Source organism: Streptomyces sp. NBC_01233 (genome assembly GCF_035989305.1).
Lineage (GTDB): Bacteria > Actinomycetota > Actinomycetes > Streptomycetales > Streptomycetaceae > Streptomyces.
This window is the reverse complement of sequence record NZ_CP108514.1, coordinates 5,593,770-5,651,168: the sequence shown is the minus strand read 5'-3', so window position 1 is coordinate 5,651,168 and position 57,399 is coordinate 5,593,770. Positions and strand designations below refer to the sequence as shown.

Sequence of the window (57,399 nt, the reverse complement as noted above, 5' to 3'; positions counted from 1 at the left end):
CGTCAGGTTCGGACGTTCGCCCTGACCCAGTCCACGATGGACGTCGTCGTCGCGCCCGGGGTGAAGATCTCGGCCACGCCCTTCTCCTTGAGCGGGGCGATGTCGTCCTCCGGGATGATGCCGCCGCCGAAGACCTTGATGTCCTCCGCGTCCCGCTCCTTGAGGAGTTCCAGCACGCGCGCGAAGAGCGTGTTGTGGGCGCCGGAGAGGATCGAGAGGCCGATCGCGTCGGCGTCCTCCTGGATGGCGGTGTCCACGATCTGCTCGGGGGTCTGGTGGAGGCCGGTGTAGATGACCTCCATGCCCGCGTCCCGCAGCGCCCGCGCGATCACCTTGGCCCCGCGGTCGTGGCCGTCGAGACCCGGCTTGGCCACCACCACACGGATCGGACCGGTCACACCCATCGCACTGCCTCCCGAGTGAACGAACGTTAAGTACAGCATCGCGCACGCCGCCGTTTCGCGGTCAACCACGAGGGGGAAATCACACGTGGGACGGCATTGCGCCACCGCGCCGACAGCCGCACGGCACGGTGGCGCAAGAGCCGCGGTCCCAAGAGGCTCAGGGGAGGCCGTCCATGGGGCTGTGCATACCCGTGTCCATGCCCTTGTCCGGCGCCGCGCTGCGGGCCGGTGCGCTCGAGGTGGTGGTGCTCGGCGGGCACCTCCTCCTCTATCCGACCGGAGTGTGCCAGGAAAAGGTCGCCCCAGGCGCGCCCGCGACACGCCCGCCCGTCCTCCTCCTCCACGGATTCACCGACAACCGGTCCGTCTTCGTGCTCCTGCGCCGGGCCCTCGGGGCGGGCGGCCTGCGGCACGTGGAGGCGTACAACTACTCGCCCTTCACCCTCGACCTGCGCGTCACCGCCCGCCATCTCGCCCGGCGTGTCGAGGAGCTGTGCGAGCGCACCGGGCAGGACCGGGTGGACCTGGTCGGGCACAGCCTCGGCGGCCTGGTCGGCCGGTACTACATCCAGCGCCTCGGCGGTGACACCCGCGTCCGGACCCTCGTCACCCTCGGCACCCCGCATTCCGGCACGCGGGTCGCGCCCTTCATGGACGCGCACCCGCTGGTGCGGCAGATGCGCCCGGACTCCGAGGTGCTGGTCGAACTGGCCGCGCCCGCACCCGGCTGCGCCACCCGCTGCGTGGCGTTCTGGAGCGAGTTCGACGCGCTGATGACTCCGGTCGGGACGGCGCGGATCGAGCACCCGGATCTGTGTGTGGAAAATGTGCAGGTCACCGGTATAGGGCATCTTGCGTTGCCCGCGCATCCCGCCGTGATCGCCGCGGTCCGGCGCGCCCTCGACGGGCCCGGCCTGGCGGCCGTCACGGGCTCGGAGGCCGCGTCCGTCGCCTAGCCGCTGAGCGACCTCCAGTCGAACGAATTTCGAACTCAAGGCCAAGGGTGCGTCTTTCGGCGACCGAAAGGCGGTCGAATGCCCGGTTCCGGCAATCTGGGGACCCGGCGAAGATTGTCGTGGCGAGTAACCGGCGGGTACAGTCACGCCACTGCTCTCCTCCGGTGAACCACGAGTTCCCGGCCACCCAGGCCCCACTGCCGAGGCGAAAGAGAAGTTGGTGAACGACCGCCCCTCGTCGGGCCAGTACCCGGATCCCGGGTATGACGGCCTTACCACCACCACTTTCGCTGGTGACTCGACCTATGTTTCCTATGAAACGCAGGGCCAGGGGGTCAACTACGCCGCCTACGGCTCCTACGAGACCGGCGCGCACGACACCACCGCATGGACCTCGCAGGACCCTTACCTGTCCACGATCCCGACCCAGGCCGCACCCGAGGACTCCACCGGGGCCTGGGACGCGAGCGCCTGGAACACGCCGGGCGCGGACTACTCCGGCTACACCGCGTACCAGCCGGCCTCCTTCGGCTACGACGCCTCCGGCGAGCAGACCGGGCACTGGGCGATGCCGGGCTACGGCACCACCGGTACCGAGACCGGCGCCTACGACGCCACCGCCTGGAACACCGTCGCCGAGACCCCGGCGCAGCCCGAGGCCGCGTACGGATACGAGTACGAGTACCAGCCCGCGCAGCAGCAGGAGCAGCCGGAGCAGCCGTACGCGTACGGGACGACCTCCGTCGGCTACGACGCCGGGATCCAGACCGGGACCGACGCGTACGCCGCCACGTACAGCGAGACCGCGGTCTTCGAGGTGCTCTCCGACGCGAGCCCCGAGGCTCCGGAGGCTCCCCTGGAGCCCGAGGTCCACGAGCTGCCCGAGGTCCACGAACTCCACGCCGCGCACGAGGTCCACGACCTTCCCACGCAGGCCATGCCCGTGACCTCCGCTCCGCGCTCCGCGCGCCGGACCGCCGCCAAGGGCAACGCCAAGGCGGGCAGCAGCCGTCGCCGCACCCCGGCGAAGCGTTCCGCCCTGCTGACCGTGGCCGTTCCCTCCGCCTGCGTGATGGGCGTCGCGGGCGTGGCGGCCGCCTCCGTCGGCGGGCTCACCGATACGGACAAGCCCGCCCAGGACACCACCACGATGGCCGCGCCCGACCCGGCCTCGGTGAAGCCGGTCGCGGCGAACACCAAGCTCGACACCCAACTGGTCGCGCTCAGCGCCGACGCGGGCGATTTCGCGGACCGCGCGAGCCGCACGCAGGAGCGCATCGACCTGCGCGAACGCCAGGAAGAGGAAAAGAAGAAGAAGGCGGAGGAGGCCGCGGCCAAGGAGGCCGCCCGCCCCAAGTTCGCCATCCCCGTCACGCAGCAGGGCCTCAGCGCCAACTTCGGCCAGGCCGGCGGCATGTGGATGTCCGTGCACACCGGCATCGACTTCCCGGTCTCCTACGGAACCCCGGTCATGGCCGCCACCGACGGCACCGTGCGCACGCAGTACAACAGCGCCTACGGGAACATGGCGATAGTGACCGCGCCCGACGGCACCGAGACCTGGTACTGCCACCTCAGCTCCACCAAGATCCGCGGTGGCAAGGTCAAGGCGGGCGACGTCATCGCCTACTCGGGCAACTCCGGCAACTCCACCGGCCCGCACCTCCACTTCGAGGTCCGTCCCGGCGGCGGTTCCGCGATCGACCCGCTGGCGTGGCTCCGCATGCACGGCCTGGACCCGACGTAACCAGCTGACGGGGCCCGGCCGGACGGCCGAGCCCTACCACTCCACCGGCCACCACCTCGCCGGGCCACCACCCCGCCGCCGGGCAACCGCACGGCTCTCGGGCCCCGCGGCCGCCCCGCCCGGGCCCGGCCCTCCCCGCTACAGCTTCTGCACCGGCGCGTATCGCAGCAGCAGCCGCTTGGGCTTGTCGTCCCCGAAGTCGATGGTGGCCTGGGCGTCCGCGCCCGCGCCCTTGACCTCCATCACGGTGCCGAGCCCGAACTGGTCGTGCGTGACGCGGTCCCCGACCACCAGGGCGATGACCGGCTTGTCCGCGGCCCGCCGCGTCGCGAACCCGGACGGGCCCGACTTCGTACGCGACGAGGACAGGAACGCCTCGGGCGAGGTGCCGAAGGTCGCCTTCCCCGAACCGGAGGACCCGTAGCCGGAGCTCCGCATCGGTCCCGCCGGCTTCTGCGTGGCGCCCGTCCGCTTCCACTGGAGGTACTCGGCCGGGATCTCCTCGAGGAACCGCGACGGCGGGTTGTACGAGGGCGTGCCCCAGGCACTGCGCATGCTCGACCGGGTGAGGTAGAGCCGCTCGCGGGCCCGCGTGATGCCGACGTAGGCGAGGCGGCGCTCCTCCTCCAGCTCCTTGGTCTGGCCCAGCGCGCGCATGTGCGGGAAGACCCCGTCCTCCATGCCGGTCAGGAAGACCACCGGGAACTCCAGGCCCTTGGCGGTGTGCAGGGTCATCAGCGTGATGACGCCCGTGCCCTCGGTGTCCTCGTCGGGGATCTGGTCGGAGTCGGCGACGAGCGCGACCTGCTCCAGGAACTCGGCCAGGGTGCCGGAACCGGGTGCCGGGGCTCCGGTCTCGGCGGCCTCGGCCTCCCGCGCCTGCTCGAACTCCAGCGCCACGGCCGCGAGCTCCTGCAGGTTCTCGATCCGCGTCTCGTCCTGCGGGTCGGTCGACGCCTGGAGCTCGGCGAGGTAGCCGGTCCGCTCCAGGACCGCTTCCAGGACCACCGCCGGGCCCGCGCCCGAGTCGACGATCGTGCGGAGCTCCTCCATCAGCACGTTGAACCGCTTCACCGCGTTGGTGGAGCGGGCGGCCATGCCGAAGGCCTCGTCCACGCGGCGCAGCGCCTGCGGGAAGGTGATCTTCTCGCGCATCGCGAGGGCGTCGATCATCGCTTCGGCGCGTTCGCCGATGCCGCGCTTGGGCACGTTCAGGATGCGGCGCAGCGGGACGTTGTCCTCCGGGTTGGCGAGGACGCGCAGGTACGCGAGGACGTCGCGGACCTCCTTGCGCTCGTAGAAGCGGAAGCCGCCGACGACCTTGTAGGGCAGCCCGACCCGGATGAAGATCTCCTCGAACACGCGCGACTGCGCGTTGGTCCGGTAGAAGATCGCGACGTCGCCCGCCTTGGCGTCACCGGCGTCCGTCAGGCGGTCGATCTCGTCGGCGACGAACTGCGCCTCGTCGTGCTCGGTGTCCGCGACGTAGCCGGTGATGACCGCGCCGGTGCCGGCCTCGGTCCACAGGTTCTTGGCGCGGCGGTTCTCGTTGCGCTCGATGACCGCGTTGGCGGCGGAGAGGATCGTCTGCGTCGAGCGGTAGTTCTGCTCCAGCAGGATCGTCGTCGCGTCCTTGTAGTCCTCTTCGAACTGGAGGATGTTGCGGATGGTCGCCCCGCGGAAGGCGTAGATCGACTGGTCGGCGTCACCCACCACGCACAGCTCGGCCGGGGGCAGGTCCGGGTAGCCGGTGCCGACCAGCTCGCGCACGAGCGTGTACTGGGCGTGGTTGGTGTCCTGGTACTCGTCCACCAGGACGTGCCGGAAGCGGCGCCGGTAGTGCTCGGCGACGTCCGGGAACGCCTGGAGCAGGTGGACCGTGGTCATGATGATGTCGTCGAAGTCGAGTGCGTTCGCCTCGCGCAGCCGCCCCTGATACATCGCGTACGCCTGGGCGAGGGTCTTCTCGAAGCCGTCGACGGCCTGGTCGGCGAAGGCCTCCTCGTCGATCAGCTCGTTCTTCAGGTTCGAGATCTTGGCGTTGAACGACTTCGGCGGGAACTTCTTCGGGTCCAGGTCGAGGTCACGGCAGACGAGCGCCATCAGGCGCTTCGAGTCGGCCGCGTCGTAGATCGAGAACGAGGAGGTGAAGCCGAGCCGCTTGGACTCGCGGCGCAGGATGCGGACGCACGCGCTGTGGAAGGTGGAGACCCACATGGCGTTGGCGCGCGGGCCGACCAGGCCCTCGACGCGCTCCTTCATCTCGCCGGCGGCCTTGTTGGTGAAGGTGATCGCCAGGATCTGGCCGGGGTGGACGTTCCGCGCGGACAGCAGGTGTCCGATGCGGTGGGTCAGCACCCGGGTCTTGCCGGAGCCGGCTCCGGCCACGATGAGCAGCGGGGAGCCCGCGTGCACCACGGCCGCGCGCTGCTCCTCGTTGAGCCCGTCCAGGAGCGTCGCCGGGTCGATGACGGGCCTGGGGGCGCCGTCCCGGTAGTACGCGTCCCCGCTCAAGGGCACGTCGAACCGCCCCCCGAAGAGATCGTCCGCGCCCGCTTCCGGGGCGGCGTGGTCCTCGGGCGGCGGCGGGACCTCGTCGGAGGGGGAGAGGTCCGCCAGGAAACTGTCGTCAAAGAGGCTGCTCATCGCATTCCGAGTCTAGGGGGCGGGACCGACAGGCCAGGACGAGTTCCAGCAGACCGGGGAAGCACTCGTCCAGATCGTCGCGGCGCAGCGCGAGGTAGAGCTTGCGGCCGTGGGGGCGCTGGCAGATCACTCCGCTCTCGCGCAGCGTCTTGAGGTGGTGCGTGACGCTCGACCTGGGCAGGTCCGGCACGACCTCGCCGCAGAACGCCTCCGCGCCGGAGGCCAGCTTGCGGACGATCTCCAGCCGCACGGGATGCCCGAGCGCGGCCAGGACCTCGACCAGCTCGATGCGGTCGGCGGCGGGGTGGGTCAGCTCAGCAGCGGCAGCCATGCACCAACTGTACGCAGATCTCGTACGGACCTTGCCTCACCGTACGAAGATCTCGTACAGTTCTGATCAACCGTACGGGATCTTCGTACGGTCATCCGGCCCCTCCTCCGCAAGGACACCCCCATGCCCACTGCCGCATCCGACGCCACCGCCCTCGACGACGCCTCCCTCGCCGCCTCCCTCGACGGCGGCTTCACCAGCCACCACGCCGAGGTCAACGGCACCCGCCTGCACTACGTGGAGGGCGGCAGCGGCGAGCCGCTCGTCCTGCTCGGCGGCTGGCCGCAGACCTGGTGGCAGTGGCACAAGGTGATGCCCGCCCTGGCCCGCCGCCACCGGGTGATCGCCGTGGACCTGCGCGGCATGGGCGGCTCCGCCAAGCCGGAGGGCGGATACGACAAGAAGACGATGGCCGCCGACGTCCGGGCCCTGCTCACCCACCTCGGCCTGGAACGGGCCCACATCGCGGGCCACGACATCGGCGCGATGGTCGCCTACGCCTTCGCCGCCAACCACCCCGGGGCCACCGGCCGACTCGCCCTCCTCGACGTCTCGCACCCCGAGGAGGCATGGGCGCAGATGCCTCTGCTGCCCCGGCCCGGCCTCCGCCACCTGTGGTGGTTCGCCTTCAACCAGGTGCAGGGCCTGCCCGAGCAGCTCCTGGCGGGCCGCTACCACCTGCTGCTGGACTGGCTGTTCACGGCCATGACCACCGACCCGGCGTCCATCGACGCCCGCTCCCGCGCCGTGTACGCCCGCGCGTACGACTCTCCGGACGCGATCCGCGCCGGCAACGCCTGGTACCGCGCCTTCCGCCAGGACATCGACGACCTCGCCGGCTACTCCCCCGTGACCGTCCCGCTGCTCGCGCTCGGCGGCGAGCACAGCAACTACGAGCGGCTGCTCGCCGCCGTGCCGGCGCTCGGCACCGACACCCGGGTCGTCCGCGTCGACGGCAGCGGCCACTACCTTCCGGAGGAGCGGCCGGAGGCCGTGACCGAGGAGCTGGTCCGCTTCCTGGGCTGATCGGACCGCCCCGTACGCTCGACCGCATGGACGTACTCATCAATGTCTTCGTCGGCCTGCACATCATCGGGATCGCCTCGCTGCTCGGCGGTTTCCTGACCCAGATGAAGGCGATGGGCGCGGGCACCGCCCGCTTCACGCCGGCCATGCTGCACGGCGCCCTCACCATGCTCGTGACGGGCGTACTCCTGGTCGGCTTCAACCAGATGGACGGAACGCCGGTCAACAACGTCAAGGTCGGCGTGAAGCTCGCGATCCTCTTCGTGATCCTCGCCCTCGTCTACGTCAAGCGCGACGAGGAGACGGTCGACAAGGCACTGTTCGGCGCGGTCGGCGGACTGACCGTGATCAATATCTTTATCGCCGTCCTCTGGCACTGACGGATACCGATCCGCCATATCCGATCAGTTCGGATCATCCCGACATCGGCCCGTTACTTTCAGGCTTAGCGTCCTCCCCCAAGACCCAGCGTCAGCACAGGGGAAGGACGTGAGGCCCCCGTGGCCAGTCATCGAAAGCCCAGGCAGCGCCCGCTCTCCGGCGGCACGGCACGGACGACCGCCGCCACCCTCGCCCTCGCGGGCGCTGCCACCGCAACCGCCTTCGAAGGCACCTCCCAGGCCGATCCCCGGCCCACCCCCTCCCAGGTCAAGTCGGAGGTGGACCGGCTCTACGAGGAGGCCGAGGCGGCGACCGAGCAGTACAACGGGGCGAAGGAGAAGGCCGACGAGGCCGAGCGCGCGCTGACCGGCCTGCGCGACGAGACCGCCCGCAAGACCGACCAGCTCAACACCGCCCGCAGCGCGCTCGGCACGCTCGCCGCCTCCCAGTACCGCAGCGGGTCCCTGGGCACCGCCGTGCAGCTCGCGCTGGCGGCCGACCCGCAGGAGTACCTCTCCCAGGCCTCCTTCATCACCCGCGCCGGCGACCGCAACGCCGCCGGGATCACCACCGTGCGCCGCCGGCTCGACGAGGTCGGAAAACTCCGGGACCAGGCCGCCGGACAGCTCTCCGACCTCCGCTCCAAGCAGGACGAACTCGCCGCGCACAAGGCCGTGATCGAGGACAAGCTCACCGCCGCCAAGCGCCTGCTGGCCAAGCTCACCGCCGAGGAGCGCGCCGCCTACGAGGCCGAGACGCCCGCCGCCTCGCCCGCCGCCCCGAAGAGCAGCACCCCGCCGCCGCCTTCCGACGGTTCCCGCGCGGCCCGCGCCGTGGCCTTCGCGTACGGGGCGATCGGGAAGCCGTACGTCTGGGGAGCGACGGGCCCGGGGTCCTTCGACTGCTCGGGCCTGACCCAGGCGGCCTGGCGCTCGGCCGGGAGTGTCCCGAAACCTACGCGGGCAATGACTGCGGCCCCGGCCGGTGGGGAGCAAGCACACCGACCGGGACCTGTCCGTGAACGGCTGGCGGGCGTGACTGCTACAACCGCGCCAAACCGTCGATCAGCGCCCGAAACAGCGCCTCGTCTGGGGCCGCCCAACGACTAGGCAGCGTCGACGCTGGCACCACTTCCCGCCGATGCCCTGCGAGCGCGGCCACGTCATCCGGCAACGCCGCGCGAGCCATCACGTGAAGCTCCGCGCCGCGTGCCGTCCTCAGCCGTCGCGCCCGCGCTCCTAGCGTCGTATCGCGCCGCAACTCGGTGAGCACACCGCGCGCCCGCGACACCCCCGCCGCTGCTACTGCCGTCTGCGGGCGAAACTCCCCCGGTGCGACCGGTCCCGCGTGCCACCGCCGCTGCGGCAGCTCGGGCGCTGCTGCCTGCTGCTGGCGCACCTCGGCCAGATACGCGGCCGTGTGCCGCCCCCGCTTCCTACCCAAAACCCCGAGCCGCCTTCCCGCGCGCCGCATGAGCCCGATAACCTGCCGCATGTGCTGTCAGCTCCTCGCTAGCTGATCGGTACAAAAACCCTGCGGGCGGCCCACCCGCCCCAGGGCCAAAAACCCTTCGCCAAACCGCGCGCCGCCCCCGCCTCCGTAGTGGCTGCGGGGGCGGACCCGTCAGAGCAACGCCCAACCGTCAACGAAGCGATGCATAAGGGCTGCGTCTGCCATTTCGTGCACGGCTCCGCTGCCGACGACGTGCGCGGAAAGCACCTCGTCGGGGAGCTTGACCGGTTCGCCCTCGACCGACACGGCCGGGGGCTTCTCGATGTCGATATCCGCCCACACGATCTTGCCGCCGCTCTCGGCTTCCCATACGCCCCAACGGCTACTGAACGCCTCGACCAGATGGAGCCCCCGGCCGTTCTCGTCGTCGTCGCCTGCCGTGCGTGGGGCGGGTAGTTTCGGGTGGCGGTCCCAGACCTCGATCACCAGTGCGCCGCCCTGCACGCGCACCTGTACCGCAACCAGCGCCAACCCGCTCGGGTCGCGCATCGGTCCGGGGCCGACCTCGACCGCATTGGTAACCAGTTCCGACACGATCGACCGTGCCTCGTCGGCGACGTAATCCAGCTCCCACGCCCTTAGCGCGTGCGACACCAACGACCGGGCGAAATGGGCCGCCTTGGGCGTCGCGTGCAGCTTCACGGATGTCGCTCCGAGAAACGCCTGACCTTCGATCACCGTGCCATCACCCCGAGTTCTTCCGCACGGGCGGCGACGACCGGCCCCCGCGTGCCAACGATCCACACACGGCCACTGATCCAGCGGGCCACGTCTTCGCACATGAACCTTGCTAGCGGCTCGTCCTCGTGCAGATGCGCAAGCGACGGGACCACGATGTCCGAAACCCTGAACAGGCGACAGCTCCAGAGCAGTTCGGCCCAGACCTCCAACCGGTCCCCAGGGCGCTCCAGCATCATCACGTCCATCAGCCTGAAACCGCGCCGACCTGCGAAGCCGTTGAGCTTGCGTCGCACACGCGATAACTCGGCGTTGGCATCCGCGCCGGGCAGCAAGCGCGCGTAGCCGTAGATGGTGGGGATCAAAGTCTGTCCTCCCGGTCGTCCGGGGCCACACCGAAAGGCGTGGGCCGCCCTGCTGCGACGTGCGCATGGCAGCGATGCCAAAGCCCCGACCCGAGCAGTCCCGCGACCCCGTCACTCAACAGAGGGCACGTTCAGCTCACGGCCACTGCCCCGTCACGGCGCGTGCCAAGCTGAGCACAAGCATGGCCCTGACGGGCTATCGGCTGCAACCCCTCCAAATGAAGTCCCTTCATTTGAGAAGCCACTTGGCTTTGCGGGCAGTCATGAGCCAAACTCTCCCTTGACCGCTTCACGCAGCCAGAAGGGACATTGAGCGTGACCACAACCCTGGAGAGGGTGTCCCTTGTTCGCCTGGCGTTGGAACTCACGCGCGCTCGCAAGGCTGCCGGGTTCAGCCAGGACGATGCGATCAGCAAGACGGCCGTCAGTTCCGCCACCCTGTACCGCATCGAGAACTGGGAGGGCCGCCCGCAACTGCGCACGCTGATCGCGCTGCTGGACTTCTACCGGGTCAAACCCGCGTTGCGCGCTCACATCATGAAGCTGTGGGAGCAAGCCAAACCGCAGCGCGGCAAGCGCTCCGATCAGGCGCAGCTACGCCCCGAATACACCCTCTACATGGAGCTCGAACGGGAGGCCCGGAGCGTCCTCAACTGGGAGGCGGCGTTCGTGCCCGGCCTCTGCCAGACCGAGCCCTACGCGCGGGCCGTCATCGGCGGCGTGCTGCCGAACGCCTCGCCGGATGTGATTGAACGGCGCGTGCGTGCCCGCATGGGACGGCAGGAACTCCTGACCAAGCCCAGCCCGCTGCACGTGACCGCGATCATGGACGAGGCCGCCCTACGGCGTCACGTCGGCGGACCGCACCTCATGGCCGAGCAACTGCGCCACCTCCAAGAGTTGGCCAAACAGCCGCAGATCAGCCTGCGAGTCATCCCCTTTGCGGCCGGTGCGCACCCAGGAATGGCGTGCGGCAGCTACGCCATGCTGACCTTCCCCGGCGCGGACCATCCCGAGATCGTCTATCCCGACAGCATGGCCAAGCACCGGCTACAGGAGCAGCAAGCGCAACTCGGCGACTACACCAGCACGTTCGACACCCTGGGGCGCAGGGCTCTCAGCCCCGACGACTCGCTAGGGCTCATCAGCACCGTGATGGCTCAGCTCACGCAGGAACAGGAGAAGGCAGCATGATCACCCCCGACGACCTCGCCAACGCCAGCTTCGTCAAGAGCAGCCGCAGCAGCGGCGAAGGGCAGTGCGTAGAGGTCGCCCACGTACGCCACCGTCGCGCGGTCGTCACCCGCGACAGCAAGAACCCCGGCGGCCCGGTCCTGGTCTTCACGCCTGACGGCTGGGAGGGCTTCCTCCGTGGCCTCGACGCGGGCGACTTCCGGCCGTAGCCCCCGGTCGGTTGGGGCAAACGAACTGCATACAACGGCGCCCCCGCTCCCCTCCGGAGCGGGGGCGCCCGGCATATACCAACGGCATACGGCGCCCGGCATGGCCGAAACCCCCCGCCACAACGGGCAACACCAGTCCATAACGGTCGCGTTCGAACAGCCGGCCTGCACCGCTGCATGATCGCTCGGCATATGACCGGGGCGGAATCAGACATACCGCAACCGACCATGCGCAAGGCGTAGCGGAGTTGGAAACATCGGCGTTACGTTCGAATGGACCAAAACGGCCGTAGATATATGCGCCGAACGTCCCCCACGCGCAAGCGGCCAACCCGACCCAACGAAGGGAACGGAACGTCATGTTGCGAAAGAAGATCGCGATGCTCGCGGCCGGTTCCGCCGCCGTGCTCGCCCTCGGCGGCTTCGCCGCTACCCCCGCCAGCGCCGCCCCTGCCCGCGTCCTCGCCGACGTCGGCGACTTCGAGGACGCCCTCGGCGTGAAGACGGGCGACGTCCTGGACACCGGCTGCCTGACCGTCCCCGCCAACTCCATTCGGGCGGTTCTCAACAGCGGCTCCTCGATCACGCTGTACCTGCCCGCCGACACGACCTGCACCGGCACGCCGATCGGCCCGTTCACGGGGACCGCCCCCGCCGTCGGCGGCTTCCACTACATCGCCACCTGAACCACGACAGTGACGGGGCCGCGCCGCAAGGCGCGGCCCCGCCGCGCGCCCTGCGCGCGGCTCGCCGCGCCGCAAGGCGCGGCCAAGCGCGTGGGAGTGCCCCGGGGCGTCAGCCCCGGGGCACTCACACGCATAGCTTGATCTGCGTCGAGAACAGCGCGCCTGCCGCAGAAACCCACGGTGGGCGCGCTGCCGCGCGTCGGGCGGTAGCCCGACGCGCGGCGCGGCGGCGCTCTGACCGGTAGGTGGGGCATAGAGCGGCCGTGGCCGGTGGGTCCGCGCCCCGCGCGGGGCCACCGGACGCGGACGCGGGCGCAACCACAACCACCGCGCGGCGGGTGGCTCCGCGCCCCGCGCGGGGACGCCCGCCGCGCGGCGCGGCGCGGCGCGGACCGTCACGCGTCACGGTCACCCCCCGTGGCGTGCAGAAGTCGGGACACGCCCGCTCGGCCGGGGTCTCCCTGCCCCGCACCACCTACACGCAGATCAACGCCGGCCGGCGCGTGTCCCGCGACCAACTGGCCCCGGGAGACCTGGTGTTCTTCTACTCCGGGGTGACCCATGTCGGCCTCTACATCGGCAACGGCCAGATGATCCACGCCCCGCGCCCCGGGTCGACGGTCCGGCTGGCACCGGTCGACTCGATGCCCTGGGCCGGAGCCTCCCGCCCGGCGTAGGCCCTGCGGGACGCGAACGCGAACGTGGACGTGGACGTGGACGTGGACGTGGACGCTCATCCGCGGGCGCAGTGCCCACAGGTCCCGCGCCGGCGGAGGTAGTAGCCGAGGGTGGCGCCGCCCAGCGCGGCTCCCCACACCACCCAGAGCATCGCCGGGTGGTCGGTCCCCCATCCGAAGGGCTGGTTCCCGCCCCTGATCATCTGGAGGCCGCCGGGGATGAGGACCACGGACACGAGCAGGGCCGAGGCGATCGCGGTGGCGCGGGCCACCGGCTTGCCCGCCTTGAACGGCACCCACCGCGCCCGCAGTGCGCGCACAGTCCACGGGTCCGCCGCTGGTACGCCAGCACGGCCAGGGTCCAGAGCACGCCGCCCGCGAACAAGACGAGCAGGTTGTCCCGGTGCCAGTAGAGGATCTCGTCGACCCCGCCCTGCGGGCCGGGCACTCCCGCGAAGGCGAACACCACGAGGAGCGGCGCGAAGGCGACCACGGCGATCAGCGCGACGGCCGCTCGGCGGGCGGCGTCCGCCGATCGGCGGACGCCGGCCGAGGCGGACGCCCGGCAGCCGACCGCCCGGCTACGGCGCCTTGACGACCGTGCTCAGCCAGCCGAAGGTCTGCGGCAGCTGCCTGGACCACGATTCGAGGTTGTGACCGCCGACCACCTTCTCCGCGTGCACGACGGTCGGCTTCTGCGCGAGACCCTTCAGGTCCATGCCGGACAGGTAGCCGTCCTGCTCGGCCCCCGACATCCACAGCGAGACCGCCGGCGGCGTGGGCGCGGCCTTGAGCAGGTTCTTCAGGTTGTGCGTGGTGCGCAGCTGCGGATCCTGGGCGACCAAGGAGGGCTCCTGGCCGGGGTCGTTGTAGCCGGACAGCGAGACGGCCGCGCTGTAGCGGTCGGGGTGCAGGACCGCCAGCTTGGCGGCGCAGTAGGCGCCGGCCGAGTACCCGGCCACGCCCCAGGTGCGGGCCTCGTCCGAGGCCCGGAAGTTGTCGACGACCATCTTGCGGACGTCGACGCTGAACCAGCTGTCCGCGTTGACCTTGCCGGGGATGTTCGCGCAGCCGGTGTCCCCGTTGCCGAGCAGCATGGCGCGCGGCGAGACCAGGATGAACGGCTGCACCTTGCCGCTCTTCATCAGCGGCTCCAGCACCTCGTGCGCCTTGAGCCCCTGGAACCAGGACTTCCCCGTCCCCGGTATGCCCGGGATCAGCTCGACCACCGGGAACTTCTTGTCCTTGTAGGCCGGGTCGTCGTACTGCGGCGGCAGCCACACCATGACGTCGCCCTTGACCCCGGATATCTTGCCGTCGAGCTCGGTCTTCTGGACCCGGCCGCCGAGGCCCTCGACCGGCTGGAACTGCGCTTTGACCTTCGGGGCCTCTTCGACCTTCTTCCCGCCGAGCCCGTCCGGGCCGAGGTCGGGGGCGGCGGTGACGTACTTGCCGGTGCCGAAGAGGTCTCCCCAGGACGCGTAGAAGTGCTCGGCCCTGTTGACGGCGACGAACACCACCGCGACGGCGGTGACCTGCGCGAACACCACCATCAGCGCACGTATGGCGGTGCGTACGACGGCAGGGCCGCGCACCTTGCTCCACACGGCCAGCGGCAGGACGACGGCGATCGCGGTCAGCGCGATCACCGTCACGAAGAAGGGTGTCCCCGTCAAGCTCATCACGCCACCGTAGAGGGCGGCGCGACCCTCCCCGGTTGCCCGTCCGACCTGCGGTGTGGGTCACACCCGCAGGTCAGAGGTCACACCCGCGGGCCGGGCGTCCCGGCCGCGGGCCGCAGGTCACACCAGCCGGCGGGCCGTCGCCCAGCGGGTCAGCTCGTGGCGGTTGGAGAGCTGGAGCTTCCGGAGCACGGCCGAGACGTGCGATTCCACCGTCTTGACCGAGATGAAGAGCTGCTTGGCGATCTCCTTGTACGCGTACCCGCGTGCGATCAGCCGCAGCACCTCGCGCTCGCGCTGGGTGAGCCGGTCCAGGTCCTCGTCCACCGGCGGCGCGTCCGTCGAGGCGAAGGCGTCGAGCACGAAGCCCGCCAGCCGCGGCGAGAACACCGCGTCGCCGTCCTGCACGCGGAAGACCGAGTCCACCAGGTCGGTGCCGGTGATGGTCTTGGTGACGTAGCCGCGCGCGCCGCCCCGGATCACCCCGATGACGTCCTCGGCCGCGTCGGACACCGACAGCGCCAGAAATCTGACGGGGGCCTCGGCCGCCGCCATCAGCGGGGCGCAGCGCCGCAGCACCTCGACCCCGCCGCCGCCGGGCAGGTGCACGTCGAGCAGGACCACCTCGGGCCGGGTGGCGGTGATGACGGTGACGGCCTGGTCGACGTCGGCGGCCTCGCCGACGACCTCGACCCCGGTCCGCGCGGTCTCGCCGATCTCGGCCTGCACTCCGGTGCGGAACATCCGGTGGTCGTCGACGAGGACCACCCGGACCCTCCTGGTCTCCGCCACAGCGCTGTCCTCGGTCATCCTGCGTTCGCCGCCCTCTCCATCTCCAGCTCGACTTCCGTGCCGCCGTCGGGCGCGGACCGCAGCCGTGCGGTCCCGCCGTTGCGCTGCATCCGGCCGATGATCGATTCTCGTACGCCCATGCGGTCGTCCGGTACCGCGTCGATGTCGAAGCCCGGTCCCCGGTCCCGTACGGACACGAAGACCTTCTGCCCCTCCACCTCCGCGTACACCTGCACGGGGCCGCCCTCGCCACCGTACTTGGCGGCGTTGACCATCGCCTCGCGCGCGGCCTGGACCTGCGCCGCCAGCCTCTCGTCGAGCGGGCAGTCGCCGACGACGACGACCTCGATGGGGACGCCGTGGTGGTCCTCCACCTCTGCGGCGGTCTTCTTCACGGCCTCCGCCAGGGTGGCGGGCTCCTCCGCCTCCTCCTTGCCGGTGCCCTCGGGCTTGTAGAGCCAGTTCCGCAGCTCCCGTTCCTGCGCCCGCGCGAGCCGGCGCACCTCGCCGACGTCCTCCGCGTTGCGCTGGATCAGGGTGAGGGTGTGCAGCACCGAGTCGTGCACGTGGGCGGCGACCTCGGCGCGCTCCTGGGCACGGATGCGCATCAGGCGTTCCTCGGAGAGGTCCTGGGTCATCCTGATCAGCCAGGGTCCGGCGAGCAGGGCGACGCCGACGAGGACGGCGAGGGTGGCGGTGAGGACGTTGCCGAGCTGGGCGGCGGAGCCCCGTACGACGATGAAGACGGTCAGGCCCACGCCGACCAGGGCGACGCCGGCGAGGGCCCGGGCGACCTGGAACAGGCGCCCGTGCCGTCCGGCGGCCGTGGTCCAGTGGGCGCGGCGGGCGTTGTCGGCCTGCCGCCACACGAGGACCACACCGGCCCCGACCAGCAGCGTCGGCCACACGTACCGGCCGGAGGCGCCGCCGACCTGGACCTGCGAGATGAAGATGCCAGCGCCGACGGACAGGGCGATCAGCGCGGCGATCTGCCCGCGGTCGGGTTTGCGCAGGCGGCGGCTGCCGTCGGGGAGGGTCTCGAAGAAGGAGCGGTGCCCGCTGCGGCCGCCGACGCCGAGCGGTACGAAGACCCAGAACGCGGCGTACAGCAGCACGCCCAGCCCGTCGCCCCACATGAACAGGCCCAGGAACGCCAGTCGGACCCAGATCACGGGCAGCCCGAGGTGCCCCGCGAGACCGCGCGCGACGCCGCCGAGCATCCGGCCGTCCGCGCTGCGGTAGAGCTTGCGCTGCGGCGGTTCAGATCCTTGGGGGGTCTCCGGTGCGTGCGGGGTACGGGGAGCGGCGGCTACGGGCATGTCACCAAGGGTCACACGGGCGGCGACGGCCCGGCATCAGGGCATCCCCCCACTTCTGTACGGGGGATATCAGGGTTGCGCCAGGGTAGGGCCCGATGCCGCACGCCCCGCAGGCCCGTCACCATGGACCCATGACCGAAGTACACGAACCCCCGACGGCAGAGCCCGGGGGTCCCCCGGCCGCCGACGCCCGGCCGCCCCTGCGCCGCAGCAAGCGCGACAAGGTCCTCGCGGGCGTGTGCGGCGGCCTGGGCCGGTACTTCGACCTGGACCCGGTGGTCTTCCGCATCGTCCTCGGTGTCCTCGCGGTCACCGGCGGCGTCGGTCTGATCTTCTACGGCTTCGCGTGGCTGCTGCTCCCCCAGGAGGGCGAGGAGGACAGCGAGGCGAAGAAGCTGCTGACGGGCCGGGTCGAGGGGGCCACGCTGGCGGCGGTGTTCGCCGCGCTGGTGGGCTGCGCGCTGTTCCTGTCGATGCTGGACAACGGCGGGCTGGCGGTCTTCTCGGTCCTGGCCGCCCTCGCCCTGGGCGGGGCGGCGTACTGGTCGCAGCGGCACCGGCACACCTTCCCGCCGAAGGCGGAGGACGCGGCCGGCCACCGCCCGCCGACTCCCGAGACCCAGGCCCCGCCGACGCCCGGCGGCCCGTCGTGGTGGCGGGACCCGCTGGTCAAGGACGGCACCACCGGCCCCGTCGGGTCGAGCGGCTACCTGTGGGGCCCGGACGACGACGCCGTCGCGGGCGCACCGGGCCCGGTCGCCGCGGCGGCTCCCCCGGCGGCCCCGGCGGCGCCCCGCCCGCTCGGCGGGATCGGCGGCCGGGTGTTCGTACTGGCCCTGCTGGCCGGGATCGTCTCCACCGCCTCCGTGTGGGAGGGCAGCACCCTCGGCCACGCCCTGCAGATCGGGCTGGCCGGCGCGCTGGCCGTCTTCGGCCTGGGCCTCGCCGTCAGCTCGGTCAAGGGCCGCACCGGCTTCGGCACCATCCTGCTCGCCGTCGTCACCGCGGGCCTCCTCGCGGGGGTCTCGGCGCTGCCCTCCGAGATCGGCACCGATTGGCGGCGGACCGAATGGCGGCCCGCCGCGGTCGCCGACGTACGGCCCTCGTACGAGGCGGGCACCGGGCTCGCCGTGCTGGACCTGAGCCGCCTGGACGTGCCGAAGGGCGCCACCGTCCCGGTCCGCGCCTCCCTCGACGCGGGGCGGCTCAAGGTGATCCTGCCCCGGGAGGTGACGGCCGAGGCCGACGTCTCGGTCCGTCTGGGCGACATCCACATGCCCGGGGAGACGAGCCGGGACGTCCGGATCCGCAGCGGCGGCGAGCACCGGCGGGCGACGCTGCCGCCCGCCGCCGGCACCGAGGCCGGCGGAACGATCGAGCTGCACCTGAACACGGGTGTGGGACAGGTGGAGGTGGCCCGTGCGGCGTCATGAGTTCCAGCCGGGACGGCTCCTCGCGGGGCTGGTCCTCATCGCGGCGGGCGTGCTGTACCTGCTCGATGCGGTCGGCGAGGCCGATCTGCCGTGGTTCCTCGTCATCCCGATGACCTTGGGCGGTCTCTCGTTCGCCGCCCTGGTCGGGATGGTGACCTACGCCGTACGCCGGGACAGGCGCGACCGGATCACGGAGTCCAGCGACAGGTAGGGCGCCCCGGCGAGGATCAGCGGGGTCCACGCAATCAGGTAGACGAGGTCACTGGCGTACTGCTGCTGTAGGGTGCCCTGCCATGAAGCCTGTGCGTGTACTGATCGCCCTCAGGATCAGCAACGAGACCGACGCATCCACTTCGCTGGAGCGCCAACTCCAGGACTGCATGGCCTACGTAGCCGAGAGGCAGCACCTCGGATGGCAGGTTGTGGGCGTAGCCAAAGACGCCCACATCTCCGCCACCAAATCTCATCCATTTGAGAGACCAGAACTCGGTGAATGGCTCAACAATCGGGCACCTGAATTCGATCTACTACTCTTCTGGAAGATGGACAGGTTCGTCCGCAAAGTCGTCGACATGCAAGACATGATCAAATGGGCGACCGCTCACGGCGGGAAGTTCTTGGTTTCAGCCAAGGAACCTGTACTCGACATGGTCGGCCCCTTTCGGCACGTCATCATCGACTTGTTCGCGGCCATTGCCGAGACTGAAGCGCAGAACATCTCAATGCGAGTCAAGTCCTTCCAGAACTATGCCAAATCCAAGAATGTCTGGGCCAAGGGAAATCCGCCCTACGGCTACGAATCCTTCCGTGACACCGACGGAGCAATGAGACTCCGAGTGCGCGAGAATCAGAAGGAAGTCATTCGGGAGATGCACAAGCGGGTCGTCGAGGACGGAGAACCCTACTCGGCTATCTGCGACGACTTCAACGCCCGAGGGATTCCGTCCCCTGGGGGCGAGAGGATGTCCAATCGCCGGAAGAACAACGGCGATCCACTGCCGATCTGGCGGAGTCGCACTCTCACAACCATTCTGAGGTCCGAAACCATCCTCGGCTGGAAGTGCGAGGAGGTGAAGGTTCCCGGAAAGAAGTACGGGGTATCCCAACCGATCCTGACTTCTGAGGGGAAGATCCGGATGGCAGACCCGATTCTCACAGACGAAGAATGTACAAAGCTCCAGGATGAAATGAATGGGCGTCCCAGTGCCGGCCGTCGCTCCACAAAGAACACGACTGCCTATCGTGGCGTCGTCCTCTGCGGCGGCTGCGGAGGGAACCTGTACCTCTTCAATCCGGAGAGGCAGCAGGGTAAGCCCGTCTACCGCTGCAACAAGTCGGCCAACCGGGAGTCCTGCGGCAAGGGCTACGCCTTCCGAGCCGAGAAGGTAAGGGAGACCGTAGAGAGCATGGTGCTGGGAGTCATCGGAGACTTCCCCATGCACGAACGTCACTACGTCAAGGGCTCGAACAATTCGCAGAGAATCCAGGAAATCAAGGAGTACGTAACAGAACTCCAGAGGTCCATCCGCCCCGGAGGCAAGAACTCGTCCGGATTCGCCAAGAAGTCCACCGAGGAAGAGATTGCAGCCCTCTATGAGGAACACGACTCCCTGGCGGCCGAGGGAGACAAGCCGGATAGGTACGAATACCGGGACACTGGGGAGACCTTCCGCCACATGTGGGAGCGGAACGAAGGTAACGACACCGAGAGGACACGTCACCTACTCAAGGCAGGAATCAGTGTCCGGTTGAACCCACTCGTCAAGGGAGTCTCCAATACCATCGACTTCGGCGCCGAGGTGGACCTAGGCAACCTGAGCCAGCCATTCACTATCCACTGATAACAGCTGGGCCCCGAAGGGGGCCCACTGCTAGTAGATATAGAGAACCCCTCAAAATAGATGTACGTGCCCTGCGAGCGATTCCCGGACGGAGCCCAGGAAACTGAGATCGGGATCACATCGCCAAGGCTTCACATGGAGTAATCAACACCAAGGCACAAGAAGCCAAGACGACCCAGGAAACCCGTACAGGATGAACAGAAGGCGCCCCGGCGGTCCGCAGGAAGGTATTCACTAAGCGTTACCCCGAGCCTATCGCAGCCAGAGGGGCCCGCCTGGCGGCCGCCGAAGAGCGTCTCAAAAACCATGGTTACCGGGACATGTCGACGATGACCGCCAAGGGGTCTCCGAGGGTGTTCAAAACCCGTCTCGAAACATGACTCAACCCTTGATGTTCTGAGACGAGTTGTGAGACTGTCTCCCCATGACGATGCCCGGTACGGCAACAGGCCACCTGATCGGATACGCCAGGGTCTCGACCGATGCCCAGGAGGCACAGCTACAGCTCGATGCGTTGGAGGCTGCGGGATGCTCTCGGACCTTCATCGACAAGGCGTCAGGGAAGAACGCGGAGCGGCCGGAACTCAAGGCGGCCTTGGACTACCTCAGGGGCGGCGACTCGCTCTGCGTGTGGAAGCTGGACCGCTTTGCGCGGTCCCTCATCGACCTGGTGGCAATGGTGGACGGGCTCGCAGAACGAGGCATCGGCTTCAAGGTGCTGACTGGCGCACTGGCCAACATCGACCCGAACACTCCGGATGGCCGTCTGATGCTCCAAGTGATCGGAGCCATGGCGGAGTTCGAGCGTTCCCTCATCCGGGAGCGCACCAAGGCCGGGCTGGAAGCGGCCAAGGCCCAGGGGCGAACTGGCGGACGCCCCACAGTCATCACTGACGACATGCTCACAGTGGCCAAGGCACGGAAGGGCAAGGGGGAAAGCGTCAGCGCCATCGCCAAGGCCCTTGGAGTCTCAAGGGCCACCCTGTACCGGTACCTCTGTGAGAGCACCTGAGACAGGCTCGCAGGCGTCAACCCGCTCGACCGCCTAGGGAGGGACCAGCCACTCACGGCCCCCATGCTCAGGCGCCAGAAAGGTCACAGACCGTTTGCGGCGCTCCTGCGGAGGTTCCGATGGGTCCTCATAGTCAGGGATGACGTCACGCAGGATGCCGATCCGTCCAGCCGCATCCTTCACCCTGGAGCCGATATCTCGCGCCGTGATCACGCCGAGCACTTCTCGTAGTGGTGATAGACCACAATGGGGGCGCCTGGCTGACGCTCGAAGCGGCCACGACGTACCCGCTCAAGGGGCTTGATCTGCTTCAAGCAAGCTGGGCACGTCTCACCCCTTGGCGCATAGGTCACGTACTCCCACTGGCTTGCGTCTGTATCTGCTGCTGCCTGGATCACCACGTCCGGTCCTCTGCTCTCCCTCGCTGAGAGGCTTCATGGTCCGGCCGGCAGCCAGGACGGGGGAACCTCGCACATTCCCCACTTTGGGACGTCCCGATGGGGGTAGAACGTCCCTATGGCTGGCAATGAGTGTCTGTAAGCAACGATGGCTTCCAGGGGTTGGACACACTCGACTCTCGCCGAAGCCTCTGGAGTTGACCCCAAGAGTGTTGAGCGATGGGTGAACCTCGGGAGAGTGCCCAGGAGGGCAACCGCGATGAAGGCTGCCGAGGCCCTGGGAGAGGACATACACGCACTGTGGCCCGCATTGAGGCAGGCTCGGTCGGCAAAGGCTGTGAGTCCCGAACTGGTGGCCCTCTACGAGCAGCGGGCAGACCTCCCGGTATCGGTGTTCGTCGACCTTCTGTCGTCAGCTCAAGAGCGGGTCGATGTCCTGGTCTATGCGGCCGTCTTCCTGCATGAGGCGTATCCCCGGCTCAATGACCTACTCAGGGAGAGGGCAGAGGCCGGATGCCAAGTGCGCATCTGCCTGGGTGACGCCGACTCACAAAAGGTTCAGCTCCGGGGCCAGGAGGAGAGGTTCGGGCACGGCATTGAGTCACGGTGCCGGCTGGCGCTGCTTCACTACCGGTCGCTTGTCGACGTCGCTGGCGTGGAGATCAGGACCCACGGAACGACGCTCTACAACTCGATCTACAGGGCCGACGACCAAGCCCTGGTCAATGCCCACGTGTGGGGCGTTAACGCGTACGGTGCGCCGGTGTGGCACCTGCGACGCGTTGAGGGCGGATCCATGTTCGACACCTACGCCGAGAGCTTTGACGCCGTCTGGTCGACGGCCCGGGAGGTCCGCTAGTGGCACGCATCGAGTACTTCGATGACCCGGACGCCCCGGAGCCGAACAGCATGGTTGTAGCGGCGTCTGCTGTGGTGACCGACGACAAGGGCCGCATCCTGGTTCAGAGGCGCTCAGACAGCGGTCTATGGGCTTTGCCGGGCGGAGGCATGGAGATGACTGTCTGTAAGCACTTGAGCCGGCCCCGGGGTACGGACTTCTTTTGGCCCCACCCTCGAACCGATGGTCGACGGCTCACCCGAGCCCCTGACGGCCTCTTCTCGCAGGCCATGTCTGTGCATCAGCCCATCACCGGCCCGGCGGTCGAACGTCCGTCGGAGCCAAAAGAACTCCGTGCACTGGAGCCCAAACAAGTGCTTAGACCGACCGGCAGTAGGGCCGTGGGTGTCGGTGATCGGCGGCCCGAGCGCAAGGCAGGCACGAGCCTGAGTGATCATGGAGTTCTCTACGCTCAGTGATCACCGGAGGGCTCGTGCCTGTCCTGCCATCATGCCTGCTCGAACCCCTGTGGGACCAGTTCGCGGCGCTGCTGCCCGCGCACGTGGACGGCCATCCGCTTGGCTGCCACAATCCGCGCCTCCCCGACCGGATCGTCTTCGAGCACGTGATCGCTGCCCTCGTGCACGGCTCCGGCTACGAACGCATCGCCAGTCCCGGCTGCTCCGACCGCACTATCCGACGCCGCGTCAGACACTGGGCCGACCTGGGGATATGTCAGCAACTGCACGCCTTGGCCCTGGAGGCGTACGACCGCATGATCGGCCTGGAACTCGACGAACTGTCGGTCGACGGCTGCATCACCAAGGCGCCCTGCGGCGGCGAGAAGGCCGGCCGCTCCCCGGTCGACCGCGGCAAGCAGGGCCTGAAACGCTCGGTAGCAGCCGAGGCCCGCGGTGTTCCGCTCGGCCTGGTCTCCGCCGGAGCCAACCGGCACGACTCGCCCCTGCTCATCCCCACCCTCGACGCCGTGAAAACCCAGGTCGGACCACTCCCCGAGCAGGTCAACGTCAACCTGGACCGCGGCTACGACAGCGCGAAGACCCGGACCGCGCTGGAGGAGTTCGGCTTCACCGTCGAGATCGCCCGCAAGGGTGTGCCCGCCCCAATCCAAGCCGGGAAACGCTGGGTGGTGGAGCGCGCACACTCGTGGATGAACGGCTTCGGCAAACTGCGGCGCTGCACCGAGAAGAACGGCAACGTCGTGGACTTCTACCTGCACCTCACCGCCACGATCGTCACGCTCCGCATGCTCATCCGCCGCGCGACGCTCCAATACCGCTGGGACACCCGCCCCACCACCCGACGACTCAAGTGACGCCTACTGCCGGTCGGTCTTACAAACAGAGATGACCGACAGTCTGCCCGGAACGGCCGTCCGAGAGGTCAAGGAAGAGACTGGCCTGGACGTGGAGATCACTGGGCTTGTCGGGACGTACACCGACCCCCGGCACGTCATCGCGTACACCGACGGAGAGGTACGCCGACAGTTCAACGTGTGCTTTCGGGCCCGCTTGGTGGGCGGGACCCTGGCCGTCTCAGATGAGTCCCTGGAACTCCGCTGGGTGGAGCCTGGAGCCCTCGGCTCGCTGGACATGCACCACACACAACGGTTGAGGCTGACTCACTTCCTGGAGGACCGGGAGACCCCCTACCTCGGGTAGTGCCGTCCTCAGGTGGTCGCACTCCGCCTGCGCCTGATCAGGGCATCCAGTGACCAGTAGGGTGCTCCGGCCAGCACGAGGGGCACCCAGCAAACCATGTACGGGAGGTCGTTGCCGTAGTAGTACGGGGTCACCGCCCACGACACCGTGAGCCACAGGCTGAGCGCGATCAGCGCTCCGCCGACGGCCGCGACACGGGTCAGCAGACCGGCCAGGGTCCCGAGGCCCACCAGGATCTCCCCGATGGCCAGGGCGACGGCGAAGCCGACGGGGGCGTTCAGCGACAGGTCCACCAGGGCGGGGATCGCGGAGGTGTCGCGCACCCCGCGCATCAGGTCGCCGATGGAGCCGTCACCGCTGGCGGAGAGGAACGCGGAGTCGGTCAGTTTGTCCAGCCCGGCGTAGACGAAGGTCACGCCCAGGAAGATCCGCAGGGGCAGCAGCGCGTACCGGGATGCCAGCTCGCGCAGTCCCGCCGCGTCACGAGGGGCTTCGGCTTCAAGAACATCGGTTCGGGTCACGGGACATGTGTACCCCGATCACTCGGCAACGTCGATGGTGCAGCGGTTGGATTCCACTCCTGCGGCCGTGACCACCTGGATCTCGATGCGCCCCGGTTCCACTTCCGCCGGGACCGGCACCGTCAGCACGGCGTCGGAGGGGTTGGTGAACCCGCCCGGCACCGGGACCAGCGGTACGTGCACGTGCACCGCCCCGATCCGCACCACCAGCCGGGCCAGCATCTCCGGGGTCTGCGCCCCGGGCGGCACGAAGCCCACGCCGCGGATCTCGATGTCGTCCCCGGGGCGGACGGCCGCGTCCAGATCCCCGGGCTCCCGTCTGCGCACCACCGACAGCACGAGCGGGCGGGTGCCCTCCGCGTACTTCGCCGCCAGGTACACCGCGGCCGACAGCGCCACCAGCAGGGCCAGCGCCCAGGGCAGCTGCGGCAGCCGGTCGGGGAAGCGGGCCAGCGACGCCGCCGCGTAGGCCAGCACCACCGTCGAGACGAGCACGTACTGCGCGTCCGGGAAGCTCCCGCGGCCCGCGTCGTCCGTCAGCAGGTCCACTCCGCGCGGCCGGTCGGCCGGCAGCTTCTGGAGCCGCTGGCCCATGATCCGTACGGACACCACGCGGCGTACGAGCACCGCCACCGCCGACGTCAGCGAGACCACCGCCAGCAGCGGCAGCGCCCGGTCCAGCGCGAGGCCCGCGTACAGCGCCTGCCGCTCGGGCCCCGGCGCCGAGGCGGCCAGCCGCAGCGCGGGCAGCAGCGTGGCGAACGCCGTCAGCACCACCCAGGCGCTGGGCACCGCCTTCGAGGTGGACAGCCGGTTGTCCTCGCCGACCAGTGGGGCCAGCAGCCCGCCGCGCACCGACTGGGCGCGGGCGGCGACCGTGAGCAGCCCGGCGAGCGCCACGGCCGCCAGCAGCCCGGCGGTGCGCGCCGCGGACCAGCCGGTGCCGAGCGCGGCGGCGACCTGGACCAGCAGCAGCACCCCGGCGGCGATCCACACGGCGAGGACGGCCCGCCGCGAGAACAGGTACAGCCAGGAGTTCCCGGCCTCCCGGCCCCGGTCGGCGACGGTACGGGCCGACAGGGTCAGTTCGTCGGAGACCCACTGGCGGGAGGCGCCGAGCGAGTGGGCCACGGCGGCCGGCACGCCCAGCCCGGAGGCGAACTCGTCGCGCTTCTCCAAGAAGGCGGCGACGGCGCGGCGGTGGCCCTCACGTGCGCACTCCTCGCAGGTGCAGGCCGTGGTGTGGATACCTCTGGACATCTCTTGGACAGCCACGAACGTGCCGCCTCTCTGAACTACGGTGCAATGCCAGCGAATTGTGCACCACTGCGGCAGTGCTCCGGATTGCGCACGATGTCAGAGCAGGTGATTAACGGTTCATGATGTTGACGCCACCGGCGTGTCCCCGTCGTGGAGCAGCGGCTGACAGCTCACCCAGGCGGCCAGGTCGGACCCGAACCGCTCGCGGGTGGCGACCGCGGCGCGGTGGTCGATGGGCACCGGCTTCCCGGCCGCCCGGGCGATCAGCTGCACCTGCGCCGCCCGCTCCGCCGCGACGAACCACCAGAGCGCGGCGTCCACCGAGTCCCCGACCGTCAGCAGCCCCCGGTTGCGCAGGACCAGCGCCTTGTACGGGCCCAGCGCGAGCGCGATCCGGCCGGCCTCCTCGGCCCCGGCGTACTCGTCCAGGAGCGCGTGGTCCTCGTAGAAGGCGCAGGCCTCCTCGGTGATCGGCGCCAGCAGCTCGCCGAGGGCCGCGAGGGCACGGCCGTACGGGGCCTGCGCGCGCACCACGGACACCACCTCGGGGCGCTCCCGGTGGACCGCCGCGTGCACGGCGAAGGCCAGCTCGTTGACCCGGCGCTCCCCACGGAGCACCCGCCCGTCCCCGTCGACCAGCAGCAGGTCGCCGGCGGTGAGCGCGGCGAAGGGCTGCCCGAAGGGGTTCACCCAGTAGCAGTCCTCGAACTCGGGATCCCGAGCGGTGACCTGCCCGGCCACCCCGTCCTCGTACCCCAGCCGGCCCAGCAGCCGCAGCGCCCCGGCGAGCCGCTCCTTGCGGTGGGCGCGCGCCGCCTCGGCGGTGTCGTGCACGGGCGGCATCTCGAAACCGAGCCGCTCCACGGGCACGGGTACGGGCCGGTCCGGCATGGGGCCCTCCTTACGGTCGCCTACGGTCGCCTTCGGGTCGCGGCGCAAAGTACCGGCGCCCCCGCGAAGTGGCCATACATACGACGAAGCCGCCGCTCCGGAGGGAGCGGCGGCTTCGTTTCAGGCGGTGGTGGGGACTACTCCCACTCGATGGTGCCCGGGGGCTTGCTCGTGCAGTCCAGGACCACCCGGTTCACCTCCGGCACCTCGTTGGTGATGCGGGTGGAGATCCGCGCCAGCACCTCGTACGGCATGCGCGTCCAGTCCGCGGTCATCGCGTCCTCGGACGAGACGGGGCGCAGCACGATCGGGTGACCGTAGGTGCGGCCGTCGCCCTGGACGCCGACGCTGCGGACGTCCGCGAGCAGGACGACCGGGCACTGCCAGATCTCGCGGTCCAGGCCGGCCGCGGTCAGCTCGTGGCGGGCGATGGCGTCGGCCTCGCGCAGCAGGTCCAGGCGCTCCTTGGTGACCTCGCCGACGATGCGGATGCCGAGGCCGGGGCCCGGGAAGGGCTGGCGCTGGACGATCTCGTCCGGCAGGCCGAGCTCCTGGCCGACCATCCGGACCTCGTCCTTGAACAGCTGGCGCAGCGGCTCGACGAGCTCGAACTCGATGTCGTCGGGGAGCCCGCCCACGTTGTGGTGGGACTTGATGTTCGCGGTGCCGGTGCCGCCGCCGGACTCGACGACGTCCGGGTACAGGGTGCCCTGCACCAGGAAGGCCACCGCCGGGCCGCCCTCGGCCTCGGCGATGATCTCGGCCTGGGCCTGCTCGAAGACGCGGATGAACTCGCGGCCGATGATCTTGCGCTTGGTCTCCGGGTCGGAGACGCCGGCGAGCGCGTTCAGGAAGCGTTCCTGCGCGTCGACGACCTTCAGCTGGACACCGGTGGCGGCGACGAAGTCCTTCTCGACCTGCTCGGTCTCGCCCTTGCGCATCAGGCCGTGGTCGACGTAGACGCAGGTCAGCTGCGAGCCGATGGCCTTCTGCACGAGGGCCGCGGCGACCGCCGAGTCCACGCCGCCGGAGAGGCCGCAGATGGCGCGCTTGTCGCCGACCTGCTCGCGGATCGCCGCGACCTGCTCCTCGACGATGTTGCCGGTGGTCCAGGTGGGGGCGAGGCCCGCGCCGCGGTAGAGGAAGTGCTCCAGGATCTGCTGGCCGTGCGTGGAGTGCATCACCTCGGGGTGGTACTGCACGCCGTACAGCTTCTTCTCGTCGTTCTCGAAGGCCGCGACCGGGACGACGTTCGTCGACGCGGTGACGGTGAAGCCCTCGGGGGCGGCGGAGCAGGCGTCTCCGTGCGACATCCACACCGACTGGTTCTCGGGGGTGCCCTCGAAGAGGGTGGAGCCGGCCTTGGAGACGGCCAGCGGGGTGCGGCCGTATTCGCGGGCACCGGTGTTGTCGACCCGGCCGCCGAGGGTGACCGCCATCAGCTGGAAGCCGTAGCACATGCCGAAGACGGGGACGCCGGCCTCGAAGATCGCGCGGTCGAGCTGCGGGGCGCCCTCCTCGTACACGGAGGACGGACCGCCGGAGAGGATGATCGCCTTGGGGTTCTTGGCCAGCATCTCGTCGACGGGCATCGAGCTCGGCACGATCTCGCTGTAGACCCGTGCCTCGCGGACGCGGCGGGCGATGAGCTGGGCGTACTGGGCGCCGAAGTCGACGACGAGAACCGTGTCCGGGGCGCTGTCGTGGGCGGCGGAGGGTGCTTCTGGCACGGGGCGGCCTTCCGGCGGAAGAGGTGGCTGTTTTGTCGATTCTAACGGGGGACGTAGGCCCCTCTTCGTCTCACCATCTGAATCGGCTTGGCCGGGAGGGCGACGGAAGGTAATAATCCGTTCCATGCGCAAGCAGCTGAGCTTCCTCTTTACCTATGGCACCGGCCGGTCCGGTCGCCATGGGTCCTCGTGATGCTCGCTTGAGCCGCTGACTTCCCAGAGCGCCCCGGTCCGACAGGACCGGGGCGCTCTGGCGTTTCTCCGGACCTGCGGGCCCCACCCGACAGGAGAGATGACCATGACCACGATCACCACCACCCCCGAGCAGCTGATCGCCGACTCCCGGATGCGCATCGACGCCATCGACGACCGGATCATCGGCCTGATCCAGGAGCGGATGGCCGTCTCCACGGTCATCCAGGAGGCCCGGATCTCGTCGGGCGGGCGCCGCGTGCACCTGTCCCGCGAGATGGAGGTGCTCTCCCATTGGAGCGATGCTCTCGGGAAGCCCGGCACCGCCCTCGCCATGACGGTGCTGGAGCTGTGCCGGGGCCGCGTGTGACGGCTGTTCGTCACTCGTACGGACCGTGACCGCCCCCGCGGCCCTTCGTTGGTGAGGATGTCCGCGGCAGCCAGCCGCGGGACCGCATCACCACGCGTGGCTCCGCTGGAGCGATGAGACGTGCGCCCCGTGGAGCGCGCGTCGTGGGACCTCGCTCCTTCGCGTGACCGGACGGCAGGGGACAGCAGCCCGGTCACCCCTTGGAGGACGGCCGGCCCTGGGACGCCCCGGGCCGGCCGTTCTGCGTCGTCACGCGTCCGCTTCCGCGACCGGGGTCACCCGCGGACGCGATCGCGCGCGGACGGGGTCACCCGCGGACGAGGTCACCCGCGCACGGGTTACGCGTGCCCGGCCGCCTTGCGGCGGAACGCCAGGACCAGGGCGCCGCCGGCGGCCACCAGCGCCGCGCCGCCGAAGGCGATCGCCTCGGCCGAGGTGCCGGTGGAGGCCAGGCCGCCGTTCGCCGTCGCGCCGGTGCCGCCGACCGGGGTCGGCGAGGCGGTCGCCGTCGGGGTGGCCGAGGCGCTCGGGGTGGCCGAGGCCGTGGGCGTCGGGCTCGGCGTGGTGCCGCCGCCCTTCGCGTTGATCACGAGAGCCGCCTTGTTGTTGGCGTGGTTCGGGTCCCACCGCTGGGGCTGGGTGCCACCGGGCGTCCACTGGCCGACCGAGACGGAGCCCTTGGCGTCCTCGACGACCGTCTCGATCTTCAGCTCGAACGGGTAGGCGAAGTTCTCCCTCTCCCCCACGACGTGTCCGGTGGAGCAGAAGTAGCGCGGCGCGCCGAGGGCCTGCTCGCGCTGGGTGCCGTCGGCGTTGACCGCCTGGCAGCGGGCCGGCACCTTGGTGACCTTCGCGCCCGCCGGGATCACGATGTCCGTGCGGGCGACGTCCTCAGCGGAACGCAGGTGGGCCACCCACGCCGGGCCGTTGTTGCGGAAGCCGAAGTCGGCCCGCACCGTCTCGCCGGCCCTGCCCTTGAGGGACACGGGCGCGGCCACGAGGTCGGCGGTGTTCTTCGTCGCGAAGTCGAACTCCTGGAAGTTGTTCCAGGGGTCGAGGTCCACCGCCTGCGCGGAGGCCTTGGGCGCCCGCGCCTTCGCGGTCAGCTGCTTGCCGGCGGGGGGCTTGCGGAGCTTCTCGGCCTTCGGCTGCTCGCCGTTCGCGTACACCGCGTAGGTGAGCACGTCGGCGAAGGCGTGCGGGGCGGCCTTGAGGGTCAGCGGGCCGTCCACCCCGTAGATCTTGCCCGCCTCGTACTCGCCTTCGAGCAGGCACTGCACCGTGGTCCAGCCCGTGTTCAACGGCTGGCCGGCGCCCGTGTCCTGCGAGTAGGAGCAGTTGCCGTACTGCTCCACCAGGCCGATGCCGTGCGTGGTGCGCATTTCGAGCACCACGCCCTGGACGGACTCCGTGCCCTGGTTGGCGAAGACGATCGGCAGGGTCTGCCTGTCGCCCGGCTTCTGCTCCGCCTTGAGCGCAGCGGGCTCCATCACCAGGTCGGGGCCGCCGACCCGCACCTTGGTGGTGGTGGCCTTGATGGCGGCGCCCTCGGCCTTGCCGGTCACCGTCAGGTCCGCGGTCGCGCCGGCCTTGCTGTCCTTGGCCGCGCGGAGGTTCAGGTCCACGACGGTGGAGTCGCCCGTCCAGAGCGCCCAGCGCTTGCAGGTCACGGCGGTGGCGGTGAGCGTGCAGTCCGAGCTCTGGTGCTCGGCGAGCGTGACGTCGGCGACGCCCTTGAGGGGGGTCAGGTCGATCGTGAAGGTGCTCTGTCGGTCGAACGTCTTGGCGGTGTCGTTGAAGATCCGGAACCCGACCGAGGTCTTCTGCGGTTCGCCGCCGGCGCCGGGGTGGGGGCGCAGGCCGGTCTCGGCCGGGCCGGCCAGCCGGAATTCGGGGTCCGCTGCGTGTGCGGGGGTGGTGGCCAGCGCGACGGCCGCGAGGCCACAGGCAGCCAGCAAGGAGATGCGCTTTCTCATGCAGCCGTTGACTGCCGAAGATCAGTAGCAGTTGCACACTTCACCGTGTGATCGACGCCACAGCCCGGCCCGACGGATTCCGGTACAACCTTCAAGGCTGAACATCTGTCACCTATGTACCGCGGCGGGTACCGCGCTCGGAGGGGGAGCGCGGTACCCGCCGCTGTCATGACCGGCGGGGCGGAATCTCGGGAACCGCCAGGAACGGCAAGCGCAGGGCGCCGAAAGCCTCCTTCGGGACCGCCGGACGGGCCGGCTCCACCGCCTCCAGGGGTACGTACGCCGCCCCTTGCCCGGGCCGCGGATCCTGCTCGCCCTTGTTCGGCCAGTACGACATCGCGCGCTCCGCTTGTGCCGTGATCGTCAGCGACGGATTGACTCCGAGGTTCGCGGAGACGGCCGAGCCGTCGACCACCGAGATGCCCGGGTGCCCGTAGAGCCGGTGGTACGGGTCCACCACGCCCTCCTGCGCCGATGCCCCGATCGGGCAGCCACCGAGGAAGTGCGCGGTCAGCGGGGTCCCCATCAGCTCGCCGATGTTGCTGCCCGGGAAGCCGTTGATCTCCTCGGCCAGCAGGGTCGCGGCCTGCGTGGCCTCCGCGATCTGGACCGGATTGGGGGCGCCGTGGCCCTGGCGGGCTGTGAGCAGGCCCTTCCCGATCCCGCCGGGCTTGCGGTACGTGGTCAGGGAGTTGTCCAGCGACTGCATGACCAGGCCGATGATGGTCCGCTCCGACCAGCGCCGGTTCGACAGCGAGCGGGCCAGCTGGAGCGGGTTCTTCGCGGTCCTGGCCAGCCAGGCGCGGACCCGGTGCCTGCTGTGGGGGACCTGGAGGACGGTCATGAACCCCATGGCGTTGGAGCCCTTGCCGTAGCGGACCGGCTCGATGTGGGTGTCGGCGTTGGGGTGCACGGAGGAGGTGATCGCCACGCCCCGGGTGAAGTCGGCGCGCTGCTCCTTGCCGGGGCCTGCGCCGTGCCGTTTGCGGTAGCGGCGGTCGTCGGTCTGCGCGCCGACCAGGCCCTCGGAGTTGGTCCGGGTCAGTTCCCCGAGCCGGTCGGACAGGCGCGGGAGCTCCCCGCGGTCCTTCATCGTGTGCAGCAGGGTCTGCGTGCCGTACGTTCCCGCCGCGACGACCACGTGGCGGGCGCGCAGCACCTTGGCCCTGCCCCGGCGGCGGCCGTCGGTGGGGACCGTGCGGACGCGGTAGCCGCCCTCGGGGTGGTCGGCCAGGGCGGTGACGGTCGTCATGGGGTGGATGACGGCGCCGGCGCGCTCGGCGAGGTGCAGGTAGTTCTCGTTCAGGGTGTTCTTCGCGCCGTGCCGGCAGCCGGTCATGCACTCGCCGCATTCGGTGCAGGCCTTGCGGGCGGGGCCGGCGCCGCCGAAGTACGGGTCGGGGGCCTCCTCGCCGGGCCGGACCTTCGCGTGGCCCTCGGCGTCGTCGCCGTCTCCGAAGAAGACGCCGACCGGGGCCATGTGGAAGGAGTCCGCCACGCCCATCTTCTCGGCGGCCGCCTTGAGGTGGACGTCGGAGGGGGTCATGGTCGGGTTGAGGCGCACGCCGAGCATCCGCTGGGCCTGGTCGTAGTACGGGGCGAGTTCGGCGCGCCAGTCGGTGATGGACGCCCACTGCCGGTCCTCGAAGAAGGCGGTGGGCGGGACGTACAGGGTGTTGGCGTAATTGAGCGAGCCGCCGCCCACGCCGGCGCCCGCGAGCACCATGACGTTGCCGAGCAGGTGGATCCGCTGGATCCCGTAGAGCCCGAGGGCCGGGGCCCACAGGTAGTTCCGCAGGTCCCAGCTGTTCTTCGGCAGGCTCTCGCGGGTGAACCGGCGCCCTGCCTCCAGGACGCCGACCCGGTACCCCTTCTCGGTCAGGCGCAGGGCCGAGACCGAGCCGCCGAAGCCCGATCCGATGACGATGACGTCGTAGTCGTATGCGGCGTCGGACGCGTCGGCGGAGTCGGATGCGTCGGATGCGTCGTCGTGCGACACGGATACCCCTTAGCGCAGTCGGAGGGCCTTCATGATCTTGAGGCTGCGGGTCATGAACGCCGCGTACTTCTCGTCGTCCATGCCCAGCGAGGGCGCCATCGGGAGCAGCCGCTGGTGGGCGACGGTCTGGGCCTCGGTGTACTTGAGGATGCCCTCGGAGCCGTGGCGGCGGCCGAGGCCGGAGTCCTTCATGCCGCCCATGGGCGCCTGGGCGCTGCCGTAGGCGGGGGCGTAGCCCTCGTTGATGTTGACGGTGCCGGTGCGCAGGCGGGCCGCGACGGAGTGGCCGCGGCGGGCGTCCTTGGTCCAGACGCTGGAGTTCAGGCCGTAGGCGGTGGCGTTGGCCTCCGCGATGGCCTGGTCCTCGTCGGTGAAGCGGTAGACGGAGACGACCGGGCCGAAGGTCTCCTCGCCGCACACCGCCATGGGCGTCTCGACGCCGTCGAGGATGGTGGGCTCGTAGAAGAGCGGGCCGATGTCGGGGCGGGCGGTGCCGCCGGCGACGAGGGTGGCGCCCTTGGCGACGGCTTCGTCCACGTGCCGCTGTACGGTCTCCAGCTGGCGTTCGCCGACCAGGGAGCCCATGTCGGCGCCGTAGGCCAGCGAGCTGCCGAGCCGCATGGCCTTGGTGCGGGCGGCGAAGCGCTCGACGAACGCGTCGGCGATCGAGGCGTGGACGTAGAGCCGCTCGATGGAGATGCACAGCTGGCCCGCGGAGGAGAAGCAGGCGCGGACGGCGCCCGCGGCGGCCTTCTCCACGTCGGCGTCGTGCAGAACGAGCATGGCGTTCTTGCCGCCGAGTTCGAGGGAGACCCCGACGAGCCGGTCGGCCGCGCCCCGGGCGACCTCGCGGCCGGTGCGGGTGGAGCCGGTGAAGGAGACGTAGTCGGCGCGGCGGACCACCTCGGGGCCGACGACCGGCCCCTCGCCGAGGACGATCTGGAAGACCTCGGCGGGGAGCCCGGCCTCGATCAGCAGGTCGCGCGCCCACAGGGCGGTCAGGGCGGTCTCGGTGTCGGGCTTCATGACGAGCGCGTTGCCCGCCACGAAGGCGGGCAGGGCGTCGCCGACCGACAGCTCCAGGGGGTAGTTCCAGGGGGCGATCTGGCCGACGACCCCGCGCGGCTGGCGCAGCTCGGTGACCTTGGTGAGGGTGGGCATGGCGCCCGTGTGGCCCTTGGGACGCAGGTACGAGGGGGCCTTGCGGCCGTAGTGGCGGGCGGCGACGGCGACCGCCTGGACCTCCTCGTGGGCGTGCAGGCGGGCCTTGCCGGTCTCCAGCTGGATCAGGTCGAGGACCTCGGCCTGCCGGTCCAGGACCAGGTCGTGGAAGCGCAGGAGCACGGCCGCCCGCTTGGCGACGGGGACGGCCGCCCAGGCGGGCTGGGCGGCGCGGGCCCGGTCGAAGGCCTCGGCCACGTCCTCGGGGGTGGCCTCGGGGAGCTCCGCCAGCCGGTCCCCGGTGAAGGGGGTGTGGTTGGCGGTGCGCCCGGAGCCGAGCACTCCGCGGGTCAGCCGGGCGACCAGGTCGGGGGTCACCACATCGGCGGCGGTGCGGGCACCGGCCGGGGCGGGGGCGACCGGGTTGGTGGGTGCCGGTGCGGTGCGGAGGGGGGCCGGGGCCTGCGAGTCCGTCATGCCGGTGAGCGTATTGCGCCGGACAGCCTTTGGGTACCCGCCGGTAACCGGATTTTGTCATTTCCGCCAGTGATCGCTGGCAGGATGCCGGAATCAGGGCTTCCTGGCGGGCGGCTCCCAGCCGCTGAGCACGATGTCGAACTGCTGCTGGGTCGTGGCCCAGTCGGCGGCCGGGCTCGACATGTAGATGGCGTACTCCGTGCCGTCCGGGTCGATGTACATCTGCTCCTTGGCCCGGCGCGGACCGGGGTGGTTCTGCTTCTCCGTCCAGCTGAAGTCCCAGAGAGCGGCCCGGGTGCTGTCCCGGAAGGTGTTCTGGCTCAGCCACTGCTTCTTGTAGTCCGTCCGCTTCTGCACCTGCTGCTCCAGGTCGAGCAGGTGCGCGTACGGGTCCTTGTAGTCCGGGGTGGAGTCGGCGGCGATCCGGATGAAGTGCTTTCCGTTGTCCGGGGTGTAGTCGATCTGGTCGCCGTTCGCCTGGCGCGTCCAGCCGTCCGGGACGAACAGGGTGAAGCCGCCGATGGGGTCGGTGACCTTGGTCCAGCCGGCCGGCGGGACGGCCCCCTCGGGGTTCGCGTCGGGGGCGCTGACGTTCTTGTCCGCGCCGTCGCTCCCCCAGTCACCGGTGTACTTGAGCGCCCCGAACACACCGCCGCCGCCGAGCAGCGCCGCCACCAGGGCGATGCCCGCGGCCCGCTTGAGCCAGCCGTTCGCCGGGGCCGCGGGGGCGGGTACCGGCGCGGTCTGGGCGGGTTCCGGCAGCGGGGCCGTCTGCGAGGTCGTCTGTGCGACCGCCTGAGCGGCCGTCTGTGCGCGCTCCGCCGGCGCAGCCGGCTCGGCGGAAGGTTCCTGCGCCGGGGCCAGTTCGTCCTGGGTCACCGAGCGCGTCGGCACGTACGCCTGCGCCGCCTTCGGCTCCCGGCCCTCCATCGCCTCCAGCAGCATCCGCTCGGCCTCCACGGCCGAGGGACGCTCCACCGGATCCTTGCGCAGCAGGGCCGTGATGACCGGCCCCAGGGCCCCGGCCTGGCGCAGCGCCGGCGGCTCGTCGTTCACCACGGCCTGCAGGCTGGAGATGGGCGACGTACGGCGGAACGGCGAGCGGGCCTCCACCGCCGTGTAGAGGGTGGCGCCCAGCGACCACAGGTCCGAGGACGGGTCGGGGATCCCGCCGGTGACCCGCTCGGGAGCCAGGTAGTCGATGGAGCCGACGATCTCGCCGGTCCGCGTGATCGAGGAGTCGCCCTCGATCGCGGCGATCCCGAAGTCCGTGAGCAGCACGCGGCCGTCCTTGGCCAGCAGCACGTTGCCCGGCTTCACGTCCCGGTGCAGTACGCCGACCGCGTGCGCGGCGCGCAGCGCGCCCAGCACGTGCAGCCCGATCCGGGCCGCCTCGCGGGGCTCGATCCGCCCGGCCGCCTTGGCCGCGTCCGCGAGGGACGGGCCGTCGATGTACTCCATGACGATCCACGGCCGGTCGTCGTGCTCCAGCACGTCGTGCACGGTCACCACCGCCGGATGCTGGATCCGCGCCGCGGCCCGCGCCTCCTTCTGCGTCCGGGCGTGCATGACGTCCCGGTCGGCCTGGGAGACGTACAGACCCGCCGTCAGTTCCTTGACCGCGACGGTCCTGTGGAGCAGCTCGTCATGCGCGCGCCACACCTTGCCCATGCCGCCGCGGCCGATCGGCTCGACGAGCCTGTACCGGCCCGCCAGCACGGCGCCCCCACCTGTCTGCTGTTCCACGAAATCCCGCCGCTCTCTGCACTTCAGGCCAGATTACGGAGCCCACGGGGGCTGCCGGAACCGCCCGGCCGCCGAAAGACGGCACTGTGACGCAATCGCCGTACTGATCCGTCGTCAGTATCCGCTCAACCGCCCGACTTGTAACTCGCCGTGGCTTTCTCGAAGTCCTCGGTGACCTTGGACTGCTCGTCCTCCGGGCCCGTGACCAGGACGACGTGGTAGCTGCCGCCCAGCGCGACGACGAAATTGCGGGCGTAGACGTTGCGACCGGTCCCGTCGATCCACGTGTAGCGGCCCGTGGCCTGCAGCTGCTGGCCCACCTTCGTGGTCTTGACGTCCCCGACGGTCGACCAGGTGGAGGTGCGGTACGGGGTCAGCTCCGGCTCCTTGTCCTTCTGGTACGCCGCCGGGTCCGGGTTGCCCTGGACCTTGTCCCGGCCGGGGACCACGGTCAGTACGAACGCCCCGTCCGTGTACCGCACCTGGCCGGCCTCGTTGATCCCGCGCCGCTCCCAGCCGTTGGGCACGGCGATCTCGAAGTGCTCGGGGTCCTGCTGGATGGTGTAGCCGGGCGGGGCGGAAGCGGGGGCGGCCGGTGACCCGGCGGGCGCGGTCGTCTGCGGCGCGGGCCTGGACTCGGGCGTGCCGGTGGGAACCTGCGAAGGGCTCGGCTTCGACTGCGGCTGCGCGCTGCTCCCCCGGGCGTCGCCCTGTTGCTCCGGAGCACCGGACCGGGGCATGAACAGCATCGCGTACGCCACCGTCCCGGCCAGCAGGAGCAGGACGCCGACGAGCAGGGTCCGGCCGAGGGCGCGCGGCTTTCGGGGGGCCGCGGGATTCCGGTGCCGCCCGTGGACCTCGCCGCGGCGGCGTACGACGGGCAGGCGCGCGGGATCCGCCTCCGGCATGGGAAGCACCCCGAAGCCGGCTTCCGGCTCGGGGGCCGACCGTACGAGCGAACGCAGCCAGCCGCGGAGCTCCTCGAAGTCGGGCCGCTCGGTCGGGTCCTGACGCAGCAGCGACTCCACGACCGGGCGGAGCGCCCCGCACTCCTCCGCGAAGGCGGGCGGTTCGGCGCAGACCAGCTCGACGAGCTCGGCGACGCTGTCCTCGGGGTACGGGGCGTGCCCCTGCACCGCGCGGTACAGCAGCGCGCCGAGCGCCCACAGATCGGTGGCGGGCCCGACGGGGGGCGCCAGCTGCCAGTGCCCGAGGACGGGGCCGGCCTGCTCGGGAGCCCACCGCTCGGTGACCGCGCCGACGACGGCCATACGCGTCTGGCGCGCCCGCTCGGCGTCCAGCCCGGTCCGGGGCCCGGCCGGGGCGCCCGCGGCGGGGGCGGGTCCGGCCACGGCAGGCCGTGGCCCGTCGGCGGCGGCCGGCGCCGGGGCCGGCCGGTCCGGGGCCTCGGCCTGGCGGTAGCCCTGGGGCAGGGCGAGCCGGGCGGGCAGCGCGGGCGCCGCCGGGGGTTCGGCCCGGCTCCACGCCGCCGGGGCGGGCGCGGGCTCTGCCGCCGGCCGGGGCTCCTGCTCCGCCGGGGCCTGCCGGTCGTCCGGCTCCGGCGGTTCCTGCGGGTCCGGCTCCTGCGAGGCGGGCAGCGCCGGGCGGTTGCGGGGGGTCGCGCCGTGCCAGGGAGCGGAGGAGCCCTCCGGGCCGCCGTACGGGTACGAGTACCCCTGCGGGAGGGTCGACCCCTGCGGCCTCTGCTCCGGCACGACGATGGGACCGCTCTGGCGCTGCTCGCCGACCTTGGCGGCGGCTGCCCGTGCCCCGGCCCGGTAGGCGGCGATGGCCCCGGCCCGCGCGGCGGCCTGGAGGTCGGTCCGGTCCTGGGGACGGCCCGGGGTGATGTGATCGGTGTACCGGGGCCCGGTGTCGTACCCGGGAGCCACGAGCGGGGCGTACCCGGCGGAGTTCTCCGGGGCGGGTTCGGGGGCGGGGGCGGCCGTCGGGACCGTGCCCGGCCCCGGAGTCGGGGCAGTGGCGGGCCGCGGGGTCGGGGCGGGAGCCGTTCCCCAGCCACCCGCGCCGTCGGGATCGGCGGAGTTCGGTACGGGGTCGTAGCCGCACAGGGCCTCTTCCGCCGCTCCGGCCGCCAGGCCCGTCAGCACGACCCGGCCGTCATCGCACACCAGCACGGTCCGGACGGTGATGTTCCGGTGCGTCCAGCCGTGTGCGTGCAGCACGCGCAGCGCGGTCAGCACGTCCGACGCCACCTCAGCCGCCCTGTAGGGGCTGAGCGGTTCATCGGCTATCAGGGCGGCCAGCGGCCGGGCCGGGACCAGTTCGCTCACTATCCACAGCGACTCGCCCTCGGCGAAGACGTCGAAGACCTGGTCCAGCCGGGGATGGTCCGGAATCGAGGCCGCCGCCTGCGCCGCCTCGATCGCGCGCCGCACGGCCGGCAGGTCCGCGGGCGAGCGGCGCGCCGCCGCCGGGACGGGCCGCTGCCCGTCCATCAGCTCGGCGTCCACGACCTCCGGTAACGGCACCTGCCGGACCAGGACTTCCTGCCCGGTGCGCGTGTCGAAGGCCCGGGTCTCGACCAGCTCGTACGCGTCGGACGGGGGCAGCGGCAGACGGTAACGGCCGGCCAGGATCCGGCCCGCGTACTCCTCCACATCGCCTCCCCCGAGTGCGTGGGCCCCCCATGGCCCCGCTGACACGATACGTCGCCGGAGCCGCCCGCGTCCCGGGGTCAGCCGAGCGGCTGGAAGGTCTCGAAGGCGATGTTGCGCATCTGGGTGCACTGGGGGCCGTCCCACTGGTCGGCGGCGCAGCTGATCATGATGGCGTAGCCGTGCGTGGCGTCCACCCTGAACCCGCGGTTGAGCACCCGGATCGTGGTGCCGTTCTCCTCGCGCTCGAACTCCCAGTCCGCGACGGTCGGGTAGCCCTTGTACTCCACGGTGTCTATGCGGATCTTCTTGTACGCCCTGCTGCTGCCGGCCACGGCGGGGGCGAGCTGGAGCCAGGCGGCGCGCGCGTCGTCGCCGGGCTTGGCGTTGTAGTCGACCTGGATCTTCGGGAAGTCCTTGGCCCGGCTGTAGATGGCACCCGAGTTCTTGCCGGCCGTCTCCAGGTGCTTGAAGCCCTCGGGCATCACCATCGAGAAGTGGAACCCGAAGTCCTGTACCAGGGCGAATCCGGCCGGGACGGCGCCGCCCGCTCCCCCGGAGGTGGCGCCCTGTCCCGCGCTGGCGGCCGGGGGCTGCTGGCCCTGGCCGGGCTCGCCGCCCGTACCCGTGGTGGTACCGGTACCGGCGCCGGTACCCGCGCTGCCGTTGCCGGCCGCGTCACCGGTGTTCCCCGAGGGCTTCGGAGAAGGCTGCTCGCCCCCGCCCGAGTTCTGCGGGGCGGAGGCGGCCGGGGTGGGCTGGCCGCCCTTGCCCTCGTTCTTGGCGCCCTTGTCGTCGTCGCTCATGGCGTAGGCGATCAGCGAGCCGACCACGGCCAGGACCACGACCACGGCGGCTATCGCCAGCGCGATGGTGCGGCGCGGCATGACGTCGGTGAGCGGCGCCGCGACGGGGGACGGCTTGGCCTTCGGCGGCTCGGCGGCCGAGACGGCCGTCGTGGCCGCCGCGGCCGTGGCCGCCTTGCGGGCCGACTTCAGTGCGGCGCGGGCGCGTTCGCGCTGCTCGCGCTCACGGCGTTCGCGCTCCTTCTTCGCCGCCTTCTCGGTGGCCTTCTCGGCGGTCTTCTCGGCGGTCTTCTCGGCGGTCTTCTCGGCGGTCTTCTCGGCGGAGGCCTTGTCCGCCGCAGCCTTGGCGTCCGCGAGGGATATCTGCCGGGTCTCCTCGGCGGCGGCCGGGACCGCCGGGGCCGGCACGGGCTCGGGCGCGTTGACCACGGCGGTGAGCAGGGCCCGCGCCCGGGCGTCGTCGAGCCGCAGCGCGGGGTCCTTGACCAGCAGGCCGTAGATGACCTCGACCAGCGGGCCGGCGTTCTTCGGCGGGTCCACGGGCTCGGTCATCACCGCGGTGAGGGTGGCGAGCGCGGACCCCTTGTCGTATGGGGGCACTCCCTCGACGGAGGCGTACAGCAGGCCGCCGAGCGACCACATGTCGGCGGGCGGGCCGGGCTTCTGGCCGCGGGCGCGCTCGGGGGAGATGTAGGAGGGGGCGCCGACGAGCATGCCGGTGGAGGTGACGGAGGGGTCGCCCTCGACCTGCGCGATGCCGAAGTCGGTGAGGACGACACGGCCGTTGCCGGCGATGAGCACGTTGGAGGGCTTGACGTCGCGGTGCAGGATGCCCTGGCCGTGGGCGGCGCGGAGCACGTCGAGCACGGCGAGGCCGACCTCGGCGGCGCGACGGGGGGTCAGCGGACCGTTCTCCCGTACGAACTCGGCGAGCGAGGGGCCCTCGATGAGCTCCATGACGATCCACGGCCGGCCGTCCTCGTCGACGACGTCGTAGACGGTGACGGCGCCGCCGCTGCGGATCCGGGCAATGGCCTTGGCCTCGCGGAGAGTACGGGTGATGAGGCGGCGCTTCTCGTCCTCGTCGACCCCGGTGCTGAAGCGGAGCTCCTTGACGGCGACCGTCCGGCCCAGGGTCTCGTCCTGGGCCCGCCAGACGGTGCCCATGCCGCCCTTGCCGAGCACGGCCCGCAGCCGGTAGCGCCCGGCCAGCAGCCGCCCCTCGTCCTGCCCCTCCGCTGCCGCCTTCGCCGCCGCGGCCTTGACGGCAGCCGCCATGGCGTCGGCCTTCTCGACGACGGGATTGACCCCTTCGCCCGCCTTCGCAGGTGCCTTCGCGGCAGACGCGACGTCAGGCTTGCCCGCAGGCGCGGCCTTGGCCACGGGCACAGCCTCAGGCTTGGCCTTGCCCGCAGGCTCGGCGTCGGCCACCGGCTTGGCCTTGACCTTGGCCTTGACCGCAGGCTCGGCGTCGGCCACCGGCTTGGCCTTGACCGCAGGCTCGGCGTCGGCCACCGGCTCGGCCTTGCCCGCAGGCTCGGCGTCGGCGTCGGCCTTGACCGCAGGCTCGGCATCGGCCACGGGCTTGGCCTCAGGCGCGGCCTTGCCCAGCGCCGGCTTCGCAGCCACCGGCCGGGCGTCCTCGGGCTCGGCCTTGCCCAGCTCCGGTTTCGCGTCCTCCGGCTCGGCCTTCGCCACGGGCACACGCCCGCCCTTGCTCAACCCGGCCTTCGCCACGGGCACACGCTCGCCCTTACTCAACCCGGGCTTCGCAGCCGCAGGCTTCGCATCGTCAGGCTCCGCAGACACCCCGGCATCCACGGGCTCCGGCGCAGCCGCAGCCCCCGGCTCCGCACCCTCAGGCTTCGCCGCAGGCGCAGGCGCAGGCGCAGCCCCCGGCTCCGCACCGTCAGGCTTCGCCGCAGGCGTACCGGCAGGCGCCCCGGCAGGTGACTCGGTGTGCTCCGGCTTCGACATGCGTCCCCTCTGCGATCCTGCCGCTGCTCCGCCTGCCCCAGCGGCTGAGCGACCCGGCGTCCGGGGCCCGCTGTAACCCGCCCCGGCAGAACCCTCATTGTTCCTCACTCCGCAACGGACGGGCCCCCCGGGTCTGCGGTTCCCCTTCCCGCATACCGGAGTTACAACGGAACGATGTCGGGCGCCCCCAGCCGCGCCGCATCCGCCGTCTGGTCGTCCGGCTGGCGCTGGGACTCCCGCTCCGCCTGGACCCGCTTCTCGTAGTGTTCCACTTCCTTCTTGATCTGCTGCTCGTCCCACCCCAGCACCGGAGCCATCAATTCCGCGCATTCCCGCGCCGACCGCGTCCCCCGGTCGAAGGTCTCGATCGAGATCCGCGTCCGCCGCGTCAGCACGTCGTCCAGGTGCCGCGCCCCCTCGTGCGAAGCCGCGTACACGATTTCCGCCCGCAGGTAGTCGTCCGCCCCGGACACCGGCTCGCGCAGTCCCGGATCGGCGGCGATCAGGTCCAGCAGTTCCTCCGTCAGGGACCCGAAGCGGTTCAACAGGTGTTCCACCCGCACCACATGAAGCCCCGTCCGGGCGGCCATCCTCGCCCGCCCGTTCCACAGCGCCCGGTACCCCTCCGCCCCCACCAGCGGCACGTCCTCCGTCACGCACTCCGCCACCCGCTGGTCCAGCCCGTGCACGGCCTCGTCGACCGCGTCCTTCGCCATGACCCGGTACGTCGTGTACTTGCCGCCCGCCACCACCACCAGCCCGGGCACCGGGTGCGCCACCGTGTGCTCGCGCGAGAGCTTGCTCGTCGCGTCCGACTCGCCGGCCAGCAGCGGCCGCAGGCCCGCGTACACGCCCTGGACGTCATCACGCGTCAGCGGCACCGCCAGCGCCGAGTTCACGCGCTCCAGCAGGTAGTCGATGTCCGCGCTCGACGCCGCCGGGTGCGCCTTGTCCAGGTCCCAGTCGGTGTCCGTGGTCCCCACGATCCAGTGCCGCCCCCACGGGATGACGAACAGCACCGACTTCTCGGTCCGCAGGATCAGCCCGGTGCTCGAATGGATCCGGTCCTTCGGCACGACCAGGTGGATGCCCTTCGAGGCCCGTACGTGGAACTGCCCGCGCTCCCCGATCAGCGCCTGGGTGTCGTCCGTCCACACCCCGGTCGCGTTCACGACCTGCTTCGCCCGGATGGCGTACTCCCCGCCGCCCTCCACGTCCTGCACCCGCGCGCCGACCACCCGTTCGCCCTCGCGCAGGAAGCCGATCACCCTCGCCCGGTTGGCGCAGTGCGCCCCGTACGCCGCGGCCGTCCGCACCAGCGTGGTGACGTACCGCGCGTCGTCCATCTGGGCGTCGTAGTACTGCAGGGCTCCCACCAGCGCGTCCTTGCGCAGTGCCGGAGCCACCCGCAGCGCGCGCCCCCGCGACAGGTGCCGGTGCACCGGCAGACCCCGCCCGTGCCCGCTGGAGACCGACATCGCGTCGTACAGCGCGACGCCCGAGCCCGCGTACAGCCGCTCCCAGCCCTTGTGCTGCAAGGGATACAGGAAGGGCACCGGCTTCACGAGGTGCGGGGCGAGCCGCTCCAGCAGCAGGCCGCGCTCCTTCAGCGCCTCCCGCACGAGGGCGAAGTCGAGCATCTCCAGGTACCGCAGGCCGCCGTGGATCAGTTTGCTGGACCGGCTGGAGGTGCCCGAAGCCCAGTCCCGCGCCTCCACCAGGCCGGTCGACAGGCCGCGGGTGGCGGCGTCGAGCGCGGTGCCCGCGCCCACCACGCCCGCGCCCACCACCAGCACGTCCAGTTCGCGTTCGGCCATCCGGGTGAGGGCCTCGGCCCGCTGCACCGGCCCCAGTGTCGCTGTCCTCACGGCTGCCTCCCGTTGGTGCGGGTGAGATCCCGCTCACATGCCCCCGTTTCATGATTCTGACCGCCCGCACCCACATCAGCCACCGCCTGTGGACAACACAACGATGACCTTCACCCCGTAATGCGACATATCTTTCATATATACGCCTAGTCTGACATTGCGCCAGCTCCCCTGTCCCCACAGTGAACTTGCGCGGCAGCCCCCTCATGTCAGGGAAGGGACGGCACCCCCATGCCCGCAGACCTCGCCGTCATCGGACTCGGCCATCTCGGCCTCCCACTCGCCCAGGCGGCCGTCGCCGCCGGGATCGAGACGGTCGGCTATGACAGCGGTCCGGTCACGGACTCCACCCTCACCGCCGCCGAGATCCGCCGCATGTCGGCGGCCGGCTTCCGGGTGACCACCAACCCCGCCGAGCTCGGCCGGGTCCGCACGGCCGTCATCTGCGCCCCCACCCAGCTCGGCGCCGATCGCGCACTGGACCTCTCCGCCGTCGGCGAGGCCGGCCACGCACTGGCCGCGCGGCTGCGCCCGCACACCACCGTGATCCTCGAGTCCGCCGTCCACCCGGGCGTCACCGAGGACTACCTGCGCCCGATCCTCGAAGGGGGCTCGGGGCTCCGGGCCGGCCGGGACTTCCACCTGGCCTACTCCCCCAGCCGCCACGACCCGGGCAACCGGACCCACGGCATCGCCAACACCCCCAAGGTGATCGGCGGCCTCACCCCCGCCTGCACCGAGTCCGCGCACGCCTTCTACGCCCGCCTCACCGAGAAGGTGGTCCGCGCCCGCGGGCTGCGCGAGGCCGAGACCGTCCAGCTCCTCGAAACGAACTACCGGCACGTGAACATCGCCCTCATGAACGAGATGGCGGTGCTCTGCCACGACCTCGGCGTCGACCTGTGGGACGTCATCCGCTGCGCCGAGACCAAGCCGTACGGGTTCCAGGCCTTCCGCCCCGGCCCCGGGGTCGGCGGCCACGGGGTCCCCCTGGACCCGAACTACCTCCCCCACACCACTCGCACCCCCGGCCACCCCCTGCGCATGGTCGGCCTGGCCCAGGAGATCAACAACCGGATGCCGCAGTACGTCATCCAGCGTTCCGCCACCCTGCTGAACGAGCACGGCAAGTCGGCCCGCGGCGCCCGCGTCCTCCTGCTGGGCGTCACCTACAAGCCCGACCTCGCCGACCAGGAGGGCTCCCCGGCCCGCGAGATCGCCAGCCGTCTGCTCGACCTGGGGGCGCTGATCAGCTACCACGACCCGTACATCACGGGCTGGCGGGTCAGGGACCAGCCGGTCCCCCGCGCCGAATCGTTGTACGAGGCAGCGGCCAACGCCGACCTGACGATCCTGCTCCAGCACCACCGCACCTACGACCTGCAAGGTCTTGCCGTGAAGGCCCAGTTGCTGCTGGACACACGCGGCGCCAGCCCGGTGGGCGCGGCCCACCGCCTGTGACGGCCGGAAAATCCTCCCCGAGAATGTCCGCCGCGGCTGCTAGCCTGCGTCGTCACTTATCTCGCACATACGTCCCCCTGGACACGTGTGCCCCACGCATCCCTGGGGGGGATTTCCCAATGAGCCAGAACTTCACGCCGCCCGCGCCCGACTCCTTCAGCCCGGCGCCCGCCCCGGCCCCGGCCCGCACCGGCAACATCGGTCTCGGCATCGTCGCGGCCGTCGTCGCGGCCCTCGTCGCGGCGGGCGCGTACGGCGGCATCATGAACGCCATCGAGCGCGAGGTCGGCTACGCCGCGATCGGCGTCGGCCTCCTCGTCGGCCTCGCCGCCGGCAAGGTCGGCGGCCGCAACCCGATCCTGCCCGCGATCGCCGCCGCGCTCTCCCTCGGCGCCGTCTACCTCGGCCAGCTCTTCTTCATCGCGCTGGCGATCGCCGACTACGGCAAGGTCGGCGTGGGCGAGGTGTTCACCGAGGTCGGCATCGGCGGCCTGAACGACCTCTGGAAGGAGAGCGCGGACTTCATGTCCTACGTCTTCCTCGGGATCGGCGGCTTCGCCGCCTTCGGCGCGGCCAAGAAGATGGGCGACTGACCGGGTCGCACCGCGTACGCCGGAGGGCCGGCACCCCCCCCACGGGGTGCCGGCCCTCCGGCGTACGGGCGGAGCGGTCAGCGGCTGTGCTGCGAGTCCGCGATCGTGACCTCGACCCGCTGGAACTCCTTGAGCTCGCTGTAGCCGGTGGTGGCCATCGAGCGGCGCAGCGCGCCGAAGATGTTCATCGAGCCGTCCGGGGTGTGCGAGGGACCGGTGAGGATCTCCTCGGTGGTGCCCACGGTGCCCAGGTCGACCTTCTTGCCGCGCGGCACGTCCTCGTGGACGGCCTCCATGCCCCAGTGGTTGCCCTTGCCGGGCGCGTCGGTGGCACGGGCCAGCGGGGAGCCCATCATCACGGCGTCCGCGCCGCAGGCGACGGCCTTCGGGATGTCGCCCGACCAGCCCACGCCGCCGTCGGCGATGACGTGCACGTAGCGGCCGCCGGACTCGTCCATGTAGTCGCGGCGGGCCGCGGCCACGTCCGCGACGGCGGTCGCCATCGGGACCTGGATGCCGAGCACGTTGCGCGTGGTGTGCGCGGCGCCGCCGCCGAAGCCGACCAGGACGCCCGCGGCGCCGGTGCGCATCAGGTGCAGGGCCGCCGTGTAGGTGGCGCAGCCGCCCACGATGACCGGGACGTCGAGCTCGTAGATGAACTGCTTGAGGTTCAGCGGTTCGGCGGCGCCCGAGACGTGCTCGGCCGACACGGTGGTGCCGCGGATCACGAAGATGTCCACGCCCGCGTCGACGACGGCCTTGGAGAACTCGGCCGTGCGCTGCGGGGAGAGCGCGGCGGCGGTGACGACACCGGAGTCGCGCACCTCCTTGATGCGCCGGCGGATCAGGTCCGCCTGGATCGGCGCGGAGTAGATCTCCTGGAGGCGGCGGGTCGCGGCGTCCTCGTCGAGCTCGGCGATCTCGTCGAGCAGCGGCTGCGGGTCCTCGTACCGGGTCCACAGGCCTTCGAGGTTCAGCACGCCGAGGCCGCCGAGCTCGCCGATGCGGATGGCGGTCTGCGGGGAGACAACCGAGTCCATGGGGGCGGCCAGGAAGGGGAGCTCGAAGCGGTACGCGTCGATCTGCCAGGCGATCGAGACCTCCTTCGGGTCCCGGGTACGCCGGCTCGGGACGATGGCGATGTCGTCGAACGCATACGCCCTGCGGCCGCGCTTGCCGCGCCCGATCTCGATCTCAGTCACGTGTGGTGGCCTTTCCTCTGGGTCTGCCCGTCCAGTATCCCCGAACCCCGGGGGCCCGCGTTCCGGTGACCGCTGTACGGACGACCGGGCCCCCACGCCGGAGGGGCGGGCCCCGGTCACCCGGGCCCGCCCCTCTGAGTCGGCTGCTACCCCTTGCGGGAGTAGTTCGGTGCTTCCACCGTCATCTGGATGTCGTGCGGGTGGCTCTCCTTGAGCCCCGCCGAGGTGATCCGCACGAAGCGGCCCCGGTCCTGCAGCTCGGGGACCGTGCGGCCGCCGACGTAGAACATCGACTGGCGCAGGCCGCCGACCAGCTGGTGCACGACCGCGGAGAGCGGGCCGCGGTACGGGACCTGGCCCTCGATGCCCTCGGGGATGAGCTTGTCGTCGCCGCCCACGCCCTCCTGGAAGTAGCGGTCCTTGGAGAAGGAGCGCTGGTCGCCGCGGGACTGCATCGCGCCGAGCGAGCCCATGCCGCGGTAGGACTTGAACTGCTTGCCGTTGATGAAGAGCAGCTCGCCCGGGGACTCCTCGCAGCCCGCGAGCAGCGAACCGAGCATCACCGTGTCGGCACCGGCGACCAGGGCCTTGGCGATGTCGCCGGAGTACTGCAGGCCGCCGTCGCCGATGACCGGGACGCCGGCCGCCTTGGCGGCGAGCGAGGCCTCGTAGATCGCGGTGACCTGCGGGACGCCGATGCCGGCGACGACGCGGGTGGTGCAGATGGAACCCGGGCCGACGCCGACCTTGATGCCGTCGCAGCCGGCGTCGATGAGCGCCTGGGCGCCGTCGCGGGTGGCGACGTTGCCGCCGATGACGTCGACGGTGGAGTTCGACTTGATCTTGGCGACCATGTCGCCGACCAGGCGGGAGTGGCCGTGGGCGGTGTCGACGACGATGAAGTCGGCGCCCGCCTCGATCAGGGCCTGGGCGCGCTCGTACGCGTCGCCGGCGACACCGACGGCCGCACCGACGAGCAGCCGGCCGCCCTTGTCCTTGGCGGCGTTCGGGTACTTCTCGGCCTTGACGAAGTCCTTGACCGTGATGAGGCCCTTGAGGATGCCCGCGTCGTCGACCAGCGGAAGCTTCTCGATCTTGTGGCGGCGCAGCAGCTCCATGGCGTCCACGCCGGAGATGCCGACCTTGCCCGTGACCAGCGGCATCGGGGTCATGACCTCGCGCACCTGGCGGCTGCGGTCCGACTCGAAGGCCATGTCGCGGTTGGTGACGATGCCGAGGAGCTTGCCCGCGGCATCGGTGACCGGGACGCCGGAGATGCGGAACTTCGCGCAGAGCTCGTCGGCCTCGCGCAGGGTCGCGTCCGGGTGCACCGTGATCGGGTCGGTGACCATGCCGGACTCGGAGCGCTTGACCAGGTCGACCTGGTTGGCCTGGTCGGCGATGGAGAGGTTGCGGTGCAACACGCCGACGCCGCCCTGGCGGGCCATCGCGATGGCCATCCGGGCCTCGGTGACCTTGTCCATGGCCGCGGACAGCAGCGGAACGTTCACACGGACGTTCCGCGAGATCAGGGAAGAGGTGTCGATCGCATCAGGCGACATGTCCGACGCGCCCGGCAGCAGCAGCACGTCGTCGTAGGTCAGTCCGAGCGTGGCGAATTTGTCGGGCACTCCGTCGGCGGTCATGACACCTTCCCAAATGGTCTTGCTCAGCGCGGATGTCCATGCTAACGGGATCCCGACGCGTCTCATTCCACGACCAAGGTCAAGCAGAAGTTTCGTCGCTTCCTACGACTGTTCCTACTGCTCGGCGAGCGCCCGCAGCCGGCTGAGCGCCCGGTGCTGTGCCACGCGCACGGCGCCGGGGGACATCCCGAGCATCTGTCCGGTCTCCTCCGCGGTCAGCCCGACGGCCACCCGCAGGACGAGGAGCTCGCGCTGGTTCTCCGGAAGGTTGGCCAGCAGCTTCTTGGCCCAGGCGGCGTCGCTGCTGAGCAGCGCCCGCTCCTCCGGACCCAGTGAGTCGTCGGGCCGTTCCGGCATCTCGTCCGAGGGCACGGCCGTGCTGCCCGGGTGCCGCATGGCGGCCCGCTGCAGATCGGCGACCTTGTGCGCGGCGATGGCGAAGACGAAGGCCTCGAAGGGCCGCCCGGTGTCCCGGTAGCGCGGCAGCGCCATCAGGACGGCGACGCAGACCTCCTGCGCCAGGTCCTCCACGAAGTGACGAGCGTCACCCGGGAGCCGCGACAGCCGGGCGCGGCAGTAGCGGATGGCGAGGGGGTGCACGAAGGCGAGCAGGTCGTGCGTGGCCTGTTCGTCGCCCTCGACCGCCCTGCGTACGAGCGCGCTGACACCCCCGGCACTGCCGCCCTTGGCGGCGCCGGTGGGGCCTGTGGCCGCGGGTGACCCCAGGGCCTCGTCGTCGCGCATCAATCCATGGTGCCTTGGCGCCGGAGCATCCGCGGCACCGTGGCCCTTGTTGTGCATCGAAGCGTTATGAGCGGGTGCGCCTGAGCTCGTCATCTGCGCCCTCCCCTCCCGCTCGGCCGAATAGTCTCCGAGAGACTCCACACCCTCAAGGATGCGGCATCGCGCACGAAGCGAGACGTGTCCCCCGGATTGTGCCCCGCCAACCCCCGGGTGCGCACCGGGTACGGCGGGACAGGGCTACACCGAAAACGAGGGCGGCGCGCCGCCCCGTCCGCCCGCGGCGGACGGGACCGCTCTCGACGATCCGCGGTCTGCGGCGGACCGGGCCGGGCCCGGCCACGACCGACGGGTCAGCGGACCAGACCCCAGCGGAATCCGAGCGCCACGGCGTGCGCCCGGTCCGAGGCGCCGAGCTTCTTGAACAGCCTGCGGGCGTGCGTCTTGACCGTGTCCTCGGAGAGGAAGAGCTCGCGCCCGATCTCCGCGTTCGACCGGCCGTGGCTCATGCCCTCCAGCACCTGGATCTCGCGCGCGGTGAGCGTGGGCGCGGCGCCCATCTCGGCCGAGCGGAGCCGGCGCGGGGCCAGTCGCCAGGTCGGGTCGGCGAGGGCCTGGGTGACCGTGGCCCGCAGTTCGGCGCGCGAGGCGTCCTTGTGCAGGTACCCGCGGGCGCCGGCGGCGACCGCGAGGGCCACGCCGTCCAGGTCTTCGGCGACCGTCAGCATGATGATGCGGGCACCGGGGTCGGCCGAGAGCAGTCGGCGGACCGTCTCCACGCCGCCGAGCCCCGGCATCCGTACATCCATCAGAATCAGGTCGGAGCGGTCGGCACCCCAGCGGCGGAGGACTTCCTCGCCGTTGGCAGCCGTCGTCACACGCTCGACGCCGGGCACGGTGGCAACCGCGCGACGGAGCGCCTCTCGGGCAAGCGGGGAGTCGTCGCAGACGAGGACGGATGTCATGACCGCCCTCCGCAGCTGCTGATGCGCGTCACCTTGAGCCTCCAGGCTGGTACGTATCGTCACCTGTGCGGTCGATGCTCCCGGACACCCGTCCGAGAACTTATTGGTTCAACCGCCTTCGCACTCTCAACGATGGTCACTCGAAAGAGTTACGGGTCGGACGGACACCTTCGGCACTCTACGTGAGGAAGCGATCACGGCGTCGACGCCACAAGCCACCTGTCCTCCATCTGGAGCTATGCCCTATTTGGCGGCTTTCCTTCCGTTTGGCATGTATCTGAGGCTAGATTCCCAATGAGTCATATTTACATCTACTCCGACAGTAGGTGTGGAGACCCTTGGAGACATCGACCGTATCCGCCTCAGTACCGGCACCAACGAGGACTACCAATGGCAGATTTCTCCCGCCTCCCCGGCCCGAACGCCGACCTCTGGGACTGGCAGCTGCTGGCTGCCTGCCGCGGGGTCGACAGCTCCCTCTTCTTCCACCCGGAAGGCGAGCGGGGCGCGGCCAGGAGCGCGCGCGAGGCCTCGGCTAAAGAGGTCTGCATGCGATGCCCGGTCCGCGCGGAATGTGCCGCGCACGCACTCGCCGTCCGCGAGCCCTACGGAGTGTGGGGAGGTCTGACCGAGGACGAACGTGAGGAACTGATGGGCCGCGCCCGGCACCGCCTGATCCCCGCGTCGAGTGCGATCGGTCCGATCGCTCCGGACTGAGCGTCCGCCGAAACGTCCGAAGGAACGTTTCTTCGAATCACCTGCACACCCGGGCGTGTCGCCGCCAGGCCCGGAATTCACGCGTTCGGCCGTACGCACCCCGTCGAGTGCGTGCGTACGGCCGGTTGCGCGCCGCCCGTCAGCGGGCGCGCGTGCGATCCGCCGGCGCGGGCCGTCAGCGCGTGGCGGCCCGCTCCAGCTCGGCCAGGGTCGCGGCCACCGCCGGCACCCTGGCCAGGTCGGGCAGGGTCAGCGCCACGACCTCCCGCTCGACGGCCGGCTCCACGACGACCGTGCTCACGCCCTTGGCCCGTACGGACTCCACCGCGAGCTCCGGCAGCACCGCGACGCCCAGCCCCGCGCCGACCAGGCCGACCACCGCCGGGTAGTCGTCGGTGGCGAAGTCGATGCGCGGGGTGAAGCCCACGCCCTCGCACACCTCCACCAGGTGGCGGCGGCAGCGCGGACAGCCCGCGATCCAGGGCTCGTCGGCCAGCTCCGCCATGCCCACGCGCTCCGCCCCGGCCAGCCGGTGCCCCTCCGGGACCAGCCCGACGAGCCGGTCCGTCAGCAGCGGCCGCACCACGAGGTCCTCCCACTCCGCGGCGGAGCCGGCGGCCCCGCCGTAGCGGAAGGCCAGCGCCAGGTCGCAGTCGCCCTCGCGCAGCATCTCCACCGAGCGCGGCGGCTCCGCCTCGACCAGCGAGATCCGGGTGCCCGGGTGCTCGGCGCGCATCGCCGCGAGCGCGGTCGGCACCAGCGTGGAGCTGCCGCTGGGGAAGGACACGAGCCGGACCCGGCCGGCGCGCAGCCCGGCGATGGCCGCGACCTCCTCCTCGGCGGCGGTCAGCCCGGCCAGGATGCCCGCGGCGTGCCGCACCAGGGCCTCACCGGCCTGGGTCAGCCGCATCTCGCGCCCGGTGCGGATGAGCAGCGGCGTGCCGGCCGACTGCTCCAGCGCCTTCATCTGCTGGGAGACGGCGGGCTGGGTGCAGCCGAGCTCGCGGGCGGCGGCGGAGAAGGAACCGGTCCCGGCGACGGCGCGCAGAACGCGGAGATGACGTGCCTCGATCACCCTTCGAGCATAAGGCCTGCTTTGACTGCTGCGCGAATGTCTCTGGGACGCTTTGGGTCCAGCTCACGGCTAGCGTGTTCCCCATGGGCACCATGCAACTGATCTCCGTGAACCTCGGCCGCGCCACGGCCGTCGACTACACCGACGCCGAGGGCGGGGTGACGGGCATCGGCAAGCGCCCCGTCCCCGGGCCGGTCCGCGTCCGCACCCCCGGCACGAAGGCCACCGGCCTCGGCAGCGGCCTGGAGGGCGACGCCGTCTGCGACCGGCGCCACCACGGCGGCGACCACCAGGCCGTTTACGCGTACGCGCGCGAAGACCTTGCCTGGTGGGAGGGCGAGCTGGGCCGCGAGCTGCCCGGCGGGACCTTCGGGGAGAACCTCACCACCGCCGGCATCGACCTGAACACCGCCCGGCTCGGCGACCGCTGGCGGGTCGGCGCGGAGCTCGTCCTCGAAGTGGCCTCGGCCCGCATCCCCTGCCGGACCTTCCAGGGGGTCATGGGCGAGACCGGATGGGTCAAGCGGTTCACCCAGGCGGTCCGGCCGGGCGCGTACCTGCGGGTGATCCGGGAGGGCCCGGTCTCCCCCGGCGATCCCGTCGAGATCGTCCACCGGCCGGACCACGACGTGACGGTGGAGCTGTGGTTCCGCGCCTTCACCACCGAGCGCGCGCTGCTGCCGCGCACCCTGGCGGCGGGTGCGGCGATGGAGCCGGAGGCCCACGAGCGGGTGCGCCGGTACATGGAGACGGACGGGGCCGGCGCCGGGGCGCGGTAGCACCGTCACCCGGGGCGGCTAGGTTGCGCCTATGACGACTGCGTTGATTACGGGATCCACGGCGGGCATCGGCGCCGCCTTCGCCCGGCGGCTCGCCGCCCAGGGGCACAACCTGGTGCTGGTGGCGCGCGACACCAAACGGCTCGGCGAGCAGGCCACCGAGCTGCACGACCGCCACGGGATCGAGGCCGAGGTGCTGGCCGCAGACCTCTCCACCGAGGAGGGCATCGCGGCGGTGGAGCAGCGCCTCGGCGACCGTACGCACCCGGTGGACCTGCTGGTCAACAACGCGGGCTTCGGCAACAAGGGCCGCTACCTCGAGGTCTCCATGGCCGACGAGCTGACCATGCTGAAGGTGCACATCGAGGCGGTCCTGCGGCTGACTTCGGCGGCCACGGAGTCGATGCGCTCGCGCGGCCGCGGCGGCGTGATCAACGTGGCCTCGGTGGCCGCCTTCGTGCCGCGCGGCACGTACGGGGCGAGCAAGGCCTGGGTCGTGCAGTTCACCCAGGGCGCGGCGCGGGACCTGGCGGATTCCGGGGTGCGGCTGATGGCGCTGTGCCCCGGCTTCGTCCGTACGGAGTTCCACCAGCGCGCCGGCATGGGCACGGACAACATCCCCGGCTGGATGTGGCTGGACGCGGACAAGCTGGTGGCGGCGGCCCTGGCCGACCTGGCGCGGGGCAAGACGGTGTCGGTGCCGGACCCGCGGTACAAGGCGCTGATGGGCGTGGTGAAGCTGACGCCGCGCGGGCTGCTGGGCGGGGTGTCCTCGCGTACGGGCCGCAAGTACGGGCCCCGGTAGCGCTCGTGCCCTGCCGGTAGGCCCGCCGCCGAGCCGCCAAACGGATGAACCCTCCCTAAACTGGACATGTCCCATCTCCAGCGGGAGGCGACGCGATGACATTCGTACAAGTAATCGATTACGAGACCAGGCGGTTCGATGAGATGAACGCGCTCATCGACCGCTGGGCGGAGCAGAGCAGCGGCAGGCGCACCGCCACGCACACGATGATCGGCCAGGACCGCGAGGCCCGGAACCACTACGTGGACATGGTGGAATTCGCCTCGTACGAGGAGGCCATGAAGAACTCTCAGCTCCCGGAGACGAACCGGATGTTCCAGGAGATGGTGGCCCTCTGCGAGGGAATGCCGAAGTTCATGAACCTCGACGTGGTCCGCGACGAGCACCTCAACAAGCAGCTCGCCGACCGGGTGCTCCAGGAAGCCGCCACGAAGGGCGACATGAGCGTCCTGGACGCATGCTTCGCGACGAACTACATCGACCACGACGCCAGCAAGGAGGAACCCACCGTCATCGGACGCGAGGCCATGCGGTCGGACATGGAGACCTGGCGCGCCGCCTTCGACATGACCTTCGAGCCGACGGCCCAGCTGGCCGAGGGCGACATGGTCACGACGGTGTGGAACTGGCGCGGCACCCACAAGGGGATGTTCATGGGGGTTGCACCGACCGGGAAGACGTACGAGATGTCCGGGAGCACCACCTTCCGGTGCCTGGACGGAGAGATCGTCGAGGGCTGGTGGCATTACAACCCCGGAGCACTGCAGCGCCAAATGGGCGGCTCCGGATCGCCCTACGGATCCTGAGGCCCGAAGCCGAACCACGCGGAAGGCCCCGCTCCGCGGCTGCGGAGCGGGGCCTTCTCTACGTGGTGCGCGATCAGTGGCTGTGGCCGTGACCGTGGCCGTGACCGGCGTCGCCCTCGTCCTCCGCCGGCTTCTCGACGACCAGGGTCTCGGTCGTGAGCAGCAGGGAGGCGATGGAGGCGGCGTTCTCCAGCGCGGAACGGGTGACCTTCACCGGGTCGATGACGCCGGCCTTGACCAGGTCGCCGTACTCGCCGGTGGCGGCGTTGAAGCCCTGGCCCTTGTCGAGCTCGGCGACCTTCGAGGTGATGACGTAGCCCTCGAGACCGGCGTTCTCGGCGATCCAGCGCAGCGGCTCGACGGCGGCGCGGCGCACGACCGCGACACCGGTGGCCTCGTCGCCCGACAGGCCGAGGTTGCCCTCGAGGACCTTGACGGCGTGGACGAGCGCGGAGCCACCGCCGGAGACGATGCCCTCCTCGACCGCGGCGCGGGTCGCCGAGATGGCGTCCTCGAGGCGGTGCTTCTTCTCCTTGAGCTCCACCTCGGTGGCGGCGCCGACCTTGATGACGCAGACGCCGCCGGCGAGCTTCGCCAGGCGCTCCTGCAGCTTCTCGCGGTCCCAGTCCGAGTCGGTGGACTCGATCTCGGCCTTGATCTGGTTGACGCGGCCGACGACCTCTTCGTGGCTGCCGCCACCGTCGACGATGGTGGTGTCGTCCTTGGAGATGGTCACGCGGCGGGCGGAGCCCAGTACGTCCAGACCCGCCTGGTCGAGCTTGAGGCCGACCTCCTCGGCGATGACGGTGGCACCGGTGAGGGTGGCCATGTCCTGGAGCATCGCCTTGCGGCGGTCACCGAAGCCGGGGGCCTTGACGGCGACCGCGTTGAAGGTGCCGCGGATCTTGTTGACGACGAGGGTGGAGAGCGCCTCGCCCTCGACGTCCTCGGCGATGATCAGCAGCGGGCGGGAGCCGCCGGCCTGGATGACCTTCTCCAGCAGGGGCAGGAGGTCCTGGATCGAGGAGATCTTGCCCTGGTTGATCAGGATGTACGGGTCGTCGAGGACGGCCTCCATACGCTCCTGGTCGGAGACCATGTACGGGGAGAGGTAGCCCTTGTCGAAGGCCATGCCCTCGGTGAACTCCAGCTCCAGGCCGAAGGTGTTGGACTCCTCGACGGTGATGACACCGTCCTTGCCGACCTTGTCCATCGCCTCGGCGATGAGCTCGCCGACCTGCTGGTCCTGCGCGGAGAGCGCGGCCACGGCGGCGATGTCGGACTTGTCCTCGATCGGGCGGGCGGTCGCGAGGAGCTCCTCGGAGACGGCCTTGACCGCGGCGTCGATGCCCTTCTTCAGGGCGGCCGGGGAGGCACCCGCGGCGACGTTGCGCAGACCCTCGCGGACCAGCGCCTGGGCCAGCACGGTGGCGGTGGTGGTGCCGTCACCCGCGATGTCGTTGGTCTTGGTCGCCACCTCCTTCACGAGCTGCGCGCCCAGGTTCTCGTACGGGTCGTCCAGCTCGACCTCGCGGGCGATGGTGACACCGTCGTTGGTGATGGTGGGGGCGCCGAACTTCTTGTCGATGACGACGTTGCGGCCCTTGGGGCCGATCGTCACCTTGACCGTGTCGGCAAGCTTGTTGACGCCGCGCTCGAGGGCGCGACGGGCGTCCTCGTCGAACTTCAGGATCTTCGCCATGGGAGCGGTTCAGCCCTCTCGAAAACTCGGGTTTAACGAGCTGCGCCCCTCGCCGCCCGGCAATCAGCGGGGTGACCAGGGGCGCAGCTCAAAGCAGTACTGATGAAGAGAATTACTTCTCGACGATCGCGAGCACGTCGCGAGCCGAGAGGACGAGGTACTCCTCGCCGCTGTACTTCACTTCGGTGCCGCCGTACTTGCTGTAGAGCACGATGTCGCCGACGGTGACGTCCAGCGGGAGACGCTGGCCGTCCTCGAAGCGACCCGGGCCCACCGCGAGGACGACGCCCTCCTGGGGCTTCTCCTTCGCGGTGTCCGGGATGACCAGGCCGGAGGCCGTGGTCTGCTCGGCGTCGAGCGGCTGGACCACAATGCGGTCCTCAAGCGGCTTGATGGCAACCTTGGAGCTGGCGGTCGTCACGATCCGACCTCCCCCTTCGGAGATCCGGGGTTAACTGTCTGAGGTGGCGACCAGGTCGATCCGTCGTCGCGGGTGCCGGATCTGCCTGTCGCTGTGTTGGCACTCACCAGGGGCGAGTGCCAGGTGCGAGACTATTCCGGCGATTAGCACTCGGTCAAGCGGAGTGCCAATTCCCGGCCGTCGGGCGTTGCGCGGACGGGGCCCGGAACCGCGAAAACCAGGGCGCACGAACGTTCGGGATCACTACTCTCCACCGCATGACCAGGACAAACTCCGGGGTGCGCTGGCATCACGCCATCCCGATCGCCGTCGGCCTCGCCTTCGGGATCTTCGCGTTCGCGCTGGCCGTACCCCGGCTGGTGACCCAGCTGACGGGGGTGGAGGGCGGCTTCCGCGCGGAGCGGTGCACCTGGGAGGAGGACTCGGAGGGGGACCCCGAGGCCACCTGCAAGGGAACCTTCACCGCCTCTGACGGATCGTTCACGATCCGCGGGATCGAGATCGAGGGCCGCTTCGAGGCCCGGCCGAAGGCGCCGGTGGCCTCCCTCGTCAGCGGGCCGTCGGCCGGCAAGGCCGTGCGGCCGGACCTCCTCACCTCGCTCGCGCCCATGGGCCTCGGCCTGACCGGCTTCGCGTTCCCGGCCTGGGCACTGACCTCGGCCACCCGCGACGCCTTCGACCGCCGTCGGCGCCGGCGGGACGGAGCCGTGGACGCCACGGACCCCGCCGGATCTGCGGCCCCCGCCGCATCCGCGGACGTCTCGCGCTGAGCCCCCGGAGCCGGACCCCACGACGGCCGGTTGCCCCGATATGTGAGGCTTGGGGCCGTGCGCATCCTCGTGGTCGAAGACGAAGAAGGCCTCGCCGAGTCCCTGCGGCGCGGCCTGTCCGCCGACGGACACCTGGTCGAGGTCGCGCACGACGGCCACCGCGGCCTGGACCTCGCCCTCGCCGGCGGCCCCTACGACGTCGTCCTGCTCGACCTGATGCTCCCCGGCCTGAGCGGCTACGAGATCTGCGCCCGCATGCGCGCCCACGGCGACACCACCCCGGTCCTGGTGCTCACCGCCAGGGACGGCGAGCAC

General features: G+C 70.8%; 51 protein-coding genes and 3 pseudogenes (1 of these 54 cut by a window edge). 27 read left to right on the top strand and 27 right to left on the bottom strand.

The window, feature by feature from the left end:
• Nucleotides 1–2: 2 nt before the first annotated feature.
• Complete coding sequence (locus tag OG332_RS27005) at nt 3–404, bottom strand: cobalamin B12-binding domain-containing protein (protein WP_030710468.1); 402 nt, start codon at nt 402–404, stop codon at nt 3–5.
• A 197-nt stretch (nt 405–601) separates the two neighbouring features.
• Between OG332_RS27005 and OG332_RS27000 the strand changes: the two genes are divergently transcribed.
• Both OG332_RS27000 and OG332_RS26995 read left to right on the top strand, forming a co-directional pair.
• Nucleotides 602–1,360 carry an esterase/lipase family protein gene (locus OG332_RS27000; protein WP_442816210.1) on the top strand — a complete coding sequence of 253 codons (759 nt, stop codon included), beginning with the start codon at nt 602–604 and terminating at the stop codon, nt 1,358–1,360.
• Between the two features lie 220 nt (nt 1,361–1,580).
• Complete coding sequence (locus OG332_RS26995; RefSeq protein WP_327415878.1) at nt 1,581–3,107, top strand: M23 family metallopeptidase; 1,527 nt, start codon at nt 1,581–1,583, stop codon at nt 3,105–3,107.
• A 138-nt stretch (nt 3,108–3,245) separates the two neighbouring features.
• Here the strand turns inward: OG332_RS26995 and pcrA are convergent, their stop codons facing one another.
• Nucleotides 3,246–5,753, bottom strand: a complete 2,508-nt coding sequence (gene pcrA / locus OG332_RS26990) for a DNA helicase PcrA (protein ID WP_327415877.1) — start codon at nt 5,751–5,753, stop codon at nt 3,246–3,248.
• Entirely contained in the window at nt 5,737–6,084 is a 348-nt protein-coding gene (locus OG332_RS26985) for an ArsR/SmtB family transcription factor (RefSeq protein ID WP_327415876.1), read from the bottom strand. The genes pcrA and OG332_RS26985 overlap by 17 nt, the downstream gene beginning before the upstream one ends.
• 123 nt (nt 6,085–6,207) lie before the next feature.
• Between OG332_RS26985 and OG332_RS26980 the strand changes: the two genes are divergently transcribed.
• From OG332_RS26980 to OG332_RS26970, 3 genes are all read left to right on the top strand, one after another.
• The gene (locus OG332_RS26980; protein ID WP_327415875.1) at nt 6,208–7,110 is read left to right on the top strand and encodes an alpha/beta fold hydrolase; all 903 of its coding nucleotides are present in this window, start codon (nt 6,208–6,210) and stop codon (nt 7,108–7,110) included.
• Nucleotides 7,111–7,136: 26 nt separating this feature from the next.
• Nucleotides 7,137–7,490 (top strand): hypothetical protein, encoded by a 354-nt coding sequence (locus tag OG332_RS26975; protein ID WP_327415874.1) that lies wholly within the window; start codon nt 7,137–7,139, stop codon nt 7,488–7,490.
• Between the two features lie 120 nt (nt 7,491–7,610).
• Nucleotides 7,611–8,600, top strand: a complete 990-nt coding sequence (locus OG332_RS26970; protein ID WP_327415873.1) for a coiled-coil domain-containing protein — start codon at nt 7,611–7,613, stop codon at nt 8,598–8,600.
• Between the two features lie 514 nt (nt 8,601–9,114).
• Here OG332_RS26970 and OG332_RS26965 read toward each other — a convergent pair.
• Both OG332_RS26965 and OG332_RS26960 read right to left on the bottom strand, forming a co-directional pair.
• Nucleotides 9,115–9,681 (bottom strand): ATP-binding protein, encoded by a 567-nt coding sequence (locus OG332_RS26965; RefSeq protein ID WP_327415872.1) that lies wholly within the window; start codon nt 9,679–9,681, stop codon nt 9,115–9,117.
• A complete protein-coding gene (locus OG332_RS26960) occupies nt 9,678–10,046 on the bottom strand; it encodes a hypothetical protein (RefSeq protein ID WP_327415871.1) in 369 nt (122 codons plus the stop codon). Before OG332_RS26960 ends, OG332_RS26965 begins: the two co-directional genes overlap by 4 nt.
• A gap of 315 nt (nt 10,047–10,361) precedes the next feature.
• Between OG332_RS26960 and OG332_RS26955 the strand changes: the two genes are divergently transcribed.
• From OG332_RS26955 to OG332_RS26940, 4 genes and pseudogenes are all read left to right on the top strand, one after another.
• Nucleotides 10,362–11,240: a helix-turn-helix domain-containing protein gene (locus tag OG332_RS26955; protein ID WP_327415870.1), complete on the top strand. Its 879-nt coding sequence runs from the start codon at nt 10,362–10,364 to the stop codon at nt 11,238–11,240.
• Nucleotides 11,237–11,449, top strand: coding sequence for a DUF397 domain-containing protein (locus OG332_RS26950; RefSeq protein WP_327415869.1), 213 nt, complete (start codon nt 11,237–11,239; stop codon nt 11,447–11,449). The genes OG332_RS26955 and OG332_RS26950 overlap by 4 nt, the downstream gene beginning before the upstream one ends.
• Before the next feature lie 359 nt (nt 11,450–11,808).
• Nucleotides 11,809–12,135: a hypothetical protein gene (locus OG332_RS26945; RefSeq protein WP_327415868.1), complete on the top strand. Its 327-nt coding sequence runs from the start codon at nt 11,809–11,811 to the stop codon at nt 12,133–12,135.
• 443 nt (nt 12,136–12,578) lie between these two features.
• A pseudogene (locus tag OG332_RS26940) lies at nt 12,579–12,812 on the top strand (C40 family peptidase); the annotation flags it as partial.
• A 56-nt stretch (nt 12,813–12,868) separates the two neighbouring features.
• On the opposite strand, the gene OG332_RS26935 reads toward OG332_RS26940, so the two are convergent.
• On the bottom strand, nt 12,869–13,132 hold the full coding sequence (locus OG332_RS26935; RefSeq protein ID WP_327415867.1) for a hypothetical protein: 264 nt from the start codon (nt 13,130–13,132) through the stop codon (nt 12,869–12,871).
• A gap of 83 nt (nt 13,133–13,215) precedes the next feature.
• Here OG332_RS26935 and OG332_RS26930 point away from each other — a divergent pair, with 83 nt between their 5' ends.
• Entirely contained in the window at nt 13,216–13,407 is a 192-nt protein-coding gene (locus tag OG332_RS26930) for a hypothetical protein (RefSeq protein WP_327415866.1), read from the top strand.
• Here OG332_RS26930 and OG332_RS26925 read toward each other — a convergent pair.
• The 3 genes from OG332_RS26925 to OG332_RS26915 form a co-directional block, all read right to left on the bottom strand.
• On the bottom strand, nt 13,394–14,494 hold the full coding sequence (locus OG332_RS26925) for an alpha/beta hydrolase (RefSeq protein ID WP_327415865.1): 1,101 nt from the start codon (nt 14,492–14,494) through the stop codon (nt 13,394–13,396). The genes OG332_RS26930 and OG332_RS26925 overlap by 14 nt on opposite strands.
• Before the next feature lie 120 nt (nt 14,495–14,614).
• Entirely contained in the window at nt 14,615–15,304 is a 690-nt protein-coding gene (locus tag OG332_RS26920) for a response regulator transcription factor (RefSeq protein ID WP_327415864.1), read from the bottom strand.
• Complete coding sequence (locus tag OG332_RS26915; RefSeq protein WP_327415863.1) at nt 15,301–16,605, bottom strand: ATP-binding protein; 1,305 nt, start codon at nt 16,603–16,605, stop codon at nt 15,301–15,303. The genes OG332_RS26920 and OG332_RS26915 overlap by 4 nt, the downstream gene beginning before the upstream one ends.
• 131 nt (nt 16,606–16,736) lie before the next feature.
• Here OG332_RS26915 and OG332_RS26910 point away from each other — a divergent pair, with 131 nt between their 5' ends.
• From OG332_RS26910 to OG332_RS26875, 8 genes and pseudogenes are all read left to right on the top strand, one after another.
• Complete coding sequence (locus OG332_RS26910; protein ID WP_327415862.1) at nt 16,737–18,038, top strand: PspC domain-containing protein; 1,302 nt, start codon at nt 16,737–16,739, stop codon at nt 18,036–18,038.
• Nucleotides 18,025–18,249 (top strand): hypothetical protein, encoded by a 225-nt coding sequence (locus tag OG332_RS26905; protein WP_327415861.1) that lies wholly within the window; start codon nt 18,025–18,027, stop codon nt 18,247–18,249. Before OG332_RS26910 ends, OG332_RS26905 begins: the two co-directional genes overlap by 14 nt.
• Before the next feature lie 82 nt (nt 18,250–18,331).
• Entirely contained in the window at nt 18,332–19,879 is a 1,548-nt protein-coding gene (locus OG332_RS26900) for a recombinase family protein (protein WP_327415860.1), read from the top strand.
• Nucleotides 19,880–20,303: 424 nt separating this feature from the next.
• The gene (locus OG332_RS26895) at nt 20,304–20,891 is read left to right on the top strand and encodes a recombinase family protein (RefSeq protein ID WP_327415859.1); all 588 of its coding nucleotides are present in this window, start codon (nt 20,304–20,306) and stop codon (nt 20,889–20,891) included.
• 546 nt (nt 20,892–21,437) lie between these two features.
• The gene (locus OG332_RS26890; RefSeq protein WP_327415858.1) at nt 21,438–22,148 is read left to right on the top strand and encodes a helix-turn-helix domain-containing protein; all 711 of its coding nucleotides are present in this window, start codon (nt 21,438–21,440) and stop codon (nt 22,146–22,148) included.
• Nucleotides 22,148–22,303 (top strand): annotated as a pseudogene (locus OG332_RS26885) (NUDIX domain-containing protein); the annotation flags it as partial. The gene OG332_RS26890 and the pseudogene OG332_RS26885, both read left to right, overlap by 1 nt.
• A gap of 317 nt (nt 22,304–22,620) precedes the next feature.
• Nucleotides 22,621–23,463: an IS5 family transposase gene (locus OG332_RS26880; protein WP_327414200.1), complete on the top strand. Its 843-nt coding sequence runs from the start codon at nt 22,621–22,623 to the stop codon at nt 23,461–23,463.
• 28 nt (nt 23,464–23,491) lie between these two features.
• A pseudogene (locus OG332_RS26875) lies at nt 23,492–23,809 on the top strand (NUDIX domain-containing protein); the annotation flags it as partial.
• An 8-nt stretch (nt 23,810–23,817) separates the two neighbouring features.
• Here OG332_RS26875 and OG332_RS26870 read toward each other — a convergent pair.
• The 4 genes from OG332_RS26870 to guaA all read right to left on the bottom strand — a co-directional run bounded on the left by OG332_RS26870 (nt 23,818) and on the right by guaA (nt 28,211).
• On the bottom strand, nt 23,818–24,330 hold the full coding sequence (locus OG332_RS26870; protein ID WP_327415856.1) for a DoxX family protein: 513 nt from the start codon (nt 24,328–24,330) through the stop codon (nt 23,818–23,820).
• Between the two features lie 18 nt (nt 24,331–24,348).
• Nucleotides 24,349–25,590: a hypothetical protein gene (locus OG332_RS26865; RefSeq protein WP_442816209.1), complete on the bottom strand. Its 1,242-nt coding sequence runs from the start codon at nt 25,588–25,590 to the stop codon at nt 24,349–24,351.
• A gap of 117 nt (nt 25,591–25,707) precedes the next feature.
• Nucleotides 25,708–26,481 carry a class II aldolase/adducin family protein gene (locus OG332_RS26860; RefSeq protein ID WP_327415854.1) on the bottom strand — a complete coding sequence of 258 codons (774 nt, stop codon included), beginning with the start codon at nt 26,479–26,481 and terminating at the stop codon, nt 25,708–25,710.
• Nucleotides 26,482–26,618: 137 nt separating this feature from the next.
• Nucleotides 26,619–28,211 (bottom strand): glutamine-hydrolyzing GMP synthase, encoded by a 1,593-nt coding sequence (guaA, locus tag OG332_RS26855; protein WP_327415853.1) that lies wholly within the window; start codon nt 28,209–28,211, stop codon nt 26,619–26,621.
• Between the two features lie 298 nt (nt 28,212–28,509).
• Between guaA and OG332_RS26850 the strand changes: the two genes are divergently transcribed.
• On the top strand, nt 28,510–28,773 hold the full coding sequence (locus OG332_RS26850) for a chorismate mutase (protein ID WP_327415852.1): 264 nt from the start codon (nt 28,510–28,512) through the stop codon (nt 28,771–28,773).
• 338 nt (nt 28,774–29,111) lie between these two features.
• Here OG332_RS26850 and OG332_RS26845 read toward each other — a convergent pair whose 3' ends face one another.
• From OG332_RS26845 to OG332_RS26815, 7 genes are all read right to left on the bottom strand, one after another.
• Nucleotides 29,112–30,749, bottom strand: coding sequence for an LPXTG cell wall anchor domain-containing protein (locus OG332_RS26845; RefSeq protein WP_327415851.1), 1,638 nt, complete (start codon nt 30,747–30,749; stop codon nt 29,112–29,114).
• A gap of 166 nt (nt 30,750–30,915) precedes the next feature.
• Complete coding sequence (locus OG332_RS26840; RefSeq protein ID WP_327415850.1) at nt 30,916–32,748, bottom strand: GMC family oxidoreductase; 1,833 nt, start codon at nt 32,746–32,748, stop codon at nt 30,916–30,918.
• 9 nt (nt 32,749–32,757) lie between these two features.
• Nucleotides 32,758–34,386 (bottom strand): succinic semialdehyde dehydrogenase, encoded by a 1,629-nt coding sequence (locus OG332_RS26835; RefSeq protein WP_327415849.1) that lies wholly within the window; start codon nt 34,384–34,386, stop codon nt 32,758–32,760.
• A 93-nt stretch (nt 34,387–34,479) separates the two neighbouring features.
• Nucleotides 34,480–36,132 (bottom strand): serine/threonine-protein kinase, encoded by a 1,653-nt coding sequence (locus OG332_RS26830; protein ID WP_327415848.1) that lies wholly within the window; start codon nt 36,130–36,132, stop codon nt 34,480–34,482.
• A 125-nt stretch (nt 36,133–36,257) separates the two neighbouring features.
• Entirely contained in the window at nt 36,258–38,753 is a 2,496-nt protein-coding gene (locus OG332_RS26825) for a protein kinase (protein WP_327415847.1), read from the bottom strand.
• A 77-nt stretch (nt 38,754–38,830) separates the two neighbouring features.
• On the bottom strand, nt 38,831–40,834 hold the full coding sequence (locus tag OG332_RS26820; RefSeq protein ID WP_327419378.1) for a protein kinase domain-containing protein: 2,004 nt from the start codon (nt 40,832–40,834) through the stop codon (nt 38,831–38,833).
• Between the two features lie 860 nt (nt 40,835–41,694).
• On the bottom strand, nt 41,695–43,401 hold the full coding sequence (locus tag OG332_RS26815) for a glycerol-3-phosphate dehydrogenase/oxidase (protein ID WP_327415846.1): 1,707 nt from the start codon (nt 43,399–43,401) through the stop codon (nt 41,695–41,697).
• A 231-nt stretch (nt 43,402–43,632) separates the two neighbouring features.
• Between OG332_RS26815 and OG332_RS26810 the strand changes: the two genes are divergently transcribed.
• On the top strand, nt 43,633–44,862 hold the full coding sequence (locus OG332_RS26810; RefSeq protein ID WP_327415845.1) for a nucleotide sugar dehydrogenase: 1,230 nt from the start codon (nt 43,633–43,635) through the stop codon (nt 44,860–44,862).
• Nucleotides 44,863–44,981: 119 nt separating this feature from the next.
• A complete protein-coding gene (locus OG332_RS26805) occupies nt 44,982–45,455 on the top strand; it encodes a hypothetical protein (protein WP_327415844.1) in 474 nt (157 codons plus the stop codon).
• Between the two features lie 77 nt (nt 45,456–45,532).
• On the opposite strand, the gene OG332_RS26800 is transcribed toward OG332_RS26805, so the two are convergent.
• From OG332_RS26800 to OG332_RS26785, 4 genes are all read right to left on the bottom strand, one after another.
• On the bottom strand, nt 45,533–46,657 hold the full coding sequence (locus tag OG332_RS26800; protein ID WP_327415843.1) for a GuaB3 family IMP dehydrogenase-related protein: 1,125 nt from the start codon (nt 46,655–46,657) through the stop codon (nt 45,533–45,535).
• A 146-nt stretch (nt 46,658–46,803) separates the two neighbouring features.
• The gene (gene guaB / locus OG332_RS26795) at nt 46,804–48,303 is read right to left on the bottom strand and encodes an IMP dehydrogenase (protein WP_327415842.1); all 1,500 of its coding nucleotides are present in this window, start codon (nt 48,301–48,303) and stop codon (nt 46,804–46,806) included.
• A gap of 114 nt (nt 48,304–48,417) precedes the next feature.
• Nucleotides 48,418–49,047, bottom strand: coding sequence for a sigma-70 family RNA polymerase sigma factor (locus OG332_RS26790; RefSeq protein ID WP_327415841.1), 630 nt, complete (start codon nt 49,045–49,047; stop codon nt 48,418–48,420).
• A 350-nt stretch (nt 49,048–49,397) separates the two neighbouring features.
• Nucleotides 49,398–50,009, bottom strand: coding sequence for a response regulator transcription factor (locus tag OG332_RS26785; RefSeq protein WP_003948568.1), 612 nt, complete (start codon nt 50,007–50,009; stop codon nt 49,398–49,400).
• Nucleotides 50,010–50,399: 390 nt separating this feature from the next.
• On the opposite strand from OG332_RS26785, the gene OG332_RS26780 reads away from it, so the two are divergent.
• Nucleotides 50,400–50,726 (top strand): WhiB family transcriptional regulator, encoded by a 327-nt coding sequence (locus tag OG332_RS26780; RefSeq protein ID WP_030710411.1) that lies wholly within the window; start codon nt 50,400–50,402, stop codon nt 50,724–50,726.
• A gap of 175 nt (nt 50,727–50,901) precedes the next feature.
• Here OG332_RS26780 and OG332_RS26775 read toward each other — a convergent pair whose 3' ends face one another.
• Complete coding sequence (locus tag OG332_RS26775; protein WP_327415840.1) at nt 50,902–51,801, bottom strand: LysR family transcriptional regulator; 900 nt, start codon at nt 51,799–51,801, stop codon at nt 50,902–50,904.
• A 92-nt stretch (nt 51,802–51,893) separates the two neighbouring features.
• Between OG332_RS26775 and OG332_RS26770 the strand changes: the two genes are divergently transcribed.
• From OG332_RS26770 to OG332_RS26760, 3 genes are all read left to right on the top strand, one after another.
• Complete coding sequence (locus OG332_RS26770; protein WP_327419377.1) at nt 51,894–52,580, top strand: MOSC domain-containing protein; 687 nt, start codon at nt 51,894–51,896, stop codon at nt 52,578–52,580.
• Between the two features lie 31 nt (nt 52,581–52,611).
• Nucleotides 52,612–53,385 carry an SDR family NAD(P)-dependent oxidoreductase gene (locus OG332_RS26765; RefSeq protein ID WP_327415839.1) on the top strand — a complete coding sequence of 258 codons (774 nt, stop codon included), beginning with the start codon at nt 52,612–52,614 and terminating at the stop codon, nt 53,383–53,385.
• Between the two features lie 95 nt (nt 53,386–53,480).
• Nucleotides 53,481–54,191 carry an ester cyclase gene (locus OG332_RS26760; protein WP_327415838.1) on the top strand — a complete coding sequence of 237 codons (711 nt, stop codon included), beginning with the start codon at nt 53,481–53,483 and terminating at the stop codon, nt 54,189–54,191.
• Between the two features lie 73 nt (nt 54,192–54,264).
• On the opposite strand, the gene groL is transcribed toward OG332_RS26760, so the two are convergent.
• Complete coding sequence (gene groL / locus OG332_RS26755; RefSeq protein WP_327415837.1) at nt 54,265–55,893, bottom strand: chaperonin GroEL; 1,629 nt, start codon at nt 55,891–55,893, stop codon at nt 54,265–54,267.
• Nucleotides 55,894–56,005: 112 nt separating this feature from the next.
• Nucleotides 56,006–56,314: a co-chaperone GroES gene (gene groES / locus OG332_RS26750; protein WP_030011064.1), complete on the bottom strand. Its 309-nt coding sequence runs from the start codon at nt 56,312–56,314 to the stop codon at nt 56,006–56,008.
• 257 nt (nt 56,315–56,571) lie between these two features.
• Between groES and OG332_RS26745 the strand changes: the two genes are divergently transcribed.
• Both OG332_RS26745 and OG332_RS26740 read left to right on the top strand, forming a co-directional pair.
• A complete protein-coding gene (locus OG332_RS26745; protein ID WP_327415836.1) occupies nt 56,572–57,084 on the top strand; it encodes a hypothetical protein in 513 nt (170 codons plus the stop codon).
• Nucleotides 57,085–57,141: 57 nt separating this feature from the next.
• A protein-coding gene (locus OG332_RS26740; protein WP_327415835.1) for a response regulator transcription factor crosses the window boundary here: on the top strand, nt 57,142–57,399 show its start. The gene runs 423 nt beyond the window's last position; the window shows 258 of its 681 coding nt (coding positions 1–258); the start codon lies at nt 57,142–57,144; the stop codon falls past the right edge of the window.

Coding starts and splice junctions, on each gene's coding strand:
- OG332_RS26745 (WP_327415836.1), top strand. CDS start 56,572: ATGACCAGGACAAACTCCGGGGTGCGCTGGCATCACGCCATCCCGATC.
- OG332_RS27000 (WP_442816210.1), top strand. CDS start 602: ATGCCCTTGTCCGGCGCCGCGCTGCGGGCCGGTGCGCTCGAGGTGGTG.
- OG332_RS26975 (WP_327415874.1), top strand. CDS start 7,137: ATGGACGTACTCATCAATGTCTTCGTCGGCCTGCACATCATCGGGATC.
- OG332_RS26770 (WP_327419377.1), top strand. CDS start 51,894: ATGCAACTGATCTCCGTGAACCTCGGCCGCGCCACGGCCGTCGACTAC.
- OG332_RS26845 (WP_327415851.1), bottom strand. CDS start 30,749: ATGAGAAAGCGCATCTCCTTGCTGGCTGCCTGTGGCCTCGCGGCCGTC.
- OG332_RS26890 (WP_327415858.1), top strand. CDS start 21,438: ATGGCTTCCAGGGGTTGGACACACTCGACTCTCGCCGAAGCCTCTGGA.
- OG332_RS26805 (WP_327415844.1), top strand. CDS start 44,982: ATGAGCCAGAACTTCACGCCGCCCGCGCCCGACTCCTTCAGCCCGGCG.
- groL (WP_327415837.1), bottom strand. CDS start 55,893: ATGGCGAAGATCCTGAAGTTCGACGAGGACGCCCGTCGCGCCCTCGAG.
- OG332_RS26780 (WP_030710411.1), top strand. CDS start 50,400: ATGGCAGATTTCTCCCGCCTCCCCGGCCCGAACGCCGACCTCTGGGAC.
- OG332_RS26985 (WP_327415876.1), bottom strand. CDS start 6,084: ATGGCTGCCGCTGCTGAGCTGACCCACCCCGCCGCCGACCGCATCGAG.
- OG332_RS26860 (WP_327415854.1), bottom strand. CDS start 26,481: ATGCCGGACCGGCCCGTACCCGTGCCCGTGGAGCGGCTCGGTTTCGAG.
- OG332_RS26910 (WP_327415862.1), top strand. CDS start 16,737: ATGACCGAAGTACACGAACCCCCGACGGCAGAGCCCGGGGGTCCCCCG.
- OG332_RS26945 (WP_327415868.1), top strand. CDS start 11,809: ATGTTGCGAAAGAAGATCGCGATGCTCGCGGCCGGTTCCGCCGCCGTG.
- OG332_RS26765 (WP_327415839.1), top strand. CDS start 52,612: ATGACGACTGCGTTGATTACGGGATCCACGGCGGGCATCGGCGCCGCC.
- OG332_RS26980 (WP_327415875.1), top strand. CDS start 6,208: ATGCCCACTGCCGCATCCGACGCCACCGCCCTCGACGACGCCTCCCTC.
- OG332_RS27005 (WP_030710468.1), bottom strand. CDS start 404: ATGGGTGTGACCGGTCCGATCCGTGTGGTGGTGGCCAAGCCGGGTCTC.
- OG332_RS26865 (WP_442816209.1), bottom strand. CDS start 25,590: ATGTCCAGAGGTATCCACACCACGGCCTGCACCTGCGAGGAGTGCGCA.
- OG332_RS26790 (WP_327415841.1), bottom strand. CDS start 49,047: ATGCGCGACGACGAGGCCCTGGGGTCACCCGCGGCCACAGGCCCCACC.
- OG332_RS26835 (WP_327415849.1), bottom strand. CDS start 34,386: ATGACGGACTCGCAGGCCCCGGCCCCCCTCCGCACCGCACCGGCACCC.
- OG332_RS26895 (WP_327415859.1), top strand. CDS start 20,304: ATGACGATGCCCGGTACGGCAACAGGCCACCTGATCGGATACGCCAGG.
- OG332_RS26785 (WP_003948568.1), bottom strand. CDS start 50,009: ATGACATCCGTCCTCGTCTGCGACGACTCCCCGCTTGCCCGAGAGGCG.
- OG332_RS26925 (WP_327415865.1), bottom strand. CDS start 14,494: ATGAGCTTGACGGGGACACCCTTCTTCGTGACGGTGATCGCGCTGACC.
- OG332_RS26820 (WP_327419378.1), bottom strand. CDS start 40,834: ATGGCGGCTGCCGTCAAGGCCGCGGCGGCGAAGGCGGCAGCGGAGGGG.
- guaB (WP_327415842.1), bottom strand. CDS start 48,303: ATGACCGCCGACGGAGTGCCCGACAAATTCGCCACGCTCGGACTGACC.
- OG332_RS26900 (WP_327415860.1), top strand. CDS start 18,332: ATGAAGCCTGTGCGTGTACTGATCGCCCTCAGGATCAGCAACGAGACC.
- OG332_RS26850 (WP_327415852.1), top strand. CDS start 28,510: ATGACCACGATCACCACCACCCCCGAGCAGCTGATCGCCGACTCCCGG.
- OG332_RS26760 (WP_327415838.1), top strand. CDS start 53,481: ATGACATTCGTACAAGTAATCGATTACGAGACCAGGCGGTTCGATGAG.
- pcrA (WP_327415877.1), bottom strand. CDS start 5,753: ATGAGCAGCCTCTTTGACGACAGTTTCCTGGCGGACCTCTCCCCCTCC.
- OG332_RS26915 (WP_327415863.1), bottom strand. CDS start 16,605: ATGCCCGTAGCCGCCGCTCCCCGTACCCCGCACGCACCGGAGACCCCC.
- OG332_RS26810 (WP_327415845.1), top strand. CDS start 43,633: ATGCCCGCAGACCTCGCCGTCATCGGACTCGGCCATCTCGGCCTCCCA.
- OG332_RS26920 (WP_327415864.1), bottom strand. CDS start 15,304: ATGACCGAGGACAGCGCTGTGGCGGAGACCAGGAGGGTCCGGGTGGTC.
- OG332_RS26950 (WP_327415869.1), top strand. CDS start 11,237: ATGATCACCCCCGACGACCTCGCCAACGCCAGCTTCGTCAAGAGCAGC.